Below are 40,799 nucleotides of genomic sequence, written 5' to 3' on the forward strand. Positions count from 1 at the left end.
AGCTGATGGACGGCGGCGGCCACGACGCCCGGCTGTGGCGGCGGCTCGCCGGGGAGCTGGGGCTGACCGGGCTGGTGGTGCCCGAGGAGCACGGCGGATCCGGGGCCGGGAACGTCGAACGGGCAGTGGTGCTGGAGGAACTGGGGCGGGCGCTGGCGCCGGTGCCGTTCCTGGCGTCGGCGGTGCTGGCGACCGATGTGCTGCTCGCGTTGGAGGACGCCGAGGCGGAGGCCGACCTGCTGCCGAAGCTGGCCTCCGGCGAGCTGATCGCGGCCGTGGCGTGGGAGCAGGAGATGCCGACCGCGACGCAGCGCGCCGGCGCGTGGGTGCTGGACGGTCGTGCACCGCGCGTGGTTTCCGGAGACATCGCCGACGTCGTGCTGGTGTACGCGAAGACCGAACAGGGCACGGGCTGGTTCCAGGTCCAGGAGGACGGGATCACCAGGACGCCGTTGCGGACGCTCGACCCGACCCGGCGGATCACCCGGCTGGACTTCGCCGCCGCACCGGCCCGCCAACTGTCCACACCGGACGCCGCGGCGGTGCACGCCAGGTTGCGGGACCTCGCCGCGGTCGCCCTCGCCGCCGAGCAACTGGGCGGCATGGAGCGGATCCTGGAGATGACGGCGGAATACGCCAAGGTCCGAGTGCAGTTCGGCCGTGCCATCGGCTCGTACCAGGCGGTCAAGCACTCCCTGGCGGACATGTACAGCGCGTGGGAACAGGTCCGGTCCGCGGTCCGCTACGCCGCGTGGACGGCGGACGCCGACGCCGAGCAGCTCCCGCTGGCGGCGGCGATGGTGCAGGTGCTCCTGTCCCCGGCGTACTTCCAGGCGGCGGCGGACACAGTCCAGCTGCACGGCGGGATCGGCTACACCTGGGAACACGACGCGCACCTGTACTACAAGCGCGCCAAGACCTCGGAGCTGCTCCTCGGCACCCTGGAACAGAAGCGAGCCCGCCTCGCCGACCTCCTCGCCATCTGATTCGTGGGGTCTGGCAAGCTGAGCGCGCCCGGACTTCCGGGCGCGCAAGGCGAGGAGTAGTGCGGAAGTGCGGGTGGACGAACGGCCCTTCGAGCTGAGAACCGTTGCGCTCGCGGCATTCGGGCCGACCCTGCTGTTCTCCACCGGCGAGGGCGCGATCATCCCGATGATCCCGCTCATCGCCGCCGACCAGGGCGCGGACCTGGGGACGCTGGGCCTGATCGCCGCCATGATCATGGTGGGGGAGCTCGTCGGCGACGTGCCCAGCGGAGCGCTGGTGCACCGCCTCGGCGAGCGGCGGGCGATGATCGGCGCCGCGATCGTGTCGGTGCTCGGGCTGGTCGGCTGCTACCTCTCGGTGACCCCGTGGATGCTGGGCGCGTGCGTGTTCCTCGTCGGCCTGTCCACGGCGGTGTTCGCGCTCGCCAGGCACGCGTACATCACCACGGCCGTGCCGCTGCGCTACCGGGCGCGGGCGTTGAGCGTGCTCGGCGGGGTGTTCCGCGGGGGCTACTTCATCGGCCCCTTCCTCGCGGTGCTGGTGCTGATGGTGACGCCCGACAAGCGGGCGGTGTTCCTGCTCCACATCGCATTCGCCCTCGCCTCGGTGATCCTGCTGCTGTGCACGAAGGACCTGGGCACCGGCGGCGAGGGGGCCGCCGAACCCGCGCACCAGGGACTGCTCACCACCCTGGTGCGCCATCGCGGCGTGCTGGTGCGGATGGGGGCCTGCGCCGCGCTGATCGGCGGGCTGCGGGCGTCCCGGATGGTGGTGCTGCCGATGGTGGCGGTCGCGGCCGGCCTGTCGCCGTCGTCCACCGCGCTGATCATCGGCATCGCGGGCGGCATCGACTTCGCGCTGTCCTACACGTCGGGCCAGATCATGGACCACTTCGGCCGGATGTGGGCGGCGGTGCCGTCGATGACCGGCCTGGCCGTCGGGCACCTCGTGCTGTTCGCGGTGGACGACGTGCCGACCTTCGCGATCGTCGCGGTGTTCCTGGCACTGGCGAACGGGACCAGCAGCGGAATCCTGATGACGCTCGGCGCTGATCTCGCGCCGCAGCCCGGCCCGGCGCCGTTCCTCGGCGCCTGGCGGTTCACCGGCGACTTCGGGCAGGCGGTCGGGCCGGTCACCGTGTCCGGGCTGACCGCGGTGGCCGGCATCGGGTTCGCCGGCGCGGGCATGGGCCTGCTCGGGCTGCTGGGCGCGGGCCTGCTGCTGCGCTACGTCCCGCGCTACGTCCCGCGCTACGTCCCCCAGGCGCGGAAGAGCGGCTGACCGCCGGTGTGCCGGGCCACATTACCCACCCGGCGGAGTGAGCGGCGGCACCGCCGAATGATCGAATGGCAGCGACACCACCACCGGGCCGGGGGAGACGCATGGCTGCCAAGAAGTCAGTGTGGACGTCGGTCGTGGCGGTCGCGCTGCTGGGCCTGATGTGGGTGGTGTTCGAGTCCGGCATCTTCGACGCGAAGGTCAGCGCCACCACCGGCCCCGCCGGGGAGCAGCTCGCCGAACTGCGCGTCGCCCCGGCGGGATCGATGGACGGTTACTCGCGCGAGCGGTTCAAGCACTGGACCACGAAGCCGGAAGCCGGGAAGAACTGCAACACCCGCGAGGCGGTGCTGGCGCGGGACGGCCAGAACGTCCGCACCAACAACGCCTGCGAGGCCACCGCCGGCACGTGGACCAGCGCCTACAACGGCCAGCAGCTGGCCGACCCGTCGGCGATCGACATCGATCACATGGTGCCGCTGGCGAACGCCTGGCGCAGCGGCGCGAACAAGTGGGACGACCAGCGCCGCGAGCAGTTCGCCAACGACATGCGGCTGCCGCAGCTGGTGGCGGTCGACGCGAGTTCCAACCGCAGCAAGGGCGACCAGGACCCGTCCCAGTGGAAGCCCGAACGCGCGAACTGGTGCAGCTACGCGACGAGCTGGATCACGGTCAAGCGCGCCTACGACCTGACGGTCACCGAACAGGAGCAGAAGGCGCTCCAGGAAATGCTCGCGACCTGCGGCTGATCCGGCTCAGGCGCTTTGACGTCCTCTCTCGCCTGACGGCGGGAGTTTCCCCGGTGTCAGGCTGCGGTGACGTTCGAGGATGGTTCACGCAACCGGCTACCCGTGCGGGTGCCTTGCCCAGATGGACTGCGCGTGCTCTGTGAACTGCCGCGACCGCTCGCAGCAGTTCCCGCCTCCCACATGGTGGGTTTCCGTCCGGCGGTGCTCAATGCTCGATCAAGGATGATGCGTGCGGCGTTGCAGTCGGCGTGTTCGGTGTGCCCGCAATGCACACACGCGAACAAGCGGCCGCAACCTTCACGGGACTCGGGGTCGCGGGTTTGGCATTTCGAGCACGTCTGCGATGAGCCCGATGCCTGAACCGCGACCAGCTCGCCACCGTACCGCTTGGTCTTGTACCCAAGCTGGCGGCGGATCTCGAACCATCCTTGGTCGGCGATGCTTCGGTTCAACCCGGACTTCTGTTTCACATTGCGTCCGGGTTGCTCGGCAGTGCCTTTGGCAGAGCGGAGCATGTTGCGGACCTTCAAGTCCTCGACCGCGATCAAACCGTGGTTTTTGGCCAGGTCGGCGGTGAGCTTGTGGTTCCAGTCCGCACGCCTACGTGCCTGCCGAGCCTTCACCGCAGCTATCGCCGCGATGGTCTTGCGGAGTCTGTTGGAGTACTTCCCTCCGTTGTACTTTTTGGCGTACGTGATCTGCCTGGCTTTGCGTTGCTCCAACCCGCGCAGGCGCTCCCGTTCGCCAGGAGTCAAGGTGTCGGGTCGTTGACGCTCGGTGTCTTCGTCTGAGACGAACACCGAGCAGGCGATTCCTACGTCCAGCCCGACCGCAGCGCCGGTGTTGACCGGCTGCTGGGCTGGTTCAGGCTGGTGGATGCCGAACGAGATGTGCCATCCCAGGCCGTCGCGGGACACTGTGGCGTTGCGGACGTCGCCGCCCAGTGGGCGAGACAGCCGGAACCGTACCCACCCCAGCTTGGGGAGCTTCACGTGCGCCATGCGGCGCGATACTTTACGGACCTGCACCGCCTGACCGGGGAACGTCACACCCTGCCGGTGATGCTTGCGCTTGAACTGCGGAAACCCGGCCGGGTGGCTGGGGTTCCAGAAGTTGTCATAGGCGGTATCGAGCTGCCGGAGAACTTGCTGGGCGCACTGCGCGGGAAGGTCTCGAAGCCAGGCGTGGTCCTTGCGTGCTTCGGTTAGCTCGGAGCACTGTTTCACGGAGCGCATGGTGGCTCGCTGCGCGGACTTGTATGCCCAGATGCGCTGCGCGAGCGCAATGTTCCACACCGCTCGACAGGTATGCGACCATGCCGTGAGGCGTTCCGCCTGTACCTGGCTTGGGTACAGGCGGAATCTCGCCGCCATGTTCGCCTTCACACTGATCACTTTACGGCCGGGGTATGACAGCCCCGTTTACTGAACGACCGGCCTGACCCGCAATGGTCGGGCTTCGCCTCAGCCCTAGAAGGACGGAGCACTGTCCGGCCGTTCAAGCTGCTGTAGCGGCGGACCTCAGCCGGCGAGGCCCTGCTCGGCGCCCGGGTGCAGCGGGACCGGGTCGGTCTTGGTGGCGCTGTCCTTCGTGATCTCCTTGGCCGACGGGTGCACCTGCTCCAGGTCCGCCCGCTTGTCGAAGATCAGCTTCGTGATCGCGCAGGCGTTGCCCGCCGGGAAGTCCTCGCGGACCACCAGGAGGTTCGGCACCGCGATCGTCGGCACGTCCGCGGCCAGCTTGTAGGTCGCCGCCGGGATCGTGCTCGCCTCGTAGACCGGGCTGATCTGCTGCATCGCGCCCAGCTGCGGCGTGATGTCGACGAACTTCACCGCGCCGCCGAGGGACGTCGTCAGGTCGGTGATCTCCGGGGTCGGCAGGCCGCCGGACCAGAACAGGCCGTCGACGGTGCCGGACTTCATGCCGTCCACCGCCTTGCCCAGCGCCAGGCGCTGCGCCTGGACGTCGGTGTCCGGGTTCAGCCCGGCCGAGGACAGCACGCGGTTGGCGATGACCTCGGTGCCGGACTTCGGCGAACCGGTGGAGATCCGCTTGCCGCGCATGTCGGCGACGCTGTTGATGCCGGAGTCCGCGCGCACCACGACCTGCGTCGAGTTCGGGTAGATCCGGGCCAGCGCCTGGATCTTCTGCGGCTTGCCCTCGAAGCTCGCCTTGCCCTGCACCGCGTCGGCGGCGGTGTCGGCGAGAGTGAACGCGATGTCGTAGTCGCCGGCCACCAGCTGCTGGATGTTCTGCACCGACGCGCCGGTTTCCGCCGCGGTGGCGCGCAGTTTGGTGTTGTTGCTGATCAGCTGCGCGAGCCCGCCGCCGAGAACGTAGTACACGCCGCCGGTGTTGCCGGTGGCGATCGTCAACCGGCCGTCCGCCGCCTCGCAGGCTCCCGCGCCCGCCTGGCTGTCCTGCACCTGCTTGCCGCCGCAGCCGGACACGACGAGCGTCGCCGCCGCGGCCGCCACCAGCAATGCCTTAACCCGCATCACGAACCTCCTTGATCGTTTCCCTGCGGCGCAGGACGAGCTGTGCGACGAGCCCCAGCACGCAGCAGCCGAAGCCGATGGCCACCACCGGCGGCTCCAGGTACAGCAGGCACAGCGCGCCGGGCACGAACAGCAGGCGCACCGGGAGGCGCACCGGCCCGGCCAGCCAGCCGCCGGTCACCACGCTCAGCGCGGCGACGGCCACGATGGACGCCGCCGCGACCCACAGGACGGTCAGCGGGTCGGTCTGCAGCAGCAGCGCCGATCCGTTGTCGGTCAGCACGAACGCGATCGGCACCAGGAACGCGGGCAGCGTGTACTTCCAGGCCTGCATCATCGTGCCGGTGATCCGCCCGCCGGTGATCGCCGCGGACGCCACCGCGGCCAGCGCGGTCGGCGGCGTCACCTCGGAGAGCACCGCGTAGTAGAAGATGAACATGGCCCGCTCCGCGTCGGCGACGCCGAGGGCGCCGAGCGCGGGCCCGATCACCACCCACGCGATGATGAACGACGCCGTGACCGGCACCGCGAGCCCGAGCACGCCGACGGCGAGTGCCGAGAACACCACGGTGAAGACCAGGATCGCGGTCGGGTTGCTGGTGAGCGCCTGCGCGGCCTGGACCAGCGCGTCGGCGAGCTCCTGGCCCAGCCCGGTCTTGGTGATGGTCGAGGTGATGATCCCGGCCGCCGCGCACACCGCGACCACCGGCAGCGCGCCGCGAACCCCGGCGGAGAGCGCGTCCACGATGTCCCGCAACCACTTCAGCACCGCGGCGCCGGGGCCGTGTTCGGCCCGGACGAGCCCGGAGATCAGCGCGAACACCGCGGCGACGCCGGTCGCGTAGACGACCGCCGCGAACGGCGGGATGTCCAGGGCGAGGAACACCACGATGATGGCCAGGGACAGGAAGTGGTATCCGCCGCGCAGCAGCAGCCGCCACGCGCTGGTGTGCTCGGTCTCGACCGCCTTGGCGCCGAAGCGGCGGGCGTCGGCCTCCACCGCGAACACGATGCCGAGGTAGTACAGCACCGTCGGGATCGTGGCCCAGATCAGCACCGTCAGGTAGGAGGTCTGCAGGTATTCGGCGATGATGAACGCGGCCGCACCGAGCGTCGGCGGGGACAGGATCGCGCCGATGCCCGACGCCGCCAGCAGGCCGCCCGCCTGCTCCTTCGGGTACCCGGCGCGCCGCAGGATCGGCCAGGTGATCGCGCCAAGGCTCACCGCGGTAGCGGTGCCCGAACCGGAGACGGTGCCGAGCAGGAACCCGGACAGCACCGTGGTGCGGCCGGGCGCGGTGCGGGAGCGCTTGAACGCGGCGAAGGAGAAGTCGACGAAGAACTGGCCCGCGCCGGAGGCGTTGAGCACCGCGCCGTAGATGGTGAACAGCACGATGTAGCTGGCCGCGACGTCCAGCGGTGTGCCGTAGAACCCGCTGGCGTCGTTGTAGAGCGCGTTGATGATCTGGCTGAAGTCCACGCCCGCGTGCGCGATTCCCCAGTTCTGCGGCAGGAATCCGCCGTAGTAGGCGTAGCCGATGAACGCCGCGCAGATCACCGGCAGGATCCAGCCGGTGGTGCGCCGGGTCGCTTCGAGGACGAGCAGGAGCAGCAGCGCGCCGGCCACGATGTCCAACGTGGACAGACTGCCCTGCCGGTCGAGGAACGCGTCGAATCCGCCGGAGGGCACCGGGAGCACCGGGTAGAACCCGACGAGCAGCGCGATCGCCGACAGCGCCCAGTCGTACCAGGCCGGGTCGTCGCGGTCGCCCTTCGGGCGGCGGCCGCCGGGCCGGTAGCAGAGGAACACCAGCGGCAGCGTGCAGCCGAGGAAGATGACCAGGTAGTACTGGTTGCCCTTGGTGAGCGGGTAGAAGACCTGCTTGAGCACCAGCACCGCGACGGCCAGGGCGACCAGGTAGACGAGCAGGTCCGGTCGGCGGGACAGCTGCCGGGCGGGGCGTTCCTCGTCGTGCGCGGCGACGATCTCGCCGATATCGGTCTTCGCGGCGCCGCGATCGGGCAGCTCGTCGTCGTGCTCAGGCCGGGTCGCCTGACTCATGCGGTCGCCTTCCGTGCCGTTCGGCGGTGTTCGGACAAGCGCATGGCCGCCGTCCGGGCAGAAATCCCTTTTTCGGCGGGAATGTAACTGGGGTCACTCGTCTGGGTCAATAGGCGACATCGCCGGTTTCGGGCACCGCTTTCCACATTGGATGACCGGCGTTAGCGGACCTCGGACGACGATCGCTGTTCGTCCTGGTCGCGCCGCCTGCGCGAGCGCACGAGCCGGAAGGCGGAGAAGGCGATCACGGCGACGGCGATCAGCACGATCGTGCCGGAGATCGGGCGGGTCACGAAGATGCCGAGGTCGCCGTTGGACAGCAGCATCGACTGCCGGAACGAACGCTCCATGATCGCGCCGAGCACGAACGCCAGCACCAGCGGTCCGGGCTCGAAACCCGACTTGCGCATCAGGTACCCGATCACCCCGAACACCAGCACGACCCACATGTCGAACGTGTCGTTGTTGATGCTGAACACCCCGACCATCGTGACCATCACGGCGATGGCGCCGAGGACCCCGACCCGCAGCCGGAGCAGCTGCACGAAAACCCCGACCAGCGGCAGGTTCAGCACCAGCAGGATGAGGTTCCCGAGGTACATCGAGGCGATGACGCCCCAGAAGATCTCCGGGTTCTCCGACACCAGCTGGGGCCCGGGCGTGATGTTCTGCATCAGCAGCGCGCCGTAGATCAGCGCCAGCACCACGTTCGACGGGATGCCCAGCGTCAGCAGCGGGATGAACGCGGACGCCGAAGAGGCGTTGTTCGCCGTCTCCGGGCCGGCGACACCTTCGATGGCACCCTTGCCGAACCTCTCGGGATGCCGCGACCGACGCTTCTCCAGCGCGTAGGAGGCCAACGAGGACACCACGCCACCGCCACCGGGCAGCACGCCGATGACGAAACCCAGGATCGAGCCGCGCAGGATCGCGCCCCTCGACGCCGCCCAGTCCCGCATCGTCGGCCACAACCGGCCGATCTTGTTGGTGACCATCGACCCCTTGGTGTCGCGCTCCAGGTTGTAGAGCACCTCCCCGACGCCGAACAGACCCATCGCGATCGCGACGAAGTCCAGGCCGTCCAGCAGATCCGTCAAACCCAGCGTGAACCGCGCGGTGCCCTCGATCGGGTCCTGGCCGATCGAGGCGAGCAGCAATCCGAATGCCGCGGCCACCAGGCTCTTCGGCACCGACTTGGTGCCGAGGTAGGTGACCAGCAGGATGCCCAGCACGGTGAGCGCGGTGTACTCCGGCGGGCCGAAACGGACGGCGAACGACGCGAGCAGCGGGGCGAACAGCGTCAGGCCGACCACCGCCGCGGTTCCGCCGATGAACGACCCGATGGCCGAGATGCCCAGCGCGGGACCGGCGCGGCCCTGCTTGGCCATCTGGTACCCGTCGAACGTGGTGACCACCGACGCCGCCTCGCCGGGCAGCTGCAGCAGCACCGATGTGATGGTGCCGCCGTACATCGACCCGTAGTAGATCCCGGCCAGCATGATGACCGCGGATTCCGGCTCGATGCCGTAGGTGAGCGGCAGCAGCAGCGCGATCGTCGCAGTCGGACCCAACCCCGGCATCACGCCGATGACGGTCCCGATCAGCACGCCCAGGAAGACGTAGAGCAGGTTCTCCGGCGCGAAGACGACCTCGAACCCGGTGAGGATCGACTCGAACCCCATCATCAGTCACCTCCCCAAAGCGCGGCCACCACGTCCTGCGGGAACGGCACACCCAGCACCGGCACGAACAGGACGTAGAACACCGCGGTGAGCACCACCGCGAGGAGCAGCGCGTTGCGCCACGACTCGCGGGCCAGGAACCGCAGCCAGCAGGCGAACGTCACCAGGCCGGGCAGGATGAAGCCCAGGTACGTGAACGCCGCGATGAACACCGCCAGCCCCGCGATGCCGAACACGACGTTGCGTGCGGCAGGAGTGAGCGGCTCGTGGTCGGCGCCGGAATCGGTGAGCAGCACCAGTATCGCGGCGCCGGTCATGACCAGCCCGATCAGCAACGGCCACAATCCCGGCCCCGGGGCGGCGAAATCACCGAGGGTGAGGGAATGGGCCTGCACCACGAAGAAAACGCCCACCAGCAGCGCCACCGCGCCGCCGATGCGGTGCGCGAAACCGGATCGGCGCGGCTCGCGGGCGGCCAACCTAGTTACCGCCGATCTGCTTGGCCACCGGGCCGTAGACCCGGACGATCTCGTCCAGCCGGGCCCGGAACGCGTTGCGGTCGATGAACTGGTCGGGGACGTAGGCCTCGTCGAGCTGCTCGCGCACCCGCGGATCCTGCAGCCCGGCCCGCAGGGTCTGCTCCAGCTCGTCGATGATCTCCGGCGGCGTCCCCTTCGGCACGCCGAGCCCGAACAGCGACGTGCTGTAGGTCAGGCTCTGGTAGCCGAGTTCGTGCAGGGTGGGCACCTGCGGCAGGTAGTCGACCCGGCCGCGCGGGCTGATGGCCAGCGGCCGGAAGGCGTTCGCGTCGAACTGCGCGCGAATGTCCTCGGAGAGGTTGGAGAACAGCGCATCGATGTTGCCGCCGAGCAGGGCCGGGATCATCTCCATGTTGCCGTTGAACGGCACCACGGTGACCTGCACCCCGTACTCGCCTGCCAGGCGGCGCAATTCGATGGCCTGCGAGGTCGTCGCGCCCGGTACGCCGACCTTGAGCTGTGCCGGCCGGGCCTTCGCCTCGGCGAAGAACTGCTCGGCGGTGGTGAACTTCGACCCGGTGCCGACCGAGAGCACCGACGGCATCTCGGAGATGACGCCGACCGTCTCGAAGTCGCCGGGGCCGTAGCCGACGTCCTGGATCAGCGGCGTGATGACGGTGGCCGGTGCCGCGATCAGCTTCAAGGTGTAACCGTCCGGTTTGCTGGACACGAGCTCGTTCATCGCCACCGAACCGGCCGTGCCGGGCATGTTCTCGACCACCACGGGCTGGCCCAGGCTGCGCTGGAAGTAGTCGCCCATGGTGCGCGCCGCGAGGTCGGTCGGCCCGCCGGGCGTGTACGGGACGATCAGCCGGATCTCGTCGGCCGGGTAGTCCGACTTCCCGCCGCCCGACCCGCAGGCCACCGGCAGCACGAGTGCGGCCAGCAGCGCGACGGTCATCGCGATCTTCTTCGTTCGCATGACACCACCACCTCGATTCCGTCACCGACGCAGGATCGGTTCGTAGATCGCCCACGATTCGTCCAGCAGGGCGCGGAAATCCTGGGCACCGATGAACTGGGCCGGGATGTACTCCGCGCCGATCTGCTCGCGGACGGCCGGATCTTCCAGCGCCGACCGCAGCGCCGCTTCGAGCCGCCTGGTGATCTCCGGCGGGGTGCCGTCGGGCGCGACGAGGCCGTAGGTCGAGGTGCTCAGCGTCAGCCCGGCGAAGCCGAGTTCGGTGAACGTCGGCGTGTCCGGCAGGTACGGCAGGCGCTGGGCGGAACCCACGGTGAGCGCGCGGAATTCGCCGGACCGGATCCGCGACATCACCACGTCGCCGGAGGATCCGAAGAACGCATCGGAGTTGCCGCCGAGCAGGGTCGCGACGGCCTCGGCGTCGCCGTTGAAGGGCACGAGGGACAGCGCCACCCCGTGTTCGTCGCGCAGCCGCCGCAGTTCGATGCCCTGCGGGGTGTTCGCACCGGGCAGGCTCACGGTGATGCGGTCCGGATTCTGCCGCGCCGCCGCGAAGAACTCCTCGGCCGTGCGGTACGGCGAGTCGGCGCGAACCGCCAGCACGGAAGCGATCTGCATCGATACGCCGATGGTCGCCACGGAGTCCTTGTCGTAGCCCAGGTTCTGCAGTTGCGGAACCAGCACCAGCGGCGAGGTGGTGGCCATCTCGATCGTGTAGCCGTCTGGCTTGCTCTGGACCAGCTCGGTGGTGCCGGTGGTGGCCGACGCGCCGAGCAGGTTCTCGACGACCACCGGTCGACCGAGGTCTCGTTCGAGGAAGCGGGCCACCGCGCGGCCGGCGATGTCGGTGGGGCCACCGGCGGCGTAGGGGACGATCAGCCGGATCTCGTCTTCGGGGTAGTCGGACGCGTCGCCGGCCGAGCCGGGACCGGCGCAGGCGGCCGACAACAGCAGAGCGGCGCAGGAAACGATGGCTTTCTTGAACATCGACCGTCCCTTCTCGTGCAGGGGCAGGACGAGGGAACAGGTTGTCGGGCGGTGGTGAAGTGCTTGGGCCGCACCGGAATCAGACGTGACGATCCTGAATGGACGAATCGCGTTGCGGTGCCGAATCTATCAGGTGAACTCGCAGATGACAGCCGTTGTACTGGTCTGACCGGGCCGGTACGGTGTCCGGCCGCCGCCGCGATGTCCGGGGCGCGATCGCCGACATCGCGCAACCGGGCATCAGCCGAGCAGGGCGTCGGGGTCGTGGGCGGGTCGGCCGCCGATGATGGTCGCCGCGATGCCGATCTGGTCGAGGGAATCGGCGGGGACCGCCGTCGGGTCTTCGGCCAGCACGACCACGTCGGCGAGCCTGCCCGGGGTGAGCGTCCCGAGCTGGTGCTCCAGGAACGCGCTGTGCGCGGCGTTGACGGTGTAGCAGCGCAGAGCTTCTTCGAAGGAAACCGCTTCGTGCGGGGAGAAGGCCTCTCCGCCGGCCGTGCGGCGGGTCAGCATGCGCTGGATCGCCTTCAGCGGCGCGCCGTCCGCTACCGGCCGGTCGGAGCTGCCCGCCGCCGGGATCCCGGCATCGAGCAGGGACCGGAGCCGGTAGACCCAGTCGCGGCGCTGCGGGCCGACGTTGGACAGCACCGCGTCGCCGAGGGTGTGGATGAAGTAGTTCTGCAGCACCGGAACGACACCCAGCTCGGCGAGTGCGCTGACGTGTTCGGGCGTGGTCACGGAGCAGTGCTCGATGCGGTGGCGGGCGTCCGCACGCGGCCACCGGGTCAACGCCTCCCGGTAGGCGTCGATGGCGAGGCCGACCGCGCGGTCGCCGATGGCGTGCGTCGCGACCTGCCAGCCCGAGCGGTGCGCTCTGATGATTCGGCCCCGGAGCTCTTCGGGTTCCAGCTGCAGCACACCTCGGTTGCCGGGCTCGTTGGAGAAATCGTCGGTCATCGCGGCGGTGCGGCTGGCCAACGCCCCGTCGGCGAAGATCTTCACCGCGCCCAGCCGCAGCATCGGATCGCCGAGTCCGGTGGTCAACCCGAGGTCGAGGCCGAGTTCGAGCTCGTCGGCGTCGTGTCCGTTGAGTTCCCGCAGTGTTTCGTAGGTGGGCATCAGGGTCGTCCGGACGCGCAGCCCTCCTTCGCGCCGCGCGGTTTGGTAGGCGGCGAGCTCGACCGGGCTCAGTCCGATCCAGCCGCCGCCGATGCCCGCTTCCTGGCAGGCGACGAGGCCCTCGGCGACGTACCTCTGGTGCGCCGCGCCGATCGCCTCGACGAGCTCCCGGATCGCTACCGGCACCAGCAGGTCGTTGACCAGTGCCTGCGCCTGTTCCTGCAGCAGCCCGGTCGGCTCGCCCGCGCCGTCGCGCTCGATGATCCCGCCGCGCACCTGGTCGGTGCCGAACACGCCCGCGTCGTCGAGGACCAACGTGTTCCCGACGCCCATGTGCTCGCTGCGGTGCTTCAGCCAGACGCGGTGGGCCGGGGCGATCCGGTCCAGGTCGTCGCGGCGCGGGTGCCCGCCACCGTACCCGGCGGGCTCGTAGCTGTGCCCGATCAGCCAGGCACCCTCCGGCAGGTCCGCCGCGCGGCGGGCCACCCGCTGGTAGATGTCGTCGAGGCCGGTGGCGTCCGACAGGTCCAACTGGGTGAGCCCGAGGCCGAAGCGTCCCGTGTGCGCGTGGGCATCGTGGAAACCGGGGATGACGGTGCGGCCGCCGAGATCGACCACTTGGTCTGCTTCGAGGCCGGTGGCGTCGTCGCCCACCGCCACGATCCGGCCGCCGAGGACGCCCAGCGCGTGGGTGCGTCCCGGCTCGCCCATCGTCCACACGTGGCCGTTGCGCAGGATCAGATCGATCTTCATCGGTTCTCCGAAATCCTTCCACCGGCCGGGAAAGCGACACGACACTCCATTGTGGACCGACGTTCGCGGCGTCGGCGCCGAGCATAGCCGAAGGACACGAGATCGGGTAAAGACCTTGTTCCGGCTAGGATCGGCCGCTGCGCATCGGACGCGGAAACGCCAGTGGTGGATCCACCAATAGCCGCGTTTTGTTTCTCGCTTTCGCCAATGACAGCGCCGCGCCGGGTGCTGAGCATGTCCACATCGCATTCCGCTGCCAGGCCGAGCACGCCACGGCATCCAGTGCTCGCCCGTGAAGGGACCGCTCATGCCCGAGGCGACAGCCGTCGAACCGGCCGCGAAGCCGAACCGGTCCGCGGAGATCCGCCGGATCGCCCTGGCCACGTACTTCGGCACCGCCCTCGAGTGGTACGACTACTTCATCTACGGAACGGCGGCCGCCCTGGTCTTCCCGGCGCTGTTCTTCCCCGCGCTGGACCCGGCCATCGGCGTCATCGCCTCGCTGGTGACCTTCGCGCTGGGCTTCGTCGCCCGGCCGGTCGGGGCGGTGATCTTCGGCCACATCGGCGACCGCCTCGGCCGCCGGGCGGCGCTGATCGGCACCGTGACGCTGATGGGCGTGGCCACCGGGCTCATCGGCTTGCTGCCGTCATACCAGACCATCGGGATCGCGGCGCCGATCATCCTGGCCGTGCTCCGGCTGTTGCAGGGGATTTCGGCGGGTGGCGAGTGGACCGGCGCGGCGCTGCTGGCGATCGAGCACGCCCCGCCGGAGCAGCGCGGGCGTTACGCGGCGGTGCCGCAACTCGGCTCACCGACGGCGACCCTGGTCTCCTCCGGCGTCTTCGCGGTGCTGACGTTGCTGCCTGACGAGATGTTCCGGTCCTGGGTCTGGCGGGTGCCGTTCCTGGCCGCGTTCGTGCTGCTGGCGATCGCGCTGTACCTGCGGGTCAAGGTGGAGGAATCGCCCTTGTTCCGGGCGGCGCTGGCCGAGCAGAAGGAGGAGAAGCTGCCGGTGCTGGAGACGATCCGCACCGCGTGGGGGCGGTTGATCATCGGCGGCGCGGCGTACCTGGCGGGTACTGCGGCGTTCTTCGTGCTCACCACCTTCATGATCAGCTACATCTCGAAGACGTTGCAGCTCAGCAGCACGCTGGCGCTGAACGCGACGCTCGTCGGCGCCGTGGTCGAGATCTTGGTGATCATCGTCGCGGGCCGTCTCGCCGACCGGATCGGCGCGGCGAAGGTGTGCGTCATCGGCGCGACGATCTCGGTGCTGGTCGCCTTCCCGGTGTTCTGGCTGGTCGACTCCAAGATCCCGGTACTGGTGATCGCCGGTGTTTCGCTGGGCATCGGCGCGATCTCCATCCCGTACGGGCCGATCGGTGTCGCGCTGTCGGTGATGTTCCCGGCCCGGCTTCGCTACAGCGGCGTCGCCTTGTCGGTCGGGCTGGCGAACATCCTGGCCGGGTTCGGGCCGCTGGCCGGCACTTGGGCGCTGGGCGTGACCGGCGGGCAGTCGTGGGGACCCGCGCTGCTGCTGGCGCTGATCGCGTTCATCACGCTGGCCGGCTCCGTGGGCGCGCACCACGTCAGCCGCCGCGCCCCCGAATGGGACGCCGTGTGATTCCAAGCCTGGCGATCGAGTGAGGGGAGCGAACGGTGAACACGGCCCGCAGCGGTGGCGAACTCGTCGTCGCGCAGTTGGAGAAGCACGGTGTCACCACGGCGTTCTGCGTGCCGGGTGAGAGCTACCTGGAGGTGCTCGACGCGCTGCACGACTCGCCGATCAGGCTCGTCGTCTGCCGCCACGAAGGCGGCGCGGCGTACATGGCCGACGCGGACGCAAGGCTCACCGGCGGCGTCGGCGTGTGCCTGGTGACGCGGGGGCCGGGCGCGTCGAACGCCCTGGTCGCCCTGCACACCGCCTGGCAGGACCGGGTGCCGTTGCTGCTGTTCGTCGGCCTCATCCCGCGCGGCGAACGCGATCGCGAAGCGTTCCAGGAGTTCGACCTGGCTCGCACGTTCGGCGCATCGGCGAAGTCCGTGCTGACGATCGACCGAGCCGACCGGATCCCCGAACAGCTGGCGCAGGCCTTCCTCATCGCGCGCAGCGGTCGCCCCGGTCCGGTCGTGGTGGGTCTGCCGGAGGACATGCTCCGCGATGCCGCCGAGGTGGCGGACGGGGAACCGTTCCCGCTGCCGCAAATGGCGATCGCGGCCGAGCAGGCGAACTCGGTGGCGGCCCTGATCGCCGACAGCCGGCGGCCGCTGGTGGTGCTCGGCGGTTCGCCCTGGGAACCCGGCGCAGCCGCGCTGATCCGGCAGTGGGCCGAGAACTGGGAGCTGCCGGTCGTCACCGACTTCCGGCATCAGGACCTCCTGGACAACGAATCGGCCTCCTACGCGGGATTCCTGGGCTTCGGCCGGGACGACGAAACCGCTCGCGCACTCGCCGGCGCGGATGTCGTGATCGCGGTCGGCACCCCACTCGGCGACGTCGCCTCGGACGGCTGGTCGCTGGTGCGGCCGGACGCCGCGGTCGTGTCGGTGTTGCCGGACCCGGAAGGGCACGCCGCGATCCACCGGCCGCGGCACCGGTTCCTCGCCACCCCGGCGGCCTTCGCCGGGGCCATGGTTGCGACGTCGCCACCCGACGAGCGCCCGTGGGCCGCGCGGACGCGCGAGTTGCGGGAACGTTTCGAGTGGTACCGCACGCCGCAACCGGTCGGTGACCGGCTGGACCTCGGAATCGCCATGGCGGAGCTGCAAAAACGCCTACCGGTTGACGCCGTCGTCACGTTCGGCGCGGGCAACCACGCCCTGTGGGCGCAGCGCTACCTTTCCTACCGCACTTTTCCGGCGCAGCTGGCGCCGCGCAACGGCTCGATGGGCTATGGCGTCCCGGCGGCGGTGGCCGCGGCCATCCGGCATCCGCAGCGGAGGGTCGTGTCGGTGGCCGGAGACGGCTGCTTCCTCATGAACGGCCAGGAGTTCGCCACGGCCGTCGCCGAGGGCGCCGCGCCGGTGATCCTCGTGGTCAGCAACGGCATGTACGGCACGATCCGCCAGCACCAGGCGCTGCGGCATCCCGGCCGGGAATCTGGAACGCGCCTGGTGAACCCCGATTTCGCCGCGTACGCCCGGGCCTTCGGTGGGCACGGCGAACTGGTCGAGGAAACCGGGCAGGTAGGTCCGGCGCTGGACCGAGCCTTCGCCGCAGGCCTCCCGGCCATCGTCGAGCTGCGCATCGACGGCGCCCGGATCGCCCCGGAAACCACGCTCGACGACCTGCGGGAATGACCGGGCGCTCGGCAACGCCGGATGACGCCCGCGTGATCCGGCGGTTGCCTGAACGCCACCCGCCATGTGCAGGATGGGCGGGTGAGGATCCTGCCCGATGACGGCCCGCTGCGCCTCGCGGACCTGCTCGCCGAGGCGAGGCTGGGACTGCGGCTGCTGACCGCGGCCGACACCGGCCCCGCCCGCCAGATCGACGGCGCGCACGCCATCGAGATCGCCAACCCGTCGCGGTGGGTGCCGCCGCACTGGCTGCTGCTGACGACCGGCATGCGCATCCAGCGCAAGCCGGCGGAGCAGCGGGCGCTGGTTCGGGAGCTCGCGGGGTCCAACATCGCTGCGCTCGGCTACGCGACCGGCATCGTCACGCGGCGGGTCCCGACGGCACTGCTGGACGAGGCGGACCGGTTGGGGTTCCCGGTGATCGAGGTGCCGCTGGAGACGCCGCACCGGGACGTGATCGGCTTCGTGCAGCAGAAGGTGCTGGGCTCCTCCCCGGAACTGCTGCAACGGGTGCTGCAGACGCAGGCATACCTGATGGGAGTGGAGGAGGACGACCCGTTGGCGCATGCCGAAGCCCCCGAGATCGCACTGCTGCGGCGGCTGCAACCGCTGGTGGGCACCGAAGTGATCCTGCTGCGCACCGATGGCCGGCCCAACTGGCCGGAAGACCACCGGCACGCCAGGGAGTTGCGCGAGGCGCTGCACGCGCAGCCGGCCAACGGCCCGGCAGAGGTCGGCGTCGACGATCTGCGGTACCTCGCGCTGCCGGTGCGAACCGGGCCTTACATGTTCGGCTGGCTGGTCAGGGAGGCCCGGGAGGGGGACGGGGCGCAGCTCCTGCCGGTGTTGCGCTCGGCGGCCCAGCTGCTGGGCGTGATGTACGTGGCTCGTGAGCACGAACCTGCGGAACTCCGCGCACAGCGCCGGCACCTGCTCGAAAGTGCACTGCTGGACGGGGCCACCGCGGACGGCGACGGAGACCTGGACCGGCGGGCCCGCATCGTCGGCTTCGACTTCGGCTCGGACTGCCGGATGCTGGTCTACCGGCCGGCCGGGAACCGCTGCGCGCTGGGCCAAGTGGAGGCGGCGCTGAACACCGCCCGGATGCCGTTCCTGGCCACCGCGCACGGTGCCGATGTCCTCGTTTTCGCCCAGGGCGAGCGAGAAACCTTGGTCGGTTCGGTCGAATCGCTGCCGGCGGGGCGGGTCGGCGTCGGCCGCGCGGTGCGCTCGCTGGGGCGGGCGAAGGAGTCGCTGGCCGACGCCGAATTCGTGCTCGGCCGGATGACCGCGGTGCCCGGCAAGCTGACTGCGGCGGACTTCGGGGACCTGTCCCTCGCGAACTGGTTGATCGCCCGGCTGCCGAGCACCGAGATCGCCGAGAAGTCAGGCGATTTCCTGGCCGGGCTGCGGGAGCAACCGCTGCTGTTCGAAACGGTCGTCGCCTACCTGGGCGCGGACCTCGACACGACGGCCACCGCGGAGGCCTTGCACCTGCATCCGAACTCGGTGCGCTACCGGCTCACCCGGGCCGAGCATGTGCTCGGTGCGCCGCTGCGCCGTCCGGAGACGATCGCCGGCCTGCACGCCGCGCTGCTGTCCGAGGGCCTGCTCTGACCCGAGGACCTCGCAGCGAAGGCCTCTAGTCGGCCTTGGGCCAAGGCACGCGCATCGCGAAGTGCAGCCACGTCGCCAGCACCACCAGGGCTGCCGTCGCACCACCGAGCGCCATGACCGTCGACGGGGACGTCCGGTCCAGGATGACGCCGCCGACCAAGGCTCCCGTAGAGAGGGTCGCCTGGAACGACGCGGTGAACAGCACCGACGCCGCTTCCGGCGCGTGCGGGGCGGACTTCGCGAACCACGTCTGCGAGGCGACCGGCACGGCGCCGTAGGCGATGCCCCAGACGACGAGCAGCCCAGCCGCACCAATAGCGGACCGGCCGAGCACCGGCTGCAGCAGGGTCGCCCCGGCGATCATGCCTGCGGCGATCCCGAATGCGGCGTGCGGACGACGCGCCACGAGCGCTCCTCCGGCGAAGTTCCCGACAATCCCGACCGGGGCCGGGATCTGGCAGGTTTGAGACCTCACCGTGGCTAGCCACGGTGAGGTCTCAAACCTGCCGGTCGATCGAATCCGCACGCCGGTGAGCCCGGACTTGCGGGCGATCCTAAGCTTCTCGCATGGCGAAGTACTTCGACGTGCATCCGGAGAACCCGCAGCGGCGCGCGATCGGCCAGGTGGTGGACATCGTCCGCGACAACGGCCTCATCGCGTACCCGACGGACTCGTGCTTCGCGCTCGGCGCCCAGCTCGGCAACAAGGACGGCATCGACCGGATCCGGGCCATCCGGCACCTCGACGACCGGCACCACTTCACCCTGGTGTGCCAGAACTTCGCTCAGCTCGGCCAGTTCGTGATCATCAACAACGCGGTGTTCCGCGCCATCAAGGCGTCGACTCCGGGCAGCTACACGTTCATCCTGCCCGCCACCAAGGAAGTGCCGCGCCGGCTGATGCACCCGAAGAAGAAGACCGTCGGCGTGCGCATCCCGGACCACGTCGTGGTGCAGGCGCTGCTGGCCGAGCTCGGCGAGCCGATGCTGTCCAGCACGCTGCTGCTGCCCGGCGAGGAGGAGCCGATGACGCAGGGCTGGCAGATCAAGGACGAGCTCGACCACGTCCTGGACGCCGTGATCGACTCCGGCGAGTGCGGCACCGAACCCACCACGGTGATCGACTTCTCCGGCCCGGAGCCGGAGATCGTCCGCCGCGGCGCCGGTGACACCTCGCGCTTCGAGTAACGCGCCGGGCACTCCCCGCAAGCGGCTCCCGCCATCTGGTGGGGGCCGTTTTTCGTTGCCCTGAACAGCAGGAACGCTCGCGCGCGACAGTGCGGACGTTCACATGGTGGAACGTATACACAAATCTTTGACGTGTACACATTCGCGGCAGAGGATGCACGCAACGCATCCGGACGGAGGACGAACCGATGGGCGAAACGGAGACGCCGGCGATCCCGCCGCGACTGGACCACGTCGTGATCGCCACGCCGGCGCTGGACGAGACGGTCGCCGAGTTCACCGCTCGCACCGGCGTGCGGCCCGCCGCGGGCGGCGCCCACCCGGACCGCGGCACCCGCAACTACCTGGTCTCCTTCGGCGGCGACAGCTACCTGGAGATCATCGGGCCGGATCCCGACCGCACCGTCGGCGACGACGCCCTCACCTTCGGGCTGGCGGCGCTGCGCGAACCCCGCGTGGCCGCCTGGGCGGTGCACCCGGCCGACATCGACGAGGCCGCGGCGCACATCGGCCCGGTCGGCCCGGGACAGCGCCGCACCACCACCGGCGAGCTGCTCGAATGGCGCCTCACCGAACCGCCGAACGGGCTGCCCGGCGGCGTCGTCCCGTTCCTCATCGACTGGGGCACCACGACGTCGCCGGCCGTCGGACCGCCGGAGGTGGAGCTGGTGTCGTTCACCGGCAGCCACCCGGATCCCGACGGCGTGCGCCCGGTGCTGACGGCGATCGGCACCTCGCTGCGGCTGGCCGCCGGACCCGCCGGGCTCGCCCTCACCCTCTCCGGCGAGCACGGCCTCGTCGAATTCCGCTGAACCGCACCGAAAACCGAACACCGATGGGAAACCGCCACCGATGACCGACACGATGCGCGCGCTGGTCCTGGAAGGGCACGGCGACCTCGATCAGCTCCGCCTCCGCGACGACCACCCGAAGCCCACCGCCACCCCCGGCCACGTCGTGATCAAGGTGCGGGCGACGTCGTTCAACTACCACGACATCTTCACCACCCGCGGCATGCCGGGCATCAAGATCCCGTTCCCGGTGGTCATCGGCCTGGACCTGGTGGGCGACGTCGCCGAGCTCGGCGAGGGCGTGACCGGCTGGTCCGTCGGCGACCGCGTGCTGGTGCACCCGATCCACCCGGAGCGGGGCCTGATGGGCGAGACCCTCGACGGCGGCCTCGCGCAGTACGCGCTGGTGTCGGCCGAGCAGCTGATCCCGCTGCCCGACGAGGTCGAGTACGCCCAGGCCGCGGCGCTGCCGGTGGCCTACGGCACCGCGCACCGGATGATCGTCGGGAAGGAGACCGTCAAGGCCGGCGACAAGGTGCTGATCCTCGGCGCCTCCGGCGGCGTCGGCACCGCCTCGGTGATCCTCTGCAAGAAGCTCGGCGCGCACGTGATCGCCGCCGTCGGCGACGACGAGAAGGGCGCGAAGCTCAAGGAGATCGGCGCGGACGAGGTCGTCAACTACAAGACCGAGAGCTTCCTGGACTACGTCAAGGAGCACCACGGCAAGCCGCAGCGCTACAGCTACGACACCGGCGTCGACGTGGTGATCAACTACACCGGCGGCGACACCTGGGCGCCGACGCTGCGCTGCGTGAAGCTCGGCGGCAAGATCCTGGTCTGCGGCGCCACGGCGGGCTACGACCCGACCGAGGACCTGCGCTACATCTGGACCTTCGAGCTGCAGGTGATCGGCTCCAACGGCTTCACCGGCGACGACTTCCGCGCCCTGCTGGACGGCGTGGCGGCCGGCGACTACGAGCCGCTGATCGACCAGGTCCTGCCGCTGTCCCGGGCCCGCGAGGGGCTGGCCCGGCTGGAAGACCGCAAGTTCATCGGCAAGATCGTCGTCGACCCGTGGGGCGACGAGTGATGGCCGGGCTGACCGCCTCCGACGTCGAGGAACTGCTGCGGGCCGCGCCCTACCACCGGTGGCTGGACCTGCGGGTCGTCGAGCTGACCAAGGACCGCATCGAACTCACCGCTCGCTGGCGCGAGGAGTGGATCGGCAACCATGAAACCCGCGCCACGCACGGCGGGATCCTGGCCTCGCTGCTGGACCTCGCCGCCGACTGGGCGCTCACCGGCACCATCGGCCGCGGCGTGCCCACAGTGGACCTGACCGTCAACTACCTGCGCGCGGCGCTGCCGGGCGACCTGCGGGTGATCGGCCGCCTGATCCGGCCCGGCAGGCAGGTGTCGGTGGCCGAGGCCGAGGTGCTCGACCAGGACGGCCGGACCGTCGCCATCGGGCGGGGCACCTTCCTGTCCGCCGCGGCGCAGTGAGGAAGAGCATGAGCTACTTCGACTACCGCAACCAGGGCGACGTCGTCACCGCGGACCGGCCGGACGCGCCGGCCATCATCGCCGTGACCGGATCCGGCGCCCGCCGGCTGACCTACCGCGAGTTCGACGCGGCGGTCGACGCGGTCGCCGCCTGGACCTCGGGCCAGGGCCCGAGCCGCGGCGACGCGGTGGGCATCATCGGCGAGAACACCCCGGAGTGGCTGGTGGCGTTCTACGCCCTGCAGCGCGCCGGGTTCGTGCCGGTGCCGGTCAGCTACAAGCTGCCCAGCGACGGCGTCGCGTACGTGCTGGAGAACGCCGGTGCGAAGGCGGTTTTCGCCGACGCGCGCGGCGCCGAGCTCGTCGCGGGCAGCGGCGTCCGGGCGTGGGAGCTCGACAGTCTGATCGAGCGGACGCCCCGCAGCGACGGGAAGTTCGCCTCGGTCGTGCCCGATCCCGAAGACCCGGCGATGATCCTCTACACCTCGGGTTCCACCGGCCGCCCGAAGGGCGTCGTGCTGTCCCAGCACAGCCACCTGTGGGTGCTGGGCCTGCGGGCGAGCACGCCCGGCCCCGCCGACGCCCGCTACCTGGTGGCCGCGCCGCTGTACCACATGAACGCCCTGGCCAACTGCCAGCAGGCGTTCGGCGTCGGCGCGACCGTGGTGCTGCTGCCCGAGTTCTCCGCGCGGCAGTTCCTCCAGGCGGTGGGGGAGCACCGGGTGACCCGGGTGACCGGCGTTCCGCCGATGTTCGCGCTGCTGCTCCGCGAGGACGACCTCGTGGCCACCGTGGACACCGGCAGCGTCATCGACGTGTTCATGGGCTCCGCGCCCGCATCGCAGGCGCTGTTCCACGACGTCCGCGCCCTGTTCCCGCGCGCCGACCTGCACTTCGGCTACGGGACGACGGAATCCGGGCCGGTGGCGTTCACCGATCACCCGGGCGGCCTGCCCACTCCCGACGGCTCGGTCGGCGTGGCCGACCCCAACGTCGAGCTGCGGCTGGTGGATTCCACCGGCGCGACCGCCGCCGGCGAGGGCGTGCTGGAGATCCGCTGCCCGGCGCTGATGACCGGCTACCACCGGCGGCCCGACCTGCCCAGCCCGGTGACCGCGGACGGCTTCTACCACACCAAGGACGTCTTCCGCGTCGACGAGAACGGGTTCTACTTCTTCACCGGCCGCGAGGACGACATGTTCACCAGCGGCGGCGAGAACGTCTACCCGGCGGCGGTGGAGGAGATCCTCGAATCGCACCCGGCCGTCCGCCAGGCCGCGGTGATCGGGGTGCCCGACGAGATCAAGGGCCACAAGCCGGTCGCGTTCGTCAGCCTCCGCCCGTCCACCCAGGCCGGCCCCGACGAGCTGCGGAAGCACGTGCTGGACAACGCCGAACCGTACGCGCACCCGCGCCGGGTCTGGATCGTCGACGAGCTGCCGCTGTCCTCGACCAACAAGATCGACCGCAACGTGCTCGCGCGCCGCGCGGCGGAACTGCTCGGAGGTGCGGCGACGTGAGCACCGCCGACGCGGCCGCCGAGCAGTACGCGAACCTCCGCAGGCTGATCCTGGAGCAGCAGCTCAAGCCGGGCACCGTGCTGCTGGAAACCGCGCTGGCGGCCCGCTTCGGCGTGTCCCGCACGCCGGTCCGGGAGGCGCTGGCGCGACTGGCCCAGGAAGGCCTGATCACCAAGCAGAAGCGCGGCTACGTCGTGGACGAGCTGAGCCCGGAGGAGATCATCGAGGTCTTCGACGTGCGCATCCTGCTGGAGTGCGCCGCCGTGGAGAAGGCCGCCACCGACTGCGACGACTTCCGGCTCGCCCACCTCGAACAGCTCACCGAGCAGCTCGACGAGCTCATCGCGACGCTGCGGGCCGCGATCGACGCCGGCGACACCGCGACGCAGGCCGCCACCGGCGAGGCGATCCTCGCCGCGAACGTGCGCTGGCACGAGGCGCTGCGCGCCGGCAGCCGCAACCGGACGCTGATCCGGATGATCAACCAGCTGATGGACGTGCAGAAGATCTACAACCCGCTGATGAAGGTCCAGGACCTGGCGGAGATCTCCAAGGGCCAGCAGCAGCACCACGAACTGGTCGCCGCACTGCGCGACCGCGACCCGGCCCGGGCCCGCCAGATCATGGCCGATCACCTCACCAGGGTGCGGCAGATCCGGGTCGCCGAGTTCGCCCGCAGCCTGCATTCCGCGGAACAGCGCGGGAGCACGTCATGACCGCCGTGCACACCGCCCGGCCCACCCGGCCGGGCTGGCAGCCGGCGGCGGGCACCGTCGTGGTCCTGCTGGTGCTGGAGGAGGTCCTCACCCGCACCGGCGTGCTCCCGGCGGACTACTTCCCGCCGGTCAGCCAGATCGTCGCGGCGCTGCTGCCGGAACTGGCCGGGGCGCAGCTGTGGCTCCAGCTCGGCCAGACGCTGCAGGGCTGGTTCGTGGCGCTGGTGCTGGCGGCCGTGCTGGCGGTCCCGCTCGGGCTGGTGCTGGGCACGGTGTGGTGGGTGCGGGCCCTGACCAGGCCGGTCGTGGAGTTCCTCCGCCCGGTCCCGTCGGTGGCGCTGATCCCGCTGGTCGTGCTCGCGCTGGGCACCGGCAAGCAGAGCGAGCTGTTCCTGGCCACGTTCGCGGCGTTCTGGCAACTGCTGGTGGCCACGACGGCGGGCGCGGGGGCGGTCGACCAGGTCACCGCGGAAACCGCCCGCTGCTACGGGCTGACCAGGGCGCAGACCCTGCGCTGGGTGGCGCTGCCCTCGGCGCTGCCGTACCTGATGACCGGCATCCGGGTCGCCTCGGCGACCTCGCTGATCCTGGTCGTCACGGCCGAGATCATCATCGGCGTGCCGGGCCTGGGCGCGCAGATCAGCCTCAACCGCGCCGGCGGCTCGCCGGACCTGATGTACGCGTACATCATCGTCACCGGCCTGCTCGGCTGGCTGATCAACATCGCGCTGGCCGCGGGGGAGCGGCGGGTGCTGCACTGGGACGCGGCGAATCGGGGCCCGCGATGAACCGACGAGTCCTGTCCGCACTGCTCGGCGTGGTCGGCGCCGTCGCCACCGTGGCGATCTGGTGGCTGGCCACCGAGAACTCCGCCAGCGTCTACTTCCCACCCCTGAGCCGGATCCTGGAAACCGCCCAGGAGCACTGGCTGTCCGCCGAGGGCCGCGCCGACATCGCTTCCAGCATCGGCAACCTGCTGTCCGGTCTGGTCATCGGCGTCGTCGTGGGCATCGTGGTCGGCGTGGCGCTCGGCCAGGTCCCGCTGCTGCACCGGGCGCTGTCGCCGAGCATCGAATTCGTCCGCGCCATCCCGGCCACCGCGCTGCTGCCGTTCGCGATGATGCTGTTCGGGCTGGGCACCGAGATGAAGGTGTTCCTGATCGCGCTGGGCTGCGTGTGGCCGGTGCTGCTCAACGCGCTGGACGGCACGCGTTCGCTGGAGCCGACGCTGCGCGACACCGCCAGCGTCTACGGCATCACCGGCGTGCGCCGGCAGCTGAACATCGTGCTGCCCGCGGCCGCGCCGCGCATCGCCAGCGGCATCCGGGTCGCCATCCCGCTGAGCCTGATCCTGACGGTCACCAGCGAGATGGTCGGCAGCCACCAGGGCATCGGGTTCGTCATCGTCGACGCGCAGAACACCTTCCGCATCACCGACATGTGGTCCGGGGTGCTGCTGCTCGGCGTCCTCGGCTTCGCCCTGACCTGGCTGTTCGGCGTGGCCGAGAAACTGCTCCTGCCCTGGGAGAAACGCGCGGAGCGGGCTCGATGAGGCGCGCTCCACTTCGGACACCGGTGAGGAAGACATGCTCGAAGTAACCAACATCGCCAAGGAATTCCCCACCCGCACCGGAACCGCGCGGGTCGTCGACGACGTCACCTTCACGGTCGGCGAGCGGGAGTTCTTCACCATCGTCGGCCCGTCCGGCGCGGGCAAGACGACCGTGCTGCGCTGCCTCACCGGGCTGGCCAAGCCCACGGAGGGCACCGTGCGGTTCAACGGCAGGGAGGTCGTGGGCCCGCCACCGGAGTTCGCGGTGGTGTTCCAGGACTACGCCCGCTCGCTGATGGCGTGGTTCACCGTGCGGCGCAACGTCGAACTGCCGCTGCGCAACCTCGGGCTGTCCGCCGCCGAGCGGCGCGAGCGCGTCGACACCGCGCTCGCGCAGGTCGGCCTTTCCGCGGCGGGCTCGAAGTACCCGTGGCAGCTCTCCGGCGGCATGCAGCAGCGGGTGGCGATCGCCCGCGCGATCGCGTACCGGCCGCAGGTGCTGATCATGGACGAGCCGTTCGCCTCGGTCGACGCGCAGACCCGCGCCGACCTGGAAGACCTCCTGCTGCGGGTGCGCGACGAGACGGACCTGGCGCTGGTGTTCGTCACCCACGACGTGGACGAGGCGGTCTACCTCAGCGACCGGGTGGCGATCCTGAGCCGCTCGCCCAGCCGGATCGACGAGATCGTGCCGATCGACCTGCCCGCGCAGCGGGACCAGATCGGCACCAAGGAACTGCCGGAATTCGCCCGCCTGCGGGCACACGTGTTCAGCCGGATCAGGGCAATGGTCAACACCGAGCCCGCGTCCGCGCATTAGGTTGGAGGAGAAAATGCGGGGAATCCCCAGGGTCTTCGCGGCGCTGGTCGCGTTGTTCGCGGTGGTGGCGCTGGCCGCCTGCGGCGGGCCGGAGCTCACCAAGACCGCCGACGGGCGCACCGCGCTGCGGGTCGGCATCATCCCGACCATCGACGCCGCGCCGCTGTACCTCGGCGTCAGCGAAGGCATCTTCGCCAAGCACGGGCTCGACGTGACGGTGCACGTCGCCGACAGCGGGGCCGCGCTGATCCCGGCGACGGTGAAGCAGGAGAACCAGATCGGCTACGCCAACGTGATCAGCGACTTCCAGGCCGCCGAGCAGGGGCTGGACATCAAGCTGGTGCACAACTGCTGCGGCTCCGGCGCGGACCCGGCCAAGGACGTCTCCCAGGTGCTGGTCAAGCCGGGCGGCCCGATCCGCACCGTCGGCGACCTGGCGCACGCCAACATCGCGGTCAACTCGCTGCACAACATCGGCGAGGTGAGCATCAAGATGGCGCTGGAGAAGCGCGGCGTGGACGTCTCCGGCATCCGGTTCACGCCGATGCCGTTCTCGGACATGAACGACGCGCTCAAGCGCGGCGACGTGGACGCGATCTGGCAGGTCGAGCCGAACGTGCAGGCCGCCCTCGCCGCCGGGTTCACCCCGCTGATCTCGAACTTCGTCGAGGCCCGCCCGGAGGCGACGCTGGGCTACTACCTCACCAGCGGCGCGTTCGCGAAGCAGAACCCGCAGGTGGTCCAGGCGTTCTCGGACGCCATGGACGAGGCGAACCGGTTCGCCACCGAGCACCCGGACGAGGCGCGCGAGGCGGTGGTGACCAACCTGAGGTTCAACCCGGAGATCGTCTCGACGGCGAACCTGCCCACCTACCCGCAGGGGCTCGACCGCGCCAGCGCCGCGGAGTACGCCACCTACGCGGTCAAGTACGGCGCCATCGAGAAGGCTCCTGACCTGGACGGACTCTTCTGGTCGGGGCCCGCGAACTGATCATGCGGGCGACGGCGACACGCCCGGGAAAACCAACCCGACACGAACCCCGCAGACCGTGTAGTGTCTACGGCGGTCGTATTTTTCTGGGGTCGTGTTCGCGCACACTCGCAGGATAGTGATGCGAGCGTGCTGCTATCTGGTTGTAGCTGGAGAAGTCGCCGTTCGAGATCAGCGACCCAGGCGGTTACGAAGTGTGACCGCTTGTAGTAGTACCGGCTCCCAGAAGGAGAGAGACATGGCACAGGGAACCGTGAAGTGGTTCAACTCGGAAAAGGGCTTCGGCTTCATCGCGCCTGACGACGGCGGTGCGGACGTCTTCGTCCACTACTCGGCGATCGACGCGCGCGGTTTCCGCAGCCTCGACGAGGACCAGAAGGTCACCTACGAGGTCACCCAGGGCCCGAAGGGCCCGCAGGCCAGCGACGTTCGCATCGTCTGAGTTCGGGTGATCCGGCCGGTACCGGATTCCGGGCCGGCCCCTGAGCTGCGCGGAGGCCCCGCACCCCACCGGGTGCGGGGCCTCCGCCTTTTCGTCAGGCGCGCCGGCGGCGGAGCAGCCCGAGCAGCGAGGCGACGAGCAGGAAGCCCGCGAGGATCGCGACCGCCAGGCCCATCCGGTGCAGCCCGGCGTCATCCGCGTGCACGCCGAGCACCAGCGCCAGGAGCGCGGCGGCGAGGTTCGCACCGACGTACTGCGAGGTGCGGTAGAGCCCGGACGCCGCGCCCATCCGCTCCGCCGGGGTGGACGCGTACATCGCGCTCTGGTTGCCCATGTTGTTGAACCCGTTGGGCAGCCCCAGCATCGCGGAGATCACCAGCAGCAGCGGGATCGGCGAGTCGGCGTCCGGCACGGTCAGCAGCAGCCCGCCGACGCACAGCGCAGCGGTTCCGGCGATCAGGGCCGCGCGCGGCCCGCGGCGGCGCTGCAGCCGGGTCGCCAGCAGTGTCGACACGGCGCCGACGGCAGCGATCGGCAGCACCACCAGCCCGGCGCCGACCGGGCCCAGCCCCCGGGTTTCCTCCAGCCACTGCGGCAGGCCGTAGAACACGCAGTAGAACGCCGTGTAGGTCACGATCGTCCGGCCGTAGGTGAACGACAGCCCGCGCCGCGCCAGCAGGCGCATGTCCAGGAACGGATCGCGGGCGCGCAGGCCCCACCAGATCGTCAGCGCGGCGGCCGGGACCGCGACGCCCAGCCACCACCACTCCGGCGTCGCGGTCAGCGACAGCAACCAGAACATCAGCGCCGTGATCGAGACCGCGAACAGCAGCATGCCGACCGGGTCGACCTGAGCAAGGGCCTTCATCCGGCCGCCGCCCCGCACGGGCGGATCCGCCGGGCCCCACCGCATGATCACCGCGCCGCCGATCAGCGCCAGCGGCACGTTGATCCAGAACACCCCGGCCCAGCCGAAGCCGCCGACGAGCAGCCCGCCGAGGGAGGGACCGAGCGCGGCGGTGACCTGCGAGCAGATGGCCAGCGCGGCCAGCGCGTTGCCCGGGCGGGAACGCAGCTGGTCGGCGGCGCGGCGGATCATCGCGACGCCGCACGGGTACTGGGCGGCCGTACCGATGCCGATCAGGACGCGGCAGACCACCAGCGCCGCGATGTTCGGCGCGAACGGGGCCGCCACCGAGGTGATGCCGACCAGGACGAGCCCGGCGAGGCTGGTGCGGCGCGGGCCGAGCACGTCGGCGATGCGGCCCATCGCCGGGGCGGCGACGGCGGTGGCCAGGTAGAGCGCGGAGACCAGCCACGTCACCGAGGTGCCCGCATCGAAGTGGGAGCGGATGCCGACCAGGGCGACCGCGATCATCGACGAGTTCAGCGGCTGCAGGATCGTGCCGAAGGCGATCGGGGTGATGAACCTGCCCGGTAACTCCGGCTCGGGTTTCGCCGACTGCGGCAAATCTTCAGCTTTGCTGTCTTTTTGAGCGGATGGTTCGGGTGTGGTTCGTGGCATCGGTCATCTCGGCTCGGAGCTGGGTCAGGAGTCGGCGAGGCGGTCGAGCAGCCTGGCGGAGAGCACCAGCAGCTCCCGCTCGACATCGGTGAGGCCGGTCATGGCCTGGGCCAGCCACGCCTCGCGCCGGCCCCGGTCGCGCAGGACCTGGCTGCGGCCGGCCTCGGTGACCCGGACGATGGCGGCCCGCCGATCGGCCGGGTCCGTGTCGCGCTCGGCCAGCCCGGCATCGATCAGGTGCTGCACGATCCGGGCCATGGACTGCGGGGTGACCCGCTCGGCGGCGGCCAGTGCGCTGGCGGTCGCCGGACCGTCGCGCTCCAGGCGGCCCAGCACCGCCAGGCGCCCCAGGGTCAGCTCGCCGGACTCGCGCTCGGCGCGCAGCCGCCGCGCCAGGCGCATCACGCCCATCCGGACCTCGGTGGCCGCCGCGGCGATCCCGGCGGTGTCGTCGGCGGCAGGATCGTCATGCGTCATGTATTCAGCATAGCTGTTCTTCTCGGCGCGGTCAGAGGCGCTGCAGCCGGGCGGTGACGTGAGGTGTCATCGGCAGGCCGACCATGGCGCGGCTCTCGGCGTAGTGGAGCGCGCCGTCGGCGTCGAGCGCGTAACTGCGCTCCGCGGCCTCGACGTCCTTCGCGGTCGCGGCGCGGACGACGGTGTCGGTGGCGAGTTCCCAGCGCTGCGGGCTCGCCGTGCCGTAGAACAGTTCCAGGATTCCGGTGCAGTGGCTGATCAGCAGCTCCAGGTTCCCGTCGGGTTGCGGCCGCCACCAGCCGGTTTCCCACGCCGCCGGCCGCAGGACGTTGCCCTCGGCGTCGAGCAGCCAGGCTCGCGCCTCGTGGCGCAGGAACGGCCGCCCGTCGTGGGCGATCGTGACCTGCTGCCCGAACCGGTACGGCCCCTCGATGCTCGGGTAGTCGACTTCGCCGGCCCCGCGCCACACGCCGACCAGATCCCGCAGCGGCGCGCACGCGCCGTGCAGCGGCGGCCCGCTGCGCAGGTCCGTGGTCTCGGCCGGGATGGGCAGCGGAGCGTGCTCACTGGAAGAACCCATGCGGGCAGGGTAGCGGCACGATCAACGCAGGTTCGTCGTCCACTGTGGAATCCGTGGCCCGCCCGATTCGCTAGGGCCGGCGCGCCGAGGCGGTGCCGCGCTCCAGCCGGGCCTGCAGGCCGTCGAGGTTGCGGGTCAGCGCGTGCTCGAAGAGGCCGTCGATGTCGTCGACGACCTCGCTGTTCAAGTCCGCGAGCATGGGGAACCGCCGAGGGGCACGGGCTCTTCGGGCGCAACTACGACTTCTTCACCACCAGTGCCGAGGAGATCTTCGCGGCGCTCGGCGGGCCCGAACCGGCCGCGCCGCGGCCGCCGATGGCATCCCGGCCCTACGTGCTCAACAGCATCCCGGACGCCGGTCCGACCACGACGGTGCTCACCATGAACGAGCTCGACGGCTGCATGGAGGGCATCAACGAGCACGGGCTCGCGGTGGCCCTGCTGATCGCCGACGCGGAGAACACCACGCCGCCGGTCGAGGCGGGCCCGCAGGTCGGGATCTCCTCGGCGCAGCTGCCCAGGTTCGTGCTGGACACCTGCGCCACGGCGGCCGAGGCGAAGCAGGCGCTGCTCGGTGCCAAGCACTACGACCTGGGTGTGCCGCTGCACTACCTGATCGCGGACGCGGCGGGCAACGCGTTCATCTGGGAACGCGGCGACGCCGGCCTCGAGCACATCATCGACATCGACGGCGACGCCCTGTGCCTCACCAACCACCTGGTGCACAAGCATCAGGCGGGAGAACTGCCGCCGGACAACGAGGAAACGCTGCGGACCTACGGGCGGTACCGGACGCTGGTCGACCGCACCGGCGGCTCGGTGATGTCCGGGGAGCTGCTGCGCGCGACCCTCGACGAGATCGGTTTCGACGCCACCAACGCCGGGCACTACCCGGTCCGGACGCTCTGGCGCACGGTGTTCGACCTCGACGAGCGCACCATGTCGACGCGGTTCTACCTCGGTGACACCGCGACCGGCGGCCTCCGGCACAGCGCCGAGCTGACCTTCGGCCCCGGCCTGCTGGCGGGCTGACCTCAGCCCTGCGTCGCCGGCCCCTCGGCGTCCGATGTGGACGGTTCGCGGCGCAGGGTGTCGCGGACGAGATCGCGCAGCCAGTCCGTGCCCGGCGCGGGAATGGCCCGCCGGTACGTGTAGAGCGCGACCTCGACCGTGGGGATCTCGAACGGCAGCTCGAAGGTCCGCACCCACGACGAGCGGGTGAACAGGCCAGCGACACCGCTGGGCACCGCCGAGAGGTAGCGGGTGCGGGCGAGCAGCTCGGGCAGCACCGCGAAGTGCGGCACCCGCGCCGCGACCTCGCGGCGGTGCCCGAGCCGGGTCAGCTCCTGGTCCGCGTCGACGTGCCCGGCGGCCGGATCCACCACGATGTGCCGTTCCCGCAGGTACTCGTCCAGGGTGGGGCGCTCGCCGATGCGCGGGTGATCGCGGGCGATCAGCCCGACGTAGCGCTCCTGGAACAACCCGTCGCGGCGCAGGTCGGGCGCGTCGATGCGCGGCGTGCAGATGACGGCGTCGGTGCGCCCCTGGCGGAGCTGCTGCGGCGCGGCGGCCATGTCCAGCGGCGTGACCTCGACGGCGCAGCGCGGCGCCTGTTCCTCGAGCCGGGCCAGGATCGGCGGCAGCAGGCTGATTTCGCCCAGGTCGGTCGCGCAGATCCGGAAGGTGCGCACCGAGGTGGCCGGGTCGAACCGGCCCGCCCCGGACACCGTCTCGTCGATCACCTCCAGCGCCTGCCGCAGGCGCGGGTACATCCGCTCCGCGATCTCGGTCGGCGCGAGGCCGTCGGGAGAGCGGGCGAACAGCTCGTCGGCGAACTGGCGCCGCAGCCGGCGCAGCGCGTGGCTCACCGACGGCTGCGTGATGAACAAGGCCTCGGCGGTCTTCGTCACGCTGCGGGTCTCGTAGAGCAGCACGAAGGTGCGCATCAGGTTCAGGTCCACGTCGACCACGCAGTGAGAATAAGTCCTGTCTATGCCGGGATCAACAGCATTCATTAGGACTATGACCACTGCTTGCCTAGGGTGGCGGGCATCACCGAAAGGCCCACCGAGCCGGAAGCGAGCAACGATGCCCGACGTGCGCCAGGCGACCTACGACCTGCTGCGATCGCAAGATCTGACCACGATCTTCGGCAACCCCGGATCCAACGAGCTGCCGTTCCTGGCCGGCATGCCGGCGGACTTCCGGTACGTGCTCGGCCTGCACGAGGGCGCCGTGCTGGCGATGGCAGACGGGTACGCGCTGGCCCGCGGCGGTTCGGCGCTGGTCAACCTGCACGCGGCGGCCGGCACCGGGAACGCGCTGGGCCCGCTGACGAACTCGGTGTACTCGCACAGCCCGCTGATCATCACCGCCGGGCAGCAGGTGCGCTCGACCATCGGCCAGGAGGTCATGCTGGCCAACGTCGACGCCGCGACGCTGCCGAAGCCGCTGGTGAAGTGGAGCTGCGAACCGGCGTGCGCGCAGGACGTGCCGCGCTCGATCAGCCACGCGATCCACATCGCGAACCTGCCGGCGAAGGGCCCGGTGTACGTGTCGGTGCCCTACGACGACTGGAGCCAGGAGGCGCCGCCGGAGGCCCGGCACCTGCTGGAGCGCACCACCGGCACCGCCGGTTCGCTCAGCGCCGCGCAGCTCGCCGACCTGGCCGGTGCGCTCGACGCGGCCGAGAGCCCGGTGCTGGTGCTGGGGCCGGAGGTCGACGCGCAGTACGCCAACGACGACGCCGTGCGGCTCGCGGACCGGCTGGGCGCACCGGTGTGGATCGCGCCCTCGGCATCGCGCTGCCCGTTCCCCACCCGGCACCGCAGCTTCCGCGGCGTGCTGCCCGCCGCGGTCCAGGGCGTCACCAACGCGTTGGCGGGCCACGACCTGATCCTCGTCGTCGGCGCGCCGGTGTTCCGCTATCACCAGTTCGTGCCCGGCGAGTACCTCCCGGCCGGCGCCCGGCTGATCCAGCTGACCGGCGACCCGGGCGAGGCCGCGCGGGCGCCGATGGGGCAGGCACTGGTCGGCGACGTCAAGGACGCGCTGTCCAGGCTGGCCGACGCCGTCACCGCCGGGCGCCGCCCGGAGCTGCCGCCGCTGCCGGCGCACCCTCCCGCACCCTCGGGCGGCGACCGGCTGCACCCGGCGGAGCTGTTCGCGGTGCTGCGGGAGAACGCGCCGGCGGATGCCGTCTACGTCAAGGAATCCACCGCGACGGCGGCCGATTTCTGGGCCCAGATGGACCTTTCGCGGCAGGGCAGCTACTTCTTCCCGGCCTCCGGAGGGCTCGGCTTCGGGCTGCCCGCCGCCGTCGGTGCGCAGCTGGCCCACGACGACCGCCAGGTGATCGGGCTCATCGGCGACGGCTCGGCGAACTACGGCATCACCGCGCTGTGGACGGCCGCGCAGTACGAGATCCCGGTGATCATCGTGATCCTGAAGAACGGCACCTACGGCGCGCTGCGCTGGTTCTCGAAGGTGCTCGACGCGGGGGAGACGCCCGGCATGGACGTGCCCGGCATCGACTTCGTGCAGATCGCGGGCGGCTACGGCGTCGCGGCGACCTCGGTGCGCACCCGCGAGGAGTTCGCCGACGCCCTGGCCGCCGCGCTGCGCTCCGGAAAACCGGCCGTGATCGAGGCCGAGACCGAACTCACCGAACCCTGACCGGCCGTTCCCCTACGGCAGCGGAACCCTAAGGAAAACCTTTGTCCCAGCACACTGTTGGGGCCGTCGTCGGCGGTGCCCGGCTCAACGGCTTCCACTTCAAGGTCCTGATCATGTGCTCGCTGCTGATGATCGTGGACGGGTACGACATGGTGTCCTACGGCACCGTGATCACGCACCTGATGGACGAGTGGCACATGGACCCGGTGACCGCCGGGACGCTCGGCTCCGTCGCGCTGGTCGGCATGCTGGTCGGCGGCCTGTTCGTGGCGCCGCTGGCCGACCGGTACGGCAGGCGACCGCTGATGATCACCTGCGTGACCATCGCCAGCATCGCGTCGTTCAGCTGCGCGCTGGCCACCGGGCCGGTGCAGCTGGGCGTGCTGCGGTTCGTCGTCGGCGTGTCGCTGGGCGCGCTGGTGCCCAACTTCAACGCGCTGGCCGGTGAAATCGCGCCGCGGCGGGCGAAAGCCCTGTTCGTGACGTTGGTTTCGTCGTTCTACTCGGTGGGCGGGATCGCCGCCGCGGTGTTCGCCATCTACATCGAGCCGCTGTGGACCTGGCGCGGCGTGTTCTACGTGGCGGCGATCCCGCTGCTGATGGTGCCGTTCCTGCTGCGCCACCTCCCGGAATCACCGGACTTCCTGGCCACCCGGGGCGACCGGGAGCGGCTGCTGGTCGTGCTGCGCAAGATCGACCCGGCCGCGGAGCTCGACGACGTGGTCGTCGAACGGAGCGCCGCGGCGGGCAAGGCCCGGCTGCGGCAGCTGTTCGCCGGCGGCAACGCGATCAACAACGTGCTGATCTGGGTCTTCTTCGCGATGTGCATGCTGCTGAGCTATGGGCTCAACACGTGGCTGCCGAAGCTGATGCAGACCGCCGGCTACCCGCTGGGCTCGGCGCTGTGGAACCTGGTGGTGCTCAACCTGGGCGGCATGGTGGGCGCCATCGCGGGCGGCTGGATCGCGGACCGCTGGAACTACCGCAACACGCTGGTGGCGTACTTCGTGCTGGCGTCCGCCTCGCTGATCGGCCTGTCGTTCAACCCGAACTCGGTGCTGCTCAACGTGCTGCTGTTCGTCGCCGGGGCGGCGACGGTCGGCGTGCTGGCGATCATCCACGCGTTCGCCGTGGAGTACTACCCGGCCGCGGTGCGCTCCACCGGCGTCGGCTGGGCCGCCGGGATCGGCCGCATCGGCGCGATCGGCGGCCCCACGCTCGGCGGCGCACTCCTGGCGCTGGAACTGCCGTTCCAGCAGAACTTCATCGCCGTCGCGGTCCCCGGTGTCATCGGCGCGGTCGCCGTGGCGCTGGTGGCCGGGAAGAAGTTCCGCACCCCGGAACCGGAGCGGGCAGCCGCGAGCTGACCAGGACCACAAGTTCGATTCGCTTGAGAAAGGCCGTTGTACATGACGATTCTGGATGTCGAACGCTGGGCGAAGCGCGTTTTCACCGGCAGCTGGAGCACGGCGAGCGGCACCCCGACGGAGGTCGTCGAGCCGGCGACCGGGCAGGTGCTGGGACACGTCGGCGCCGCCACGCCCGGTGACATCGACGAGGCGTGCGCCAAGGCGGCCGCCGCCCAGCGGGAGTGGGAGAGCACGCCGTTCGAGGAGCGCGCCGCGATCATGCGGCGCGCCGGGCGGCTGTTCGAGGAGCACGTCGAGGAGATCCGCCGCTGGATCATCCGCGAGGCCGGTTCGATCCCGCCGAAGGCGGAGCTGGAGGCGCACAGCGCGGCCAACGAGTGCTTCGAAGCGGCCGCGCTGCCGTCCCACCCGGCCGGTTCGCTGCTGCCGTCGGCGGACGGCCGGCTGAGCCTCAGCCGCCGGGTGGCCGCCGGGGTCGTCGGCGTCATCGCGCCGTTCAACTTCCCGCTGATTCTGTCGATCCGCGCCGTCGCCCCGGCGCTGGCGCTGGGCAACGCGGTGGTGCTCAAGCCCGACACCCGGACCGCGGTGTGCGGCGGCGTGGTGCTGGCCGCGATCTTCGAGGCCGCCGGTGTCCCGGAAGGCGTGTTCCAGATGCTGCCGGGCGGCGCCGACGCCGGGGCGGCGCTGGTGGCCAACAAGCACACCCGCGTCATCGCGTTCACCGGCTCGACCGCCGCCGGCCGCAAGGTCGCCGAATCCGCCGCGACCCACTTGAAGCGCGCGCACCTGGAGCTCGGCGGCAACAACGCGCTGATCGTGCTGCCGGACGCCGACGTCGCCGCCGCCGCGTCGGCGGGCGCCTGGGGATCGTTCCTGCACCAGGGGCAGATCTGCATGGCCGCGGGCAGGCACCTGGTGCACGAGTCCATTGCGGACGAATACGTGGCCGCGCTCGCCGAGAAGGCCCGCAACCTGCCGGTCGGCGACCCGAACACCGCCGAGGTGGCGCTGGGGCCGATCATCGACGAGCGGCAGCGCGACAACATCCACCGGCTGGTCACCGAGAGCGTCGCGGCGGGTGCGACGCTGGCCGCCGGCGGCGAGTACGACGGACTGTTCTACCGGCCGACGGTGCTCGACCACGTTCGCCGCGACACCCCGGCGTTCTGCGACGAGATCTTCGGCCCGGTCGCGCCCGTGCTGCGCTATCGCACGGTCGAGGAAGCCGTCGAGATCGCGCGCGACACCGAGTACGGCCTGTCGCTGAGCGTGCTCGGCGGCGACGCCATGGCGGCGTGGGAGGTCGCCAAGCAGATCCCCAGCGGCCTGGTGCACGTCAACGACCAGACTGTCGGGGACCACGCGCACATCCCGTTCGGCGGCGTGGGCGCCTCCGGCAACGGCGGTCGCGTCGGCGGCGCGGAGGCCAACCTGGAGTCGTTCACGGAAACCCAGTGGGTCACCATCCAGGGCAAGATCCAGCAGTACCCGTTCTGATCCGCGACGGCATCGAGGACCGGCTCGACCTCCCCGAGGTCGAGCCGGTCGCTCGCTATCAGCGCGTGCTCGCCGCTGCCGTGGAGATCTGCCAGTAGCCGGCGTAGCGGCCGCCGCGGCGCAGCAGTTCGTCGTGGCCGCCTTCCTCCACGATCCGGCCGCCGTCGAGGAAGACGACGCGATCGGCGCGCTGGACGGTCCTCATCCGGTGCGCCACCATCACCACCGTCCGGCCCGCCATCAGGCGCTCGACGCCTTCGTGGACGGCGGCCTCGTTCACCGGGTCCAGCGCGGAGGTCACCTCGTCCAGCAGCACGATGGGCGCGTCCTTCAGCAGCGCTCGCGCGATCGAGACGCGCTGGCGCTCACCACCCGACAGCAGCGCGCCGCCCTCGCCGACGTTCGTCGCCCATCCGCCGGGCAACCGCTCGATCACGTCGTCCAGCCGCGCCGCGGTCGCCGCCGCCCGCACCGCGGCGTCGTCGGCGTCGGGACGGCCGAGGCGCACGTTCTCCTCGATGGTGCCGTCGAAGAGGTAGACGTCCTGGAAGACGATGGCGATCTGCGCCATCAGGACCTCGGTGTCGATCGCGCGCACATCGACACCACCCACGCGCACCGCGCCCGCGTCGACGTCGTAGAACCGCGCGAGCAGCTGCAGCAATGTGCTCTTACCCGCACCCGACGGCCCGACAACGGCTAGCCGCTGCCCCGCAGGTACCGACAACGACAGGTCGTCGATCACGGTGCGGGCGCCGTGCCGGAAGGAGACGGACTCGAACTCCAGGTCGTGGCGCTCCGGCCGGACCGGTTCGGCGGGCTCCGGCAGCGGCTCGGTGCGCAGGAGCGCGTCGAGCCTCGCCAGCTCGGCACGCGCGCCGCGCACCTTGCCACCGATGTCCGACAGCGACAGCAGCGGATCCGCGCAGCGGGCGGCCAGCACCAGGATCGTCAAAACCTCTGCCGCACCGATGCTTCCGCCGAGCGCGAGGTATGCGGCCAGCGCCAGCAACACGGTGAACATGCCTTGTACGACGACCGCCAGCCCCACCGCGCCGGGCAGCACCGACAGCGTGGTGCGGCGGGACGCGCGCTGCAGTTCGCGCAGCGAGTCGTCGAGCAACCGGAAGCGTTCGGTGCTCCGGCCACCGGCTCGCAGCACCGGCTGGGCCTGGAGGTACTCGATGACCCGCCCGGTGGCCTCCCGGTCGCGTTCGGCGCGCTCCGCATCGGCGGCGGACGTCGAGCGCCCCGTCCAGATCTGGATCGCCGCCACGACCGGCGCGGCCACCAGCGCGGCCAGCCCCAGCCGCCAGTCGAGGGCGAGCATCACGACGACGATCGTCAGGGGAGTCGCGCAGGCCGAGATGAACGGTGCGAGCAGGTGCGCGATCACGCTCATCGCCTGCAGGACGCCGTTGCCGGCCAGGGCGGACACCTCCCCGACGCGGCGAGCGCTGTACCAGCCGATGGGCAAGCGGGCCAGGTGATCGCCGAGCCGGTGGTACATGCCCCGCAACAGCCCGGCCCCGACGCGGAAACCGGACAGGTCGCTGCGGTAGCGCAGCACCGCGTAGACCGCGACCGCGGCGCCGAACGCGATCAGCCAGGGCCAGGCATCGCCGGGAGCGTTCCCGAACAGCGCCCGCAGCACTGGAACCAGCAATGCGTAGGACAAGCCCTCGACGATCGCGGTCGTCGTCATCAGGGCCAGGGTGCGACGCATCGGCGGGGCGTACTCGTGTCCCAGCACGCGAAGCAGCATCCGGATCATCGGGCCTCATCTCCTTGCGGTGCACGGGCTTCGGCCGCCGGCCGGTGGGATCGCCAGAGCGCGGCGAACTTCCCGTTCTGCGCCAGCAGATCGGCGGGCTTGCCGCGCTCGGCGATCGACCCGTTCTCCAGCACCACGACGGTGTCGGCGTCGGCGACGGTTTCCAGGCGGTGGGCGATGAGCAGGATCGTCCGGTCGCCCTCCAGCGTCGCCAGGGCCCGGCGCACGGCCTGCTCGGTCTGCGGGTCGGCGAAGGCGGTCGCCTCGTCGAGCACCAGAACCGGTGTGCCGGCGAGCAGCGCGCGTGCGATCGAGAGCCGCTGAGCCTCCCCGCCCGAGAGCTCGGCCTCTTCGCCGATCACCGTTTCGTAGCCGCGCGGCAGCTCGAGGATCCGATCGTGGATGTTCGCAAGCCGGGATGCGCGCACGATGTCATCGAGGCCTGCCTGCGGTACCGCCAGCGCGATGTTGTCCGCGACCGACGCGCGGAGCAGGCGAACGTCCTGGAACACGAAGGAAACCATCCGGTAGAGCTCGCGGCTGCCGACCTCGCGCAGGTCGACACCGCCCAGGGCCACCGATCCGCCGGTCGGGTCGAAGAACCGCGGCAGGAGCCGGACCAGCGTGGACTTGCCGCTTCCCGACGGCCCGACGATCGCGGTGACCGTCCCCGGTTCGAGCACCAGGTCGATGCCGCGGAGCACCTCGTGGCCGGAGTCGTAGCCGAATCGGACGTCGCGCAGTTCCACCCGATGTCCCTGCGGCGCGACCGGGTGCGTGGGCTCCGGTATCGGCTGCACGTCGAGCACGTCCCGGATCCGGCCGACCGCGCGCCGGGCGGCCTGCATCTCGTCGAAGCCGTGGCCGAGGGCCGCCACCGGGGCGGTCAGGCCCAGCCCGAGCAGCAGGAAGGGCAGCAGGTCGGCCGGGGCCAGGCCGCCGTTCGCGATCAGGGCCGCACCGCCGATCAGCACGACCACGAGCACGAACGGCGGCGACAGCACCAGCTGCATCCCCGCCGCGATTCCGGCGAGGCCGCGCACCATCCGGTAGAAGATGCCGGTGAAATCGTCTGCGGCCGCGAGGAATTCGCGGTGCGCGCGCCCGGCTCCGCCGAACGCCTTGACCACCGAGATCCCCTGCACGAATTCGACGACCGAGTTGGAGATCCGCCCCATGGCGGCGTCGAACTCCGCCTGCTCGCGCTGCCGGGCCGGGGCCATCATCAGCGGGACCAGCGCCACCGCCAGCGCGACCGGCACCAGCGTGATCAGCGTGAGCCGCCAGTCGATGGTGAGCAGGTAGATCAGCGACACCAGCGGGACCACGAATGCGGCGATGAGCTCGCCAGGGGTGTGGGCGATGAACGGGTGCACGGCGCTCACGTCGTCTCCGACGACCTTCGCCAGCTCGCCGGTCCGGCGCCGGGAGAACCAGCCGATCGGCACGTTTCCCAGCCGTGCGGCCAGTTTCCGGCGGAACGACAGCTGCACCCGGTCGTCGAGGACGTGCCCGATCCCGGACGACGCTGCCGTGAACAGCAGCCGGACGAACAAGCCGGCCGCGCCCGCGATCACGACGGTCCGGACGTGGCCGTGATCGACGGGGCCGGGCGACAGCAAGGTGCGCCCCAGCTCGACGACCGCCAGCAGCGGCGCCAGGCCCGCGACGGCGCCGATGATCTGCAGGACCACCACGGCGGCGAAGCTCCGGAGGTGGGGCCGCAGCAGCCCTGCGATGCCCCTCCCCGCGGGCTCGGCATCCGATGGGGGTGTGGCCGGCGCGCCGGCCCCGGCGAGGGCGGGAGGGGTTCTCGCTCTCCCCTCTTCGTCGATCCCACCGGGGTTTGGGCAGTCGTCTCCCACGACAAATTCTCTAC

General features: G+C 70.7%; 36 protein-coding genes and 1 pseudogene (1 of these 37 running past the window's edge). 21 read left to right on the forward strand and 16 right to left on the reverse strand.

What is annotated here, in order from left to right:
* From AC07EQ_RS03135 to AC07EQ_RS03145, 3 genes are all read left to right on the forward strand, one after another.
* A protein-coding gene (locus AC07EQ_RS03135; RefSeq protein ID WP_478386289.1) for an acyl-CoA dehydrogenase family protein crosses the window boundary here: on the forward strand, positions 1-986 show its 3' portion. It extends 91 nt beyond the left edge of the window; 986 of the gene's 1,077 nt are visible here — the last part of the coding sequence; its start codon lies beyond the left edge, outside the window; it ends in the stop codon at positions 984-986.
* A 73-nt stretch (positions 987-1,059) separates the two neighbouring features.
* Complete coding sequence (locus AC07EQ_RS03140; protein WP_478386290.1) at positions 1,060-2,268, forward strand: MFS transporter; 1,209 nt, start codon at positions 1,060-1,062, stop codon at positions 2,266-2,268.
* Positions 2,269-2,369: 101 nt separating this feature from the next.
* On the forward strand, positions 2,370-3,014 hold the full coding sequence (locus AC07EQ_RS03145) for an HNH endonuclease family protein (RefSeq protein WP_478386291.1): 645 nt from the start codon (positions 2,370-2,372) through the stop codon (positions 3,012-3,014).
* A 56-nt stretch (positions 3,015-3,070) separates the two neighbouring features.
* Here AC07EQ_RS03145 and AC07EQ_RS03150 read toward each other — a convergent pair whose 3' ends face one another.
* The 8 genes from AC07EQ_RS03150 to AC07EQ_RS03185 all read right to left on the reverse strand — a co-directional run bounded on the left by AC07EQ_RS03150 (position 3,071) and on the right by AC07EQ_RS03185 (position 13,576).
* Positions 3,071-4,399, reverse strand: coding sequence for an RNA-guided endonuclease InsQ/TnpB family protein (locus AC07EQ_RS03150; protein ID WP_478386292.1), 1,329 nt, complete (start codon positions 4,397-4,399; stop codon positions 3,071-3,073).
* Between the two features lie 135 nt (positions 4,400-4,534).
* On the reverse strand, positions 4,535-5,512 hold the full coding sequence (locus tag AC07EQ_RS03155; protein ID WP_478386293.1) for a TAXI family TRAP transporter solute-binding subunit: 978 nt from the start codon (positions 5,510-5,512) through the stop codon (positions 4,535-4,537).
* The gene (locus AC07EQ_RS03160; RefSeq protein WP_478386294.1) at positions 5,502-7,574 is read right to left on the reverse strand and encodes a TRAP transporter permease; all 2,073 of its coding nucleotides are present in this window, start codon (positions 7,572-7,574) and stop codon (positions 5,502-5,504) included. The genes AC07EQ_RS03155 and AC07EQ_RS03160 overlap by 11 nt, the downstream gene beginning before the upstream one ends.
* Before the next feature lie 161 nt (positions 7,575-7,735).
* Positions 7,736-9,259: a tripartite tricarboxylate transporter permease gene (locus AC07EQ_RS03165; RefSeq protein ID WP_478386295.1), complete on the reverse strand. Its 1,524-nt coding sequence runs from the start codon at positions 9,257-9,259 to the stop codon at positions 7,736-7,738.
* The gene (locus AC07EQ_RS03170) at positions 9,259-9,735 is read right to left on the reverse strand and encodes a tripartite tricarboxylate transporter TctB family protein (protein ID WP_478386296.1); all 477 of its coding nucleotides are present in this window, start codon (positions 9,733-9,735) and stop codon (positions 9,259-9,261) included. The genes AC07EQ_RS03165 and AC07EQ_RS03170 overlap by 1 nt, the downstream gene beginning before the upstream one ends.
* A gap of 1 nt (position 9,736) precedes the next feature.
* A complete protein-coding gene (locus AC07EQ_RS03175) occupies positions 9,737-10,717 on the reverse strand; it encodes a Bug family tripartite tricarboxylate transporter substrate binding protein (RefSeq protein WP_478386297.1) in 981 nt (326 codons plus the stop codon).
* Positions 10,718-10,738: 21 nt separating this feature from the next.
* Entirely contained in the window at positions 10,739-11,704 is a 966-nt protein-coding gene (locus AC07EQ_RS03180) for a tripartite tricarboxylate transporter substrate binding protein (RefSeq protein WP_478386298.1), read from the reverse strand.
* Positions 11,705-11,944: 240 nt separating this feature from the next.
* Complete coding sequence (locus tag AC07EQ_RS03185; protein WP_478386299.1) at positions 11,945-13,576, reverse strand: amidohydrolase; 1,632 nt, start codon at positions 13,574-13,576, stop codon at positions 11,945-11,947.
* Positions 13,577-13,883: 307 nt separating this feature from the next.
* Here AC07EQ_RS03185 and AC07EQ_RS03190 point away from each other — a divergent pair, with 307 nt between their 5' ends.
* The 3 genes from AC07EQ_RS03190 (at position 13,884) to AC07EQ_RS03200 (ending at position 18,496) form a co-directional block, all read left to right on the forward strand.
* A complete protein-coding gene (locus AC07EQ_RS03190; protein ID WP_478386300.1) occupies positions 13,884-15,203 on the forward strand; it encodes an MFS transporter in 1,320 nt (439 codons plus the stop codon).
* Positions 15,204-15,238: 35 nt separating this feature from the next.
* Positions 15,239-16,879: a thiamine pyrophosphate-dependent enzyme gene (locus AC07EQ_RS03195; RefSeq protein WP_478386301.1), complete on the forward strand. Its 1,641-nt coding sequence runs from the start codon at positions 15,239-15,241 to the stop codon at positions 16,877-16,879.
* A gap of 81 nt (positions 16,880-16,960) precedes the next feature.
* Entirely contained in the window at positions 16,961-18,496 is a 1,536-nt protein-coding gene (locus AC07EQ_RS03200) for a PucR family transcriptional regulator (protein ID WP_478386302.1), read from the forward strand.
* A 25-nt stretch (positions 18,497-18,521) separates the two neighbouring features.
* Here the strand turns inward: AC07EQ_RS03200 and AC07EQ_RS03205 are convergent, their stop codons facing one another.
* Positions 18,522-18,902 (reverse strand): hypothetical protein, encoded by a 381-nt coding sequence (locus AC07EQ_RS03205; protein ID WP_478386303.1) that lies wholly within the window; start codon positions 18,900-18,902, stop codon positions 18,522-18,524.
* Positions 18,903-19,063: 161 nt separating this feature from the next.
* Here AC07EQ_RS03205 and AC07EQ_RS03210 point away from each other — a divergent pair, with 161 nt between their 5' ends.
* From AC07EQ_RS03210 to AC07EQ_RS03260, 11 genes are all read left to right on the forward strand, one after another.
* The gene (locus AC07EQ_RS03210) at positions 19,064-19,684 is read left to right on the forward strand and encodes an L-threonylcarbamoyladenylate synthase (protein ID WP_093274135.1); all 621 of its coding nucleotides are present in this window, start codon (positions 19,064-19,066) and stop codon (positions 19,682-19,684) included.
* A 188-nt stretch (positions 19,685-19,872) separates the two neighbouring features.
* Positions 19,873-20,496, forward strand: coding sequence for a VOC family protein (locus AC07EQ_RS03215; RefSeq protein ID WP_478386304.1), 624 nt, complete (start codon positions 19,873-19,875; stop codon positions 20,494-20,496).
* Positions 20,497-20,536: 40 nt separating this feature from the next.
* Complete coding sequence (locus AC07EQ_RS03220; RefSeq protein ID WP_478386305.1) at positions 20,537-21,565, forward strand: zinc-binding dehydrogenase; 1,029 nt, start codon at positions 20,537-20,539, stop codon at positions 21,563-21,565.
* Positions 21,550-21,978, forward strand: coding sequence for a PaaI family thioesterase (locus AC07EQ_RS03225; protein ID WP_478386306.1), 429 nt, complete (start codon positions 21,550-21,552; stop codon positions 21,976-21,978). Before AC07EQ_RS03220 ends, AC07EQ_RS03225 begins: the two co-directional genes overlap by 16 nt.
* An 8-nt stretch (positions 21,979-21,986) precedes the next feature.
* Positions 21,987-23,498 (forward strand): class I adenylate-forming enzyme family protein, encoded by a 1,512-nt coding sequence (locus AC07EQ_RS03230; protein WP_478386307.1) that lies wholly within the window; start codon positions 21,987-21,989, stop codon positions 23,496-23,498.
* Positions 23,495-24,214 (forward strand): GntR family transcriptional regulator, encoded by a 720-nt coding sequence (locus AC07EQ_RS03235; RefSeq protein WP_478386308.1) that lies wholly within the window; start codon positions 23,495-23,497, stop codon positions 24,212-24,214. The genes AC07EQ_RS03230 and AC07EQ_RS03235 overlap by 4 nt, the downstream gene beginning before the upstream one ends.
* Positions 24,211-25,002, forward strand: a complete 792-nt coding sequence (locus tag AC07EQ_RS03240; RefSeq protein WP_478386309.1) for an ABC transporter permease — start codon at positions 24,211-24,213, stop codon at positions 25,000-25,002. Before AC07EQ_RS03235 ends, AC07EQ_RS03240 begins: the two co-directional genes overlap by 4 nt.
* Positions 24,999-25,766 carry an ABC transporter permease gene (locus AC07EQ_RS03245; protein ID WP_132493568.1) on the forward strand — a complete coding sequence of 256 codons (768 nt, stop codon included), beginning with the start codon at positions 24,999-25,001 and terminating at the stop codon, positions 25,764-25,766. The genes AC07EQ_RS03240 and AC07EQ_RS03245 overlap by 4 nt, the downstream gene beginning before the upstream one ends.
* A gap of 34 nt (positions 25,767-25,800) precedes the next feature.
* Positions 25,801-26,586 (forward strand): ABC transporter ATP-binding protein, encoded by a 786-nt coding sequence (locus AC07EQ_RS03250; protein WP_452617219.1) that lies wholly within the window; start codon positions 25,801-25,803, stop codon positions 26,584-26,586.
* 13 nt (positions 26,587-26,599) lie between these two features.
* Complete coding sequence (locus tag AC07EQ_RS03255; RefSeq protein WP_478386310.1) at positions 26,600-27,577, forward strand: ABC transporter substrate-binding protein; 978 nt, start codon at positions 26,600-26,602, stop codon at positions 27,575-27,577.
* Between the two features lie 238 nt (positions 27,578-27,815).
* Positions 27,816-28,019, forward strand: a complete 204-nt coding sequence (locus tag AC07EQ_RS03260; protein ID WP_010692713.1) for a cold-shock protein — start codon at positions 27,816-27,818, stop codon at positions 28,017-28,019.
* A gap of 94 nt (positions 28,020-28,113) precedes the next feature.
* Here the strand turns inward: AC07EQ_RS03260 and AC07EQ_RS03265 are convergent, their stop codons facing one another.
* The 4 genes from AC07EQ_RS03265 to AC07EQ_RS03280 all read right to left on the reverse strand — a co-directional run bounded on the left by AC07EQ_RS03265 (position 28,114) and on the right by AC07EQ_RS03280 (position 30,800).
* A complete protein-coding gene (locus AC07EQ_RS03265; RefSeq protein WP_478386311.1) occupies positions 28,114-29,490 on the reverse strand; it encodes an MFS transporter in 1,377 nt (458 codons plus the stop codon).
* A 78-nt stretch (positions 29,491-29,568) separates the two neighbouring features.
* The gene (locus AC07EQ_RS03270) at positions 29,569-30,021 is read right to left on the reverse strand and encodes a MarR family winged helix-turn-helix transcriptional regulator (protein WP_478386312.1); all 453 of its coding nucleotides are present in this window, start codon (positions 30,019-30,021) and stop codon (positions 29,569-29,571) included.
* Positions 30,022-30,052: 31 nt separating this feature from the next.
* On the reverse strand, positions 30,053-30,601 hold the full coding sequence (locus AC07EQ_RS03275) for a heme-binding beta-barrel domain-containing protein (RefSeq protein ID WP_478386313.1): 549 nt from the start codon (positions 30,599-30,601) through the stop codon (positions 30,053-30,055).
* A 70-nt stretch (positions 30,602-30,671) separates the two neighbouring features.
* Complete coding sequence (locus tag AC07EQ_RS03280; protein WP_478386756.1) at positions 30,672-30,800, reverse strand: hypothetical protein; 129 nt, start codon at positions 30,798-30,800, stop codon at positions 30,672-30,674.
* Positions 30,801-30,826: 26 nt separating this feature from the next.
* Here AC07EQ_RS03280 and AC07EQ_RS03285 point away from each other — a divergent pair.
* Positions 30,827-31,633 (forward strand): annotated as a pseudogene (locus AC07EQ_RS03285) (carcinine hydrolase/isopenicillin-N N-acyltransferase family protein); the annotation flags it as partial.
* A gap of 2 nt (positions 31,634-31,635) precedes the next feature.
* On the opposite strand, the gene AC07EQ_RS03290 reads toward AC07EQ_RS03285, so the two are convergent.
* A complete protein-coding gene (locus tag AC07EQ_RS03290) occupies positions 31,636-32,571 on the reverse strand; it encodes a LysR family transcriptional regulator (protein WP_478386314.1) in 936 nt (311 codons plus the stop codon).
* A gap of 118 nt (positions 32,572-32,689) precedes the next feature.
* On the opposite strand from AC07EQ_RS03290, the gene mdlC reads away from it, so the two are divergent.
* Genes mdlC through AC07EQ_RS03305 form a run of 3 tightly spaced genes read left to right on the forward strand, consistent with a single transcriptional unit; the run spans position 32,690 to position 37,146 of the window.
* Complete coding sequence (gene mdlC, locus AC07EQ_RS03295) at positions 32,690-34,276, forward strand: benzoylformate decarboxylase (protein WP_478386315.1); 1,587 nt, start codon at positions 32,690-32,692, stop codon at positions 34,274-34,276.
* Between the two features lie 41 nt (positions 34,277-34,317).
* Entirely contained in the window at positions 34,318-35,643 is a 1,326-nt protein-coding gene (locus tag AC07EQ_RS03300; protein WP_478386316.1) for an MFS transporter, read from the forward strand.
* Positions 35,644-35,685: 42 nt separating this feature from the next.
* Complete coding sequence (locus AC07EQ_RS03305) at positions 35,686-37,146, forward strand: aldehyde dehydrogenase family protein (protein WP_478386317.1); 1,461 nt, start codon at positions 35,686-35,688, stop codon at positions 37,144-37,146.
* 58 nt (positions 37,147-37,204) lie between these two features.
* Here the strand turns inward: AC07EQ_RS03305 and AC07EQ_RS03310 are convergent, their stop codons facing one another.
* Complete coding sequence (locus tag AC07EQ_RS03310; RefSeq protein WP_478386318.1) at positions 37,205-38,920, reverse strand: ABC transporter ATP-binding protein; 1,716 nt, start codon at positions 38,918-38,920, stop codon at positions 37,205-37,207.
* Positions 38,917-40,617, reverse strand: a complete 1,701-nt coding sequence (locus AC07EQ_RS03315) for an ABC transporter ATP-binding protein (protein WP_478386319.1) — start codon at positions 40,615-40,617, stop codon at positions 38,917-38,919. Before AC07EQ_RS03315 ends, AC07EQ_RS03310 begins: the two co-directional genes overlap by 4 nt.
* Positions 40,618-40,799 lie beyond the last annotated feature (182 nt).

The sequence above is a fragment of the Saccharopolyspora sp. NPDC045839 genome, assembly GCF_056431645.1.

Excerpts from the sequence above, each read along its gene's own strand:
- AC07EQ_RS03145 (WP_478386291.1), top strand. The coding sequence starts at position 2,370 with ATGGCTGCCAAGAAGTCAGTGTGGACGTCGGTCGTGGCGGTCGCGCTG.
- AC07EQ_RS03155 (WP_478386293.1), bottom strand. The coding sequence starts at position 5,512 with ATGCGGGTTAAGGCATTGCTGGTGGCGGCCGCGGCGGCGACGCTCGTC.
- AC07EQ_RS03160 (WP_478386294.1), bottom strand. The coding sequence starts at position 7,574 with ATGAGTCAGGCGACCCGGCCTGAGCACGACGACGAGCTGCCCGATCGC.
- AC07EQ_RS03165 (WP_478386295.1), bottom strand. The coding sequence starts at position 9,259 with ATGATGGGGTTCGAGTCGATCCTCACCGGGTTCGAGGTCGTCTTCGCG.
- AC07EQ_RS03175 (WP_478386297.1), bottom strand. The coding sequence starts at position 10,717 with ATGCGAACGAAGAAGATCGCGATGACCGTCGCGCTGCTGGCCGCACTC.
- AC07EQ_RS03180 (WP_478386298.1), bottom strand. The coding sequence starts at position 11,704 with ATGTTCAAGAAAGCCATCGTTTCCTGCGCCGCTCTGCTGTTGTCGGCC.
- AC07EQ_RS03185 (WP_478386299.1), bottom strand. The coding sequence starts at position 13,576 with ATGAAGATCGATCTGATCCTGCGCAACGGCCACGTGTGGACGATGGGC.
- AC07EQ_RS03190 (WP_478386300.1), top strand. The coding sequence starts at position 13,884 with ATGCCCGAGGCGACAGCCGTCGAACCGGCCGCGAAGCCGAACCGGTCC.
- AC07EQ_RS03210 (WP_093274135.1), top strand. The coding sequence starts at position 19,064 with ATGGCGAAGTACTTCGACGTGCATCCGGAGAACCCGCAGCGGCGCGCG.
- AC07EQ_RS03215 (WP_478386304.1), top strand. The coding sequence starts at position 19,873 with ATGGGCGAAACGGAGACGCCGGCGATCCCGCCGCGACTGGACCACGTC.
- AC07EQ_RS03220 (WP_478386305.1), top strand. The coding sequence starts at position 20,537 with ATGACCGACACGATGCGCGCGCTGGTCCTGGAAGGGCACGGCGACCTC.
- AC07EQ_RS03230 (WP_478386307.1), top strand. The coding sequence starts at position 21,987 with ATGAGCTACTTCGACTACCGCAACCAGGGCGACGTCGTCACCGCGGAC.
- AC07EQ_RS03240 (WP_478386309.1), top strand. The coding sequence starts at position 24,211 with ATGACCGCCGTGCACACCGCCCGGCCCACCCGGCCGGGCTGGCAGCCG.
- AC07EQ_RS03245 (WP_132493568.1), top strand. The coding sequence starts at position 24,999 with ATGAACCGACGAGTCCTGTCCGCACTGCTCGGCGTGGTCGGCGCCGTC.
- AC07EQ_RS03250 (WP_452617219.1), top strand. The coding sequence starts at position 25,801 with ATGCTCGAAGTAACCAACATCGCCAAGGAATTCCCCACCCGCACCGGA.
- AC07EQ_RS03255 (WP_478386310.1), top strand. The coding sequence starts at position 26,600 with ATGCGGGGAATCCCCAGGGTCTTCGCGGCGCTGGTCGCGTTGTTCGCG.
- AC07EQ_RS03260 (WP_010692713.1), top strand. The coding sequence starts at position 27,816 with ATGGCACAGGGAACCGTGAAGTGGTTCAACTCGGAAAAGGGCTTCGGC.
- AC07EQ_RS03270 (WP_478386312.1), bottom strand. The coding sequence starts at position 30,021 with ATGACGCATGACGATCCTGCCGCCGACGACACCGCCGGGATCGCCGCG.
- AC07EQ_RS03275 (WP_478386313.1), bottom strand. The coding sequence starts at position 30,601 with ATGGGTTCTTCCAGTGAGCACGCTCCGCTGCCCATCCCGGCCGAGACC.
- AC07EQ_RS03280 (WP_478386756.1), bottom strand. The coding sequence starts at position 30,800 with ATGCTCGCGGACTTGAACAGCGAGGTCGTCGACGACATCGACGGCCTC.
- mdlC (WP_478386315.1), top strand. The coding sequence starts at position 32,690 with ATGCCCGACGTGCGCCAGGCGACCTACGACCTGCTGCGATCGCAAGAT.
- AC07EQ_RS03305 (WP_478386317.1), top strand. The coding sequence starts at position 35,686 with ATGACGATTCTGGATGTCGAACGCTGGGCGAAGCGCGTTTTCACCGGC.
- AC07EQ_RS03310 (WP_478386318.1), bottom strand. The coding sequence starts at position 38,920 with ATGATCCGGATGCTGCTTCGCGTGCTGGGACACGAGTACGCCCCGCCG.